The sequence below is a fragment of the Pseudoalteromonas sp. SW0106-04 genome (assembly GCF_001293805.1).
Taxonomy (GTDB): Bacteria; Pseudomonadota; Gammaproteobacteria; order Enterobacterales; family Alteromonadaceae; genus Pseudoalteromonas; species Pseudoalteromonas ruthenica.
The window spans coordinates 57672-115342 of sequence record NZ_BCAI01000010.1 but is presented as its reverse complement, the minus strand read 5'-3'; the positions used below and the strand labels follow the sequence as shown (position 1 = coordinate 115342).

Genomic DNA, 57671 nt, shown 5'->3' with positions numbered 1-57671 from the left:
CGTATTCATCTTCAACAAATTCGTCATCTAACGCATCATAGGAATATGTTTTACCCACAATACACTCCAGTTAATTACAATCATTGTGCGTGGCTCAAGCTTAGCTTCACCACGACCAAGAGCCTACGCCCTTAAAATGAATAAATAGCTGCAAATGGCAAAACTGGAAAGTGAGATTTTTTTATCGTTTCAACAAATATCTTTTATTGACGATGATCATCAATGTGCGACTTTCACTAACACCTTGTTAAAAACGACTAAAAGTTAGCTTTTTTTTAAATCTCTAGCAAAAGCCAGCTCACCATAAATTCATAACCTATTGTTTATTATGGAGTAATAATTTTGGCACCGAATTTGTAATGTATCTCTCGTAACAACAATCAACGGGAATAATGACAATGAAAACGACAGCAGCCCTTCTTTTTGCATCCATGACGGTAACCACAAGCGCACTGGCACACGAGCAAAAGCCAGATAACCTCTCATTTGGTTCACAACAGTGCGATATTGAGTTTAAAAGTGATATTCGTATCAACCCTGAACGCATACAAATCACCAATGTCGATAATCAACACATGGTCTACGATGGTCAGCAGCTGCTCGTTGATGGTGAAGTTATGCCTCTGACTGCAGCTCAGCAGCAAGCACTGGATAATTACTCTCAGCAACTGCGTAGTTACGTCCCTGAAGTTGCTCAGATTGCCCTTGATGGCGTGAAAATAGCCGGTGTGGCCATTGAGGAAGTAAGTACAGCATTTGGCATTGAGCATAATGACGCGTTACAGCAGGTCGTAGATAATATTGGCAACAATATCGAGCATAGCTTTTATCAAAATGGCGAGTTTGTGATGGGCAAACAAAGCTTTGATGAGCTAGGAGACGATATTGAGCAACAATTCGATGAAAACTTTGAACAAGCCGTTGAGCAGGCAATGGTGCAATCAATAGGCAGCGTGCTGATGGCCTTGGGTTCGCAAATGGTCAGCTCAGGTGGCGACATGGACGAGTTCGAGCAGCGGATGGAAAGAATGGGCGAGCAAATTGAACAGCGTGTTGAGCTTCAAGCCGCCAATATCGAGCAGCGCGCAGATGCCCTGTGCCAATCATTCTCAGAGTTGGCAGAGCAAGAGGCCCAACTGGTGAGCATGGTCCCAGAACTAAGTGACTTCCAGCTTCTAATTACTAAATAGTCGGAATAATCATCCCTTTCGCACTTGCTGGCAGAGCGTTCCCAACCGCGCTACTGCCACTTCCACTTTATCGCTCCAAGGAATACCATAACTCAGGCGCACACATTGACGGTATTTATCGGTAGCGCTAAATATTGAGCCCGGTGTAATGCTGATCCCCGCGTCCAACGCCAAATGAAAAAGTTCAATCACATCGTATTGGCTTGGTAACTGCAGCCACAAGACACAGCCGCCCTTGGGATTAGTCATCCGCGTTTTTTCCGGAAAATGCTGTAACACCAGCGCCCGCATGCGCTCCTTGTTCAAGGCTAGGCGCTGGCGTAGTGTACGTAAGTTTTTGTCGTAATCGCCACTACTCATAAACTCGTACAGGGTCCACTGATTCATCAATGATGATGAACAGCTAATCGCCCGTTTTAAGCGTCGCGCTTGCGCTGCATACTTACCAGCAATCATCCATCCTACGCGATAACTCGGCGCCGCTGTTTTAGACAGCGACGAGCAGGTGATCACTTGCCCTTTGCGAGAAAAGTATTGCGCCGGTTTAGCATGACTATGTTCATACGCCAATTCACCATACACATCATCCTCAATAAGCACCGCCCCTCGTTCCTCAATCATGCGCACCAGTTGCTGGCGGCGCTCATCGGACATTTGCGAGCCCAAGGGGTTGCTAATTGTAGTAGAGAAAATACAGGCTTTGATGTCGTGCTCTGCGAAGGCACGCGCCAAATCATCTGCACAGACACCTTCTTCCGGGCACATTGGGATCTCTATGGCTTTCAGCCCCAAACTTTCAATCATCTCAATGATGCCGAAGTAACAGGGCGATTCGATAGCGACAATATCACCCATTTGCGTAACGCATTGCAGCGCAATGTTTAATGCTTCTTGCGCGCCATTGGTAATAACGAGCTCGTCACTATTCACACCGATGGCAAAATCTAAATATCGACCGATGATCTCTTTTTTTAGCGGTGCAAAGCCGTCCAGTGGGCCATAGTTAATCGCTTGGTCGCCGGCTGCGTTCATTACCTTGCGCATAGTTCGGCTCAGTACTTTATCGGTGGCACTCACCGCCACCGGGTTGGCGATCCCCAGCGGGATCACACCGGGCTGATGTAAACCATCGAAAACCTGTTCAATTAATGCCTGCTTGTTAACTGCCACGGGCGAGCGCGCCAGTCGTGAACGTTTAGGCTGGCTACACGGGAGCACCGCCGCATTTAAGTAAAACCCAGACTTTTCCCGGGCGCTAACCACCCCTTGACGTTCTAACTCCTGATACGCTTGCTGTACCGTGGGAATGCTAACCGAGAGTTTCTGCGCCATGGCCCGCAGCGAGGGAAGTTTTTCCCCTGCATTTAAGGTGCCGTGTTGCTGCATATCTTTAATCAGGTCGACAACTTGCTGATAAAGATAAACAGCGCGCTGCTTATTAATCGTCCGCGACATAATCTGTATAGGTATCAAAATCACTTTTCTGTGTATGTACAGTATACAGAATCACTTTAAAATACCACCTTTTACGATCACGAGAATTCATCATGAACAACATCCTGCTTTATGTGGTCACTGTGCTCATTTGGGGCTCAACTTGGCTGGCGATTGAGTTTCAACTAGGTAGCGTCCCCGTGGAGGTATCACTGTTGCTGCGCTTTGCCATAGCAGCGCTATTGATGTGGGGATATGTGCTCATCAAGCGCCTCCCTATGCGTTTTAATCGCCGCGATCATGTCTTTTTTGCCTTATTGGCATTGTGCAATTTTGGCGCGAATTACCTTATTCTCTATTGGGCACAAGCCTATTTAACCTCGGCACTGGCCTCGATTGCGTTCAGTATGCTGTTGTTGATGAATATCATTAATACCAAGCTGTTTTTCTCTCGTCCCATCGCCAAACGCATTTATTTTGGCGCCCTACTGGGCGTGGTAGGGATTGCCGTACTGTTTTGGCCGGCAATTTCGTCGTTGGATTTAAACAATGGCGTATTAATTGGCTTGCTGCTGGCGTTGTCCGGTACTTTAGTGGCATCGTTAGGGAATATGGTCAGTGTTCGTAACTCACAAGCCGAGGTCGGAATTTTACAAGGTAATGCTTGGGGCATGTTGTATGCAACCCTAGGTTTAAGCTTATATGTGTTACTCACTGGCGCCAATGTCGACTTCGCAACAACCACAATGAGTTACTGGCTATCGCTGCTTTACTTAAGCACCTTTGGTACGGTCATCGCCTTTGCCTGCTACTTCGTGCTATTAAAAAATATTGGCCCTGAGAAAGCCAGTTATGTGATCGTCTTATTCCCGCTCGTAGCCGTAGTATTAAGCACCCTATTTGAAGGCTTTGTATGGCAAGCGAACACCGTGTATGGCTTTGCCTGTGTACTGCTTGGCAATGCCATTGTGCTCACGCCAGTGCACAAAATAACGGCTCGCTTTCGTAAGCCCCGTGTTACCGAGGTACCACAAAAAGCAGTGCGTCCGCTTGGCAGCTAATCATGGCGGGCGTGGTGCCAAGGTATTCGCCATCGGCTTCAATACCCAACCCTACAGTTGTCACCTCACAGCGCTTTATAACCGCTGTGGTGATCTGTGCAAGGCGGGTATGCGCGCCAATGTAACTAAGTAATAGCGCCAAGCCTTGGCGCAGTGGCGCGCCTTGAGCAACGCTAAGGTAACTTAGGGCGCCGCTTGTCACATTGGCATCCGGCGCTACCTTCATGCCACCACCAAAAAACTGACCATTGGCAAAGCAGCACATCAGCTGGCGTTGGTTTGTCACCTTGCCACCAATTTCTACCCTGACCTGCGGGTTAGAGTAGGTATACAAGTGCTTGAGCCCCTCCCAGCTATATCGCCAACGGGCTAATCGGCCTTTTTTATTTTGCGTTGCGCGCACCACCTCAGCGTCATAACCAACGCCAGCCACATTAACAAAGTAACGATCGTTGATTCGCCCTAAGTCGATACGCTGTGCCGGCGCCCGCAGAGCTGTAGCTAACCAATGCGCTTGGCTAACACGCCACTGCCGAGCAAAGTCGTTGCCACTGCCACAGGGGATTAATGCCACCTCAACAGCAGTGTAGGCAAACGCATTAGCAGCCAAGTGTAAGGTGCCATCGCCACCGAGCACCACGACCCTTGTTAAACCATTGCTAAACGCTTTCAAATGTTTTAAATCACGCGCAAAATCCCCGGATGTAGCCATGCAGGAATAACCAATAGCCGCTTGCTGCAAGCATTTTTCGAGTTGGTCGAGCGCCTTTTTTTGATAACTGGGGTGATAGACCACCAACCAAGATGAACAAGTCGGCAAATGGACACCTTAAAACAAATATGTTTTATCTGAATAAATATGCAGCCTATTTTAATACAGAAAGCTTATCAAGCTTTAAACCCTTAATATAATAAGGATCGAGGCAAAAGCATACAAATATAATCATGCATAAAACACGCTAAAACGAAACTTAACAAAAGCAAAATACATAAAAAAAACTTATGCGAAAGGGCCAAAATTTATCGTTTTATTTTTAACCACTTCAGCCTCACAATAGCCATGTTTTCAGACACAGACATAGCGCGGAGCAACCAAGATGAACCCAGTAAACACATTAAACCAAACGGCAGCAAGCCAAGTTGCAGTGAAGCCCAGCAAGCGCAAAGCAAAAATGCTGGCAAAGTTAAACCGCTTCGGTAAGGAACTCGCTCTTAGTGGCGTCGTTCGCTACAAGTAATAAGTTAGCTTAATGTTACTTTGGGTGTAAGGCACCAACCAGCTTTACACCCTCAACCTTCCCCTCATCGCAGTCTAAAATACCCTCTATTTCACTGAATTAGCACAAAAATCAAGCAAACGACCGTTTTTCTATTTACACCTGCGTTTTGCCTCAGTATTATCCTAGCCCATGGAGAGATGGCAGAGCGGTTGAATGCACCGGTCTTGAAAACCGGCATGGGTTAATAGCCCATCTAGGGTTCGAATCCCTATCTCTCCGCCACATTTTACAAACTGATTCGCGCCGGAGAGGTGGCCGAGTGGCTGAAGGCGCTCCCCTGCTAAGGGAGTATAGGGTTTGTAGCCCTATCGAGGGTTCGAATCCCTCCTTCTCCGCCATTAGTTATAAGAGAACCGCCTTTACGGCGGTTTTTTTATAACTAAATTTCGAGAAGGCGGACTTGGTGAGGACCCTTTGTTCGACAAAATGTCGGGAACATTTTGAGCCGCGAAGGCGCCCGTAGGGGCGAGTGTATGGATACACGAGTGCTCATCCCGAGTCGAAGCCATTAGTTAAGTTAAAAAACCGCACATTGTTGCGGTTTTTTGCTTTTCGGCGTTCAGTCGCAAGCGTCCGGCCTTCGGCGTCTCAGAACTTGCGAAGCAATACTTCGATTTCTTCGACCCTTCTCCGCCATTAGTTATAAAAGAACGCGCACTAGCTGCGTTTTTTATAACTAAATTTCAAGTAGGCGGACTTGGTGAGCACCCTTTGTTCGACAAAACGTCTGGAACATTTTGAGCAGCGAAGGCCCCCGTAGGGACGAGTACAGGGCGTGCGCGCGCTTATCCCGACAACCGTTATCAGAACCTGGCCTTTACTTTTTCACCACGTTTGCCACCATAGCGCCCCATTATCAACAGCGATGAATATTCACTATGCTACTACACACCCAAGACGCAGAGTCTAGCCAACAACTTTATCAGCACCTTGTCGGTGCCATCACACCTCGCCCTATTGCTTGGGTCAGCACCCGCAGCGCCACTGGCGTCGATAATGTCGCTCCTTACTCATTTTTTAGCGTGGCCAGCTGCCAACCGCCGGTGTTATCAGTTACTCATGTGACACCGCGTACAGGAGAGCCGAAAGACACATTGAAAAACCTACTGGCAACCAAAGAATGTGTCGTTAATATCGTTACTGAAGACTTGCTCACGGCGATGAATCAAAGCTGCGCCAACTACCCAAGTGATATCAGTGAATTTACGGCCGTGGGTATTGATAAACACACTAGCCACAGTGTATCCGTGCCAGGCGTTGCCGCTGCGCCAGTACGCTACGAGTGCACGCTGCGAGAGGTGATTGAACTTGGCTCAGAGCCGGGAAGCGGGCAGGTGATGTTGCTTGACGTTAAAACCATCGACATTGACGATGCTCTATTGGTCGATGGTCGCATCGCACCAGAACGTTTGCCCACTATAGGTAAGCTAGGTGGCGATGCCTACGCACATACCACCCGTCAAAGCGTACTTAGTCGCCCAGTACTCGATTAGTGACGCTGAGTAACGCCGCAATATCTTGCTCATCATTATAAATGTGCGGTGAAATACGAATACCCAAGCGGCGTTCATCGACGCTGATACAGGCTTTGTTAAGTTCCGCTATCAGGGCCTGCTGATGACGTCCGCCATGGACAATCAGGGTACCACTGCGCTTCTCGGGCTCCTTGGGCGAGACAATCCACTGCTGCAGGTGCGACCACAGCAATTGTTGCATGGCCAGGTTATGGTTACGCACCTTATCGATGCCGTACTTATTGAACCAGCTAATACTGTGCGCGGCCAAAACATAAGGTGCAATATTGGGGGTGCCGCCCCAAAAGCGCAAGGCACTGGGATGATAGTCAAAGTGATGAATATCAAATTCAAAAGGATTGCTGTGGGAAAACCAGCCCACGTCTTTGGGCTGACAGTGCGCTAATTGCTGCTCACTAACCCATAAGTAAGCGGCTCCAGGTCCACCACACAGCCACTTTACGCTCGAGCCGATCATAAAGTCGGGTGCCACTGCGGTTAAATCCAAAGGGATCACCCCCGCTCCCTGAGCTACATCGATTAGCGACAACACTCCCCGCTTTTTCGCGTACTCACAGATATGAGCAACCGGGGCCTGCTGCCCAGAGTTGGAATACACCTGACTAACAAACACCAAATCAACCTCAGTGTCTAAGTAATGCTGCCATACCTGAGCATCACTGACATCTTCGTGAGCCGGTATAAATCGCAGCTGACAATCCTCAGGTAAGGCTTTTTGCAACACAAAGCCCATACTCGGGAAGTCTTGCTCACTGAGCAGCACTTTGCACCCACCTTTCGTTAGCCGTGGGTGGGCCATTAGCAGTTTGGTCAATGCACTGGATAAATTAACCTGCGGGCAAAATTGCCCAGCAGAGCTATTAAACAACCTCGCGAGTGCTTGAGTAAACTGTTCAATAGCCTGCAGCCATTGTGACCAAGGCTCTTGTTGGCCCTGCTGCCAAGGCGCAAAGAACGCCTCATTGAAGGCGTGCTGTGCGGTTGTTAATGGCCGACCCACCGAGTGGCTGAGTAAGTAGGGCCCTTGAGGCAAGGCAAAGGTATCTTTCATTAGTTGTCCACCAACGCCGTTAATGTGGCGATATCGTGATAACGGGTGTGAATATCATCGCGCTCACGCGCGGCGCGCTTATCGCGCAGATTAGCGAGTTCGGCTAACAGCACAGGTAAGGGCGGTCCACTGGCCGTTACCTTAGTTTGATGCTGGCTACCAAGATTTTCATTAGGAATACGAATATACTTATCAACCAGTTGGTTATGATGCTGAATTGCCGTTTGCCCATGCAATTTACACACCCTCAAAAATGCTCTGAGGTTTTGCTGAAACCAGGAACTGCTATGCTGCTGCGGTGCCACCGCTAAAAACTCATCCATAATCGATGGCAAACGCATGCAATTGCGCAGTACGCGCTGATCTTCTGGCATCATGTATAAAAACTTCTCTACCAGCATTTGTGAATAAGCCGGTTCATTAGCACAACATAACCCCAACAACATATCGATTACGTTAATACCAGCAAAATCACCGGCATTGGCGCCCCGATAGACCTCTTTGCCAACCCGATAAGGCTTGTAGTAAGGGCGCACGGCATAAAAGAACTGCTGTGCATCAAGGTGCTGAAATAAATAGCGGTTACTCTCCAGTACATCTTTTAGCGCTTGCTCGGCCACTAACAATAAATCAGGAACCACAGGGTGAGAAATACCCAAAGGCTGGATACGCAACAACGCATCGGCGGCCCGCTTGAAAGCCACTATGCCCTTAGTGTTGTAGTCAACAAACAAGCGTTCATCGGGCAGATCAGTAAAGCGTTTATATTGACCATTGATAGCGCGATTGTGAGTGGTTAAATGCGCCGTTGCAAAACGAGGGGTAACGCCTATCGACGCGCCAATGTGCATAGCCAGCGTCGACGCTTGTTGCAGCGGAGAATGCGTTTCTCGTGACGGCTCGGTGATTTCATGACGCCGACACGCTGCCATATATAAGCCAACATTGCCGAGCAAATCAAAGGCACTATCGAAGCCCTCATCGGTATTGCCCTCATCAACTAAATTAGCTATTAACGCGTCTCCTTCGTCTGTGAGTTGCTGCTTCAGTGCATCGCCGACACCATGGACATTGGCACGATCGGCCTGTGCTTGGTAGCGCTGTTCTAATTGATTATTAATTTCGACAAAACGACTGCGGATCCAGTCATCAAATTGCTGTGCGTGCGGTGTCATAGAAGCTACTAAAATAATGCCTTACATAAGATAAAAATAGCATAAAGCCGGTGGTGCTTTTTATTAACCTCCACTAATATAAACGTATAAAAACAATAAAAATCACCATTTAAAAGATGACAAATAGCGATAACCACTCAAAAATTAAAATAGATGCCAAAGACCTGCAGTTACTTGCGCTGCTGCAAGACAATGGCCGGATGAGTGTCAGCGAGTTAGCGCAGCGCGTTAATCTTTCAGATACTCCTTGTATTCGCCGCATCACTAAGCTGCAGCAAGCTGGCTATATTCGTGGTTACCATGCCCGTTTAAACGCCCAACAACTGGGGTTTCATGTTACCGTCTATGCGCTTGTTAAATTACAGCAAAACTCCGCTCAGGCCGCCGATAACTTCGAAAGCCAGGTGGATGGCTTTTTAGCGGTGCAGGAATGTGCGGTGATCACCGGTGAGTACGATTATTTGCTAAAAATTATTGCCAAAGATCTCGGTGACTACGAACACTTCGTCAAACATACTCTCGGAGGCCTTGCGGAGATTGCTGCCATTGACTCCACCGTGGTTTTAAAACAACGTTTCTCTCGCTGGCAGCTGCCGCTGTAGTTGTATATACAGGGCGCTACCAGCTAGCTGTCAGTACAGTGCTTTGGTATGCTGCTAACTTGGATTAATGGAGTACTCCCATGCGTATCATTATTTTTATGCTGATGTTGATCAGCGGTGTAGGCCACAGCAGCGAAACTTGCCTCGATATAGTCAGCGATGTCGACACCATAATGGCGGCGAAAGAACAAGGCCGCTACCGCTACGCCATTGGTGATGGCCAAGCTGCGGTTGATATCAGCGACAACCCTAGCTTTGCTACATATTTACGCCGTGCCAATCAGTGGCTAAAGACACACAACCCACGCGCCCACACTCCTTGCCCCGTAAACACAGCCACAGTGCAACTGCTGCAGCAGCAACAACAGCTTCCTGCCAATACTCAGGTGCATCATTTACTCAGCCCGTTTGAGCTGCGTCAGCATAATAATGACAAGGTCGCGTTGCTGTTTCACGGCCTTACCGACTCCCCTTTTAGCTATCATAGCCTCGCAGCCTATTTCTATCGCCAAGGTTTCACCGTGCGGACAGTACTGTTACCAGGCCATGGCAGTGCCGCTGCTCAGCTTCAGGACACCGAGTTTTCGCAGTGGCAGCAACTTGCTCGCTATGCCATAAACCGTGCCGCTAACGAGTTCGATCAGGTGGTGATTGGCGGCTACTCAACCGGTGCGGCGTTAGCCATGGCCGAGCTTGTAGCCGAGCCTGATAGAGCCAATATCCGCGCCCTTATGCTTTGGTCTCCCGCCAGTGAACCACATAATAAAAATGGCTGGCTAGCAAAGTGGATTGATCGGGTTCCGTTCGTAAACTGGATCGATAAAGACGCCGACATAGATTTCGCCAAATATGAAAGCTTTCCTTTCGCTGCCGCAGCCCTAGCCCATCAAGCCATGTCGCGTATTAATCAAGATGCGCTGACTGAAGCCGAGCTGCCCAATATTCCATTATTTGTTGTTCAAAGCGAGGTCGATACCACCATTGATGCACGCGCGACCTTAAATATGCTCAAGGTATGGCATGACCCGCAAAAGCGTCCGCAAACTCGGCACGATATGTTGGTATTTTATGGTCAACAACAAACTGCCAGAGCATTGTTAGGGCCCACGATCGATATTCGTAGTTATTCTTGTCAGCGTGGACGGCCTCCTTGTGAGAACGTTATTGATATCTCTCATATTGGTGTGGTCAACGCGCCACAGCACCCGTACTATGGTCGGCAAGGGCTTTATCGTAACTGCGGCAGCTATTTAGAGGATGATGCCCGCTACCGCCAATGCAAAGTGGGTGAGGTGATCGTCGGTGAGCGCACCGCCGCTAACCTCTCGCAGCAGCGGCCGCTCAAGCGCCTGACCTATAACCCGTTTTATGTGCAGCTAGAGCAAGATATGAGCGCGTTTTTAGCTCGGGTCATGCAGTAACATGGCGGCACTGACGCATCGCTTCTTTACGTCGGTCACCGAGGTTGGACAACCCACTTGGCAACGGTTTTTCAGCGCTCACCCTTTTAGCCAATATTCGTTTATTTACGCCCTAGAGCAATCCGGGAGCGCCTGCGCACAATCCGGCTGGCAGCCCTACCACCTAGGTTTATACCGAGGTGAGGAGCTGGTCGCCCTATGTATAGGCTATATAAAGTCTCACTCTTATGGTGAGTATGTATTTGATTGGAGTATTGCCGAGGCCTATCAGCGATACGGCTTTGACTATTACCCTAAATGGCTTAGCGCCATCCCCTTTACGCCCATCACCGGCCCGCGTATCGCTTACCATGATATTGACCCACAGCAAGCGGCTATCGCTCTCGCCAACGCCCTAGATCACGAAGCCGAGCAACAGCAATGGTCGGGATGGCATATCAACTTTTACAATGACGACGTCAGCCAACACTTGGCACATCCCCCTTTACTGAAGCGTCAAACCGTACAGTTTCAGTGGCGCAATCATGGCTATAACAACTTTGAGCACTTCTGTAGCGCACTGAAGTCTCGTAAGCGCAAGCAAGTGTTAAAAGAACGAGCACAGATTGCGGCGCAGCAGTTGCAGGTACAAGTGCATCAAGGCCGGGAAATTAGCCCCGAGTTAATGCATGCAATGATCCGCTTTTACCAGCAAACCTACCTCAAGCGCTCAGGCCACCTGGGCTATTTAAGCGCAAACTTTTTCACCCAGCTACTCACGCTGATGGCTGACCACTTGGTCATTATCAGCGCTTGGCACCAAGGCACCATTGTCGCCGCAAGCCTTTATCTGCGCGACCAGCAAACTTTGTACGGCCGATATTGGGGTTGCGATGAGCAATTCCAGCACTTGCACTTCGAACTATGCTATTACCAAGGTATTGAATTGTGTATAAACGAGGGGCTAACAACCTTTAATAGCGGCGCTCAAGGGGAGCATAAAATCGCCCGTGGCTTTGCGCCGATTTTCACCCACTCCTGCCATCGCTTTTGTGACAGCCCATTCACCGCCGCATTAACGGACTTTGTAGCTCGCGAAAGTGCGCAGCTGGACTTGTATAGACAACAATGCTTAGCGCTTAGTCCGTTCAAAGTGCAGTAACTGATTATTCGCAGGCATCGCTACATCATCAATCAAGGTCAGCCCCGCTTGCTTGGCTAAGGCGACCAGCCATTGTTGCTCCCTAATACCACTGCGTGGATCGCGTTGTTTGAGCATAGCATCAAACTGTGCATTGCTGGCACTGGTGAACTGACCTTGATACTTAAATGGCCCGTAAATACATAACTGACCATGCACTGGCAAATGCTCACTAACCCCTGCAAAGAACGCCTCAACCAGCGCTTCGCTGACAATATGAAGGGTATTGGCAGTGAACATACCATCTGGTTGCGATACCGGCCAAGGCTCACCGATATCGAGAGACAATGGCGGTAACAGGGTGTCACACTGTGCCTCTTGCAACCATAGCTCGATGCCATCATGGTTAGCAGGTAAATCGCTGGTTTGCCACAATAAGTGCGGCAATCGAGGAGCGAAATAAGCAGCATGCTGGCCAGTGCCCGAGCCAATCTCAAGCACCTGCTCAGTATTTTTAAAAATACGCTTTAATTGCGCCAATATTGGCGCTTTATTGTTTTCACACGCCTGTGAAAAAGGTTTATTGATGCTCATCTTCAGCCAAAGTATGTAGGAAGAAGTTAAACTCAAGGGCTTTCTCTTGCAGGCTTTTGAAACGCCCAGAAGCCCCACCATGACCCGACTCCATGTCGGTTTTAAATAACAATAGATGATTATCGGTTTTGTATTCGCGCATTTTCGCAACCCATTTCATCGGTTCCCAGTACTGCACTTGTGAATCATGCAGCCCAGTGGTTACCAAAATATGGGGGTAATCCTGCGCCTTGATATTATCGTACGGGGAATAAGCCGCGATGGTTTGATAATCGCCCTCGTCGTTGGGGTTACCCCATTCATCATATTCGTTGGTGGTCAGCGGAATGCTCTCATCCAGCATGGTGGTCAGCACATCAAGGAAGGGCACATGACAGCCAATCGCACGATACAAATGCGGAGCCTGGTTAATGACCGCCCCCATCAGCAGGCCACCGGCACTACCACCGCTGGCGAACACTTTATCCTCAGCACCATAACCCTTGGCAACCAACGCCTCGGTAACATCAATAAAGTCATTGAAGCTATTTTGCTTATGTTTGAGCTTGCCTGCTTCATACCATTGCCGGCCCAGCATCTCTGAGCCACGAATGTGCGCAATAGCATAGACGAAGCCACGATCGAGTAAACTCAGGATGGTGCTAGAAAAGCTTGGATCGATGGTAATGCCATAGGCACCATAACCATACTGTAACAACGGGTTGCTGCCATCGCCTTTAAATAAATCACGGCGGTATACCAAAGAAACAGGCACTTGCTCACCGTCACGCGCAGTGATAAACAAGCGTTCGCTGGCGTAGTCATCGGCATTAAACTCACCCACCACCTGCTGCTGCTTCAACAAGGTTTTCTCACCCGTGGCTAAATCAAACTCAAACAAGCTACCGGGCGTTGTTAAGCTCGAATAAAACACCCGCGCCTTGCTCACATTCGGTTCGGGATTCATGGCCACACCGGCAAAGTAGCAAGGGTCGGCAAATTGCAGTGGCATGGGCGTTCCCGCCACCTTGCCTTGGCGGTGCTGGTACACCACAAAGCCTATCTGTCCTTGCTGACGCTCGGTGAGCAACCAGTAGTGCTCAAACAGCTCGACACTCTCTAGCAGCACATCCTCGCGGTGGGCAACGAGCTCTTGCCATTGCTGTAAGTCGGCTAATTGCGCGGCAGTGGCTTGCATAAAGCGGAAGTTCTTCGCCTGCCAATTGCTGACGATATAAAAGTGCTCACCTAGCTTATCAATATCATACAGGTGCCCTTGGGTGCGCGGCAGTAGCTCCGTTACTGGAGCACACGGGTTATCGGCATCAATAGCGAAGGTATGGCTGGTTTCTGTGGCTTCTAAATCGATAAAGATCAGGCTCTCGTCACGGCTTTTGCCCAGCCCCATGTAAAAGCTGCGGTCACTCTCTTCGTATACCAGCACGTCTTGCTCTTGCGCCGTACCTAAGCGATGACGAAACACCTGATAACCCAGCAGTGTTTGTTCATCTTTACGCACATAAAAAACTGTTTGGTTATCGTTGGCCCAGACTACTTGGCCTTCGGTGTTAGTGAGGGTGTCGCTAAGCAGCTCACCGGTGGCGAGATCCTTAAACGCCACGGTGTAGATACGTCTTCCCGAGGTATCTTCGGCATAGGCAAGAAGCTGCTCATTGGGGCTCACTGCCACCTCACCTAAATCATAGAAGTCATGGCCTTGTGCAAGCTGATTAACATCCAACAGTAGGGTTTTATTATCACCATTAAAACTGGTGGCACGAAAATGTCGGCCGTATTCTTCATCACCACTGACTTCGCTGTGATACCAATAAGCGCCATCTTTGACCGGCACGGTATTGTCGTCTTTCTTTATGCGCCCTTTGAGCTCGGCGAACAGCTGTTGCTGGCGCTGCGCAGTTGACGAAAGCATTTGCTGACAATAACGGTTTTCCGCCTCTAAGTGCGCTAGAACTTCGGGGTTTTCACGCTTATCGTCACGCATCCAATAGTAATCATCTTGGCGCTGCTGACCATGGTGGGAAAGTAAGTGGGGAACCTTTTTGGCGATGGGTGCTTGCACAAATGACCTCAATACACTGAAACTGAGCCGTCAGTGTATCATTTGCTCAACAGGGCGACTATTCCTCTACTTCTTGCCAAGCTGTTTGCCAATTTAAGCCAACGCCTGGTTCGTATTGATCGTGGTTTTTACCACCCAAACGACACAGTTCGGTATACGGCCAAGGCTTGCAACGGTACACCTTACCAGTCGCTAAATGCAGTACTCGGTCACCAGCGCGATAGGACTCGTGGTTAACAGGAAAAATGTGATCATAGCCGGAAGCCATTTCTCCTACCTGATCTTGGCTTTTAGCTACACAGTTATAATTAATGACTACCTCAGTAATGCCACAGCGACTACTGGCATAAATTTCATTACCACGATAGCCAACAATCAATCCTTGCTCGGTCATGCGCCCAGCCTGCATTAAAGGGATATGAGTGTTAATGTATTGCGCCACTTCACGGGACCAATTCTGAGGTTCCCCTTGCTGGTCCGATTCAATATTGATGACAAAACTGAGATCTTTGACTAGCCCTTGGGTGTCGTATACTTCTACTTCAACCACGTCGCCACGAAACAACTGGGTATGGCTACTAAGCGTGCCCACGCTGATCCATTCACTTTCGGGTAGAGACTTCACCATTGCAAACCTCACAATTTGGCTTTCCTAAACAAACCAGGTAGCAACCCAATAAAGCTTAATTAAAACTTAAAGGTAACTTAATTTTTAACCAGCTGAAAGATTAATATTCTACTTTCACCCTTTGCTATAGCGCAATAAAGTATTGGTTTATTGAAGCAATATAATACTTTGATACTAAAAAAGGGAAGTCTCCTTCCCTTCTATTAGTTGCTTACGCCTTTGCCGCTTTTGGCCTGCGACTGAATAACTGCCAGAACTTAACAAATGCTCGGCGTACGTCAGCCAGTATCATATATAAGCAAGGTACTAAAATGAGTGTCAGTAACGTTGCGTACATTACCGCAAAGCCTAATGCTACGGCCATAGGGATGACGAATTTAGCTTGTAGGCTGGTTTCGAACATAATGGGTAGGACACCGGCAAAGGTAGTAATCGACGTCAGGGTAATAGCACGAAAACGGGCGCAGCCACCCTCAACCACTGCCCTGGCCGTGCTATGTCCTTCACGACGCGCTTGGTTGACAAAGTCAGTCATTACCAATGAGTCATTGATAACCACACCGGCGGCGGCGATTAGGCCGAAGAAAGACATGGTACTGAGGTCAAGACCGAACCAAAAATGCCCCCACAATGCCCCTGTTAAGCTGAACGGGATCACCGACATCACAATGAATGGCTGGCTATAGCTCTTCAGCGGCACAGCCAAAAGAATATAAACAATGATCATTCCGGCAATGAAAAACAGCATTTGCTCATTTGCCTGCGCTTGCTGCTCTTCAATGGAGCCGCCAAGCTCAGTTTTAACCGAGGGAAAGTCCTCTTTTAGCTGTGGCAGTAGGTCTTCTTTAATGCGTTTAACAACGGCTGTTGGCTCCACCATTTCTTCATCGATGCTGCCATACACATAGACGGTGCGGTAACCCCCCTCACGGCGGATATAGCTCACACCCGGGCGCTCTTGAAGTTCAACCACATCACCTAACATAACTTCTTGACCGCTAGGAGTCATCACTACGGTGTGTTTTAACGATGAGAACGCCTCGCGCGTGAGTTTAGGGTAACGCACCATCACCCGTACTTCTTCACCATTGCGGATCACCCGTTGCGCTTCACCACCATAGAAACTTGCCCCAACTTGATTAGCAATATCTTGCAAATCTAGACCCAAGTCATAGGCCACTGGCTTGAGACTAAGCTGCACTTCCTTGCTTGCTGGGTCGATGGTTGAACTAATATCAAACAACCCCTTTTGCTGTTGCAGCATCGAGATAAACTGACGCCCAGCGGCATTAAGAGTATCAATATCGGAACCAAATAGTAGGTAACCGAATTCGCCGTCCCCTCCCGGGTTACCGTTGACATCATCTTGGATAGTCAGTGATTTAATGCCGGCTATTTCTGGCATAGCTTCGCGCCAACGGCGCGACAGTTCAAAAGCGTTATAAGGGCGAATTTCCTCTTCAACGAGTGGCGCCAACACTGTGGCTTCCGTGCGACCTTGGTTAAACACCAACAAATCACGCACCATTTTTTGCCCAGCTTGTTGTTCGGTTTCGCGATCAACTTCACGCACCATGGCTTCAATTTTTTGCACCGCTCGGATAGTTTGCATGTCCGAGGCATTGTCGTTCATCTCGATATTAATTTGCGGGAAGTCATGCGGCACTTTTGGTGTGGGAACCATGCGCACATGGTTGCTGGCTATAAGTGTAAAACTGAGCACTAACATACCGATGAAACCTAATAGCACCACCCAACGCCACTCGATGCACTTTTCTACCGTGCGTCGGTAAGGGCCATTAACGAAAGCAAAGAATCGAGTGTTAAAGCGCGTTCTGAACCCATCTTTTTTAATAGGTGGGAACTTAGTATGAGCGATGTGCGCGGGTAAAATCAGTTTTGATTCAATCAAGCTAAACGCCAAACACGCCATCACTACCACGGCGATACCGAAGAAGAAGGCTCGTTCAGGACCACTTGATAATGTAAACGGCGCGAATACCGCCATCGTAGTAAGCACCCCGAAGGTCGCCGGTGTGGCGACACGTTTAGCGCCGCGCACCACATTTTCAACGCCACCGCCTTTTCTCTCAATTTCGGTATAGGCACTTTCGCCTATGACAATGGCATCATCCACCACGATTCCAAGTACCATGATAAAGGCGAATAACGATACGATATTGATACTAATGCCAAATAACGGCATGGTCATCAGGGCACCCAAGAAGCAGACAGGTAAGCCCACCATCACCCACAGAGCCAATTTAAAACGTAAAAACAAGCTCAACATAATGGCCACCAAAATGGCCCCTTGGAACAAGTTTTTCAGCATCATGTCCAAGCGCGCATTGAGGTAGTAAGTCATATCCATCAAGGGTACAAGACGCACTCCAGAGGGGAGCGACTCATTCTTACTGTCGATATAGGCTTTAACCGATTCGGCCACGGGAATCATATTTTGTTCTTTGGTTGCTTTCACGCTGAGGTAAATGGCGTTTTTACCATTGAACTTGAAATAACGTTCACCCTCGGTGAAACCGTCTTTTATTACCGCCACATCTTGCAGTAAGACCTTAGCGCCATTAGCACCAACTTTCACTGGAATAGAGCGGAACTCCTCACCAGAGTATGACTGCGCCTCTACACGCACAGAGATAATGCCGGCATCGGTACGTAATTGACCAGCGGAAAAGTTAGCCGAATAACGCCTTACCGCACTGGCCACATCATTAAGTGTGAGGCTATAACGGCGCAAAGTATCAGGCTTGATTTCAATAGCAATCTCATCGAGTGGCACATCGTTTTGCACCAACGACACATTGCTTAGCTGTAGTAACTCATCCTCAATGTTATTGGCTATAGGCTTGAGTTCTGTCAGAGGTAAATCAGCCACTAAAGACATGCCTATGACATCTTGGCGGAATTCTACTTGGCTAATGGTGACAGGCTCCATTCCCGCAGGAAAGGTCGCGATGCCATCAACACGCAGCTTAACTTTATCTAAAACATCGGTGAGCTCAACATCTGGGTCTATCTCTAACTGCGCGCTTCCTGAGTTGCGAAAGGCACGATACACCCCTTTTTCGATTTCAGTGACATCCTTAAGTGACTCTTCAATTTTGATCAGGATGCTTTCTTCAATCTCTTGTGGTGAGGCTCCCGGGTAATTAGCCTGAACGGTGATATAGTTGACTTCAACATTGGGAAACATCTGCCGCTGGATGGTCATGTAACTCACAATACCCATGATGATGATGAATAACATCATCAAGTTGGCAGCCACAGGGTTATTGGCAAAGTAAGCGATAATGCCGGTTTGTTTTTGCTGTTGCATTATCGGCTCCTACAGTTGATCCGTTGTCTTGGGGCTATTTTCAGAGCTATTTACAGCTCCGGCAATACGCACTTCCATGCCTTCTTGCGGGTACTCAGGCAAAGTGACAACCACACGGTCGTCAGCATCAAGGCCACCACTGATCAGAAAAAACTCTTCTTCTTCACGTACCACTTTCACTTGTCGAGGTTGCAGCAGGTTGTCTTTATTCACCACCCACACCGTCTGGTTATTCACCAGTTCTTGCGGCAGGCGGAAAATCTCTTTTAAAGTTTGTCCGGCGAACTGCACTTGCACATAGCTGCCAAACTTCAGCTTAGGCAATTGCCCGTGCATAGCGTAGGGATCGTTAACACGCACCACCAAGTTACTCATACGCGTAGCGCTGTCGACCACGCCTAAATCGCGATCGATCACGGCACTGCGAGTGAAGCCGTTTAACCCCTCCCGGATAATGGTGGCTGGTGTGCCGGCAACACGCTGTGGTAAAAAGGCACTGTCAAAACCAGCCACGGGGACAATCACTTCCGCCGTCTCGATATTGTTAAGTTCAGCTACTTGGCTACCCACAGAAACGAACTGTCCTTGGCCTACGTTTCGGCTGATCACTAAAGCATCGTAGGGGGCGCGGACTTCGCAGTTGTCTAAATCACGCTGAGCACGCTTTAACGCTGCTTCTGCTGATTTCACAGCAGCTTTGGCGCTGAGCACCTGAGGTTCACGCAGGAATAATGCAGAACGCTTTACACCCGGCGTACGGGCAGCTTCGTCTTTGGCGACGTCTTGTTGTGCTTGTTCTTCAATTAATGCCGCTTGGGCCCGAGCAAGCTCTGCTTCGGCTTGTAATACCGCCGCTTCATAGTTATCTTTTTCAATAGTGAACAGCAGCTCACCACGCTCAACAATACCGCCTGCAACAAAGCGTTCGTTCCAGCTTACCACCTCGCCGGTAACCTGCGCGGCAAGCTGAGTGCTTTCAAGAGGCTGTACCTCACCATATGTGGATAGCAACACTTGATGATCGTTGGCCGCAAGCTGCTCTACCTCAACGACTGGGCGTGTATCAACTTGCTTGGTCTCATCTGGCTTCTTTGCCGACACCATAACAGCGGCTCCAGCAAGCCCTGTTACTAACACGACTCCCAGCGCCACCAACAACTTTTTCAGTACCTTGTGCATACCCACTTACCTTGATAAATCTATACTCACGTTATATTAACAAGTTGCCGTGTATAAGTAAGGTGACATTTGTAAGGAAGTATTACTACTTTGCAGTTTCTTTACACCACGGCATCACCTGTAGCCATGACCGATAATACGTATCAACGAGATGGAGAGATTAGGTGACTTGAAAGGGCGACAAGAGAGGGCATAAAGTGGGGTATTTAAACGATGAAAAAGGCTGCATACGGGCAGCCTTTTTTACTTCGAACTTATGCCATAGCAGGACGATGACGGTAATATTGAATACAGGCTAATTGCGCCGCATTGGTCAATAAGATCATCACAAAGTTAAGAATATGCGACACGCTGGGCGCCGCCATATAAAGTTCAGCCGTCAGACCAAAGCACCCTGCCAAAAGCTGCAACATAAAATAGCGCGCACTCAAGTTACTAACATCACCACTGCGCAAAGTTTTATAGGTTTGTGGCATAACGCGAATTGAGCTCATAACCAGACCAACATACGTCAGAGCGATAAGCAGACTATCGGCATCAACGTAAGGGCTAGCCAATAAAGAGAACGGCGCCACGCTGAATAGTAGCATGTACAATAATTGCTTACGCTGCTTGGCTGCCGCATCGTAACGAAGAAAATAGTACAAAATAAGGCTACTGAGCATACCGGTCACCACAAAAGGTAAAACCATGTAGTAACGCTCAAAAAATAGGTTGAAGGCAATAAAGTAAATACTTTGTGCTACGCCAAAACTCATCATAAGCAAAGAAAGCCCAGAAACACTGCGGTTTTTGCGAACTTTATTTAGCATCGGCATAAAGCTAAAAGCTAAGATAAAAGACGAAATAATGGGCAAATACTCAGTCAAAGCAACCTCTTTTGTTAAACTAATCGTTAAAATAGAAAACAAGCCGTTAATAAACAAATGATTAATGTAAATACATGATTATTAACATCTTTTTGAAGGCGCGCATTGTATAGATGCTAGCCTACTAAGCAATAGCAATACGACACTCAACGCATCATGCAAACGTAAAGATATAATTACAGTTTTAGATTATGTTTACGCTTAACGAGTATGGTTGTATTATTTTTGATAATCGTTATTATTTGCATAACCGTCAGAAAGCTCGCTTAGTCCCATGCGTAAAACCCTATTTAAAATTCATAGCTGGTTAGCTCTTGCTGCCATGCTGCCACTACTGTTGATCAGTATCACTGGTGCTATTTTGGTGTTTAAAAGCGAAATAGATGGCTGGCTAATGCCGCAAAAACATTTTGCCGTCGCCAATACTGAACAGCGGTTGTCGCTTGATGCGCTCACCGAGCGCATCGAACAACGTTATCCAGAACATGTTATTGCTGCGTGGGAAGTATTTGATAATGACACTGCAGATAGAGTGTACACAATCAAAAAAGGCACCGAGGATTGGTACAAGTTCCACGTCAATCAATACACTGGCGAGACACTTTCTGAACCTGTTAGCACCACACATTACATTACCGATTTCTTGGTAGAGCTACATTACACCTTTATGCTCAATGACTTGGACTCCTTGCCAGGACAAACAGGAACAGTACTGGGGTTTTTCTTCGCACTGTTCTTACTGGTGTTAGGGGTTACGGGACTTATCATTTATCGCAAATTTTGGCGTCGTTTGTTCACTTTACGCTGGCGAGCAACGCTGCAAATTGTGCTCAGTGACATTCATAAAATGACGGGGGTTTTTGGCTCTCCCATTCTCATTATTTTGGCGATCACCGGGGGCTACTTTAACTACGCTGTGTGGTATCACGAAGTAATTGAACATGCCGATGAAGAGCACCCTGTGGTGATGAATAAACAACATTCGGCAAACTTATCACTGCAGTCATTAATGGACGATAGTCGCACCCAAATCGACAGCTTTAAGCCAACTTTTATCACGTTACCTCATGAGGGAGATGACCATATTACCTTTTGGGGAGAAGTCGAAAGCAGCAATCCGCTTTTCAGTGAATACGGTAATATGGTGACTTATAACCGTGACACGGGTGCCCATATGAGCAACTGGGATATCCGTGAGGTAGCATTTGGGTGGCAATTAATCGATAGCTTTCGCAAGTTACACTTTGGCTATTTTGCCGGTCTTATTAGCAAAATCATCTGGGCGGTGATCGGTTTAAGCCCAGTTTGGTTGGCGGGCACAGGGTTTTACTTGTGGTATGTGCGAAGCCGCCGTAAGAAGGCTTCTAAGCGTAACCGTCGTACACAAACACACCACAAGCGGGCTTATAGCTAGGCTAAAAAGCCATTAAAACCAAGCGCGCTGGTCGGTTTCGATATGAAATAACAGTCGATCGGCCAGCATCCGTGCTTGCTGCTCAGGCATAAATGGCAAGGTGAGACGCTTTGAAGCAAACTGAATACTAATGGTTGCGACCTGAGCTTTGGCCATTAATGTTGTTTGCACCACGCTGACCTGCTGCGCTTTAAAGAGCTCACACACCGTGAGCACACTGCCAATTAGGCCACTGCGATGGATTAAAAACTCCTGCCCTTGATGACTGACTAACTGCCAGCCAAGACGCTTGTATATACAATAATGGTAAAGCGCTAAAGGCAGTATTAATAGCGTCAACGCAATGAACGCCCAATGCATAAAAGCCGCCAATGAACAACTCACTGTAGCTAACGGCAATGCGGCCAATAAACCGACGCGATGCCGAAAGTAGCGCCGAGATACCGGCTGCAAATCACTGTCATAGTTAGCAAACCAAGGAAACATCGTTGCCATCATCTGGGTCATCTGCGCATGCGTTAACACCGGCAATAACAGCGATTGCTTATCCTGCTGATGTTTCGGGCCGAAGGTAGCCACTTGCGCAAAACTCAGGGTATAACGGCGCAATAATACCGCGACCCAGTTTTGCTTAATGGTCGCGCTTTGCACCTTGGTAAAACGCATACTGAGTTGCTGGCGCTCTAACAACCCAGCAACTCGACGAAAACGGGCCTGCTCGATAAAAAGTTCAAAATTATAAAACCGTAATAACGCCATGATCACTGAACCACCGACAGTAAGTATCACTGCGGCGATAAGCAAAGTGATCAGGGTTAACTCTTCAGCGTATGCAGCCAAGGGGTCGTGAGCATTGAAAAAGGCATCTAAATTAGCGATCACCACTTGCTCAAAGAGTCCATCGACCATATTCACAATAGGCATGAGGGCCGCTAGCGCCAGCAATGCCATATTCGACATTAACCCATATTTAGCCACTTCATGGTTCGGCAAGGCTAAATCAGCCGAGGTTGCTACTTGAGCCTCTTGCTCTGTATCAGCCTCCACTTCATCACTGCGCTGCTTCGACGCTAAAATAAAGCGACGTAGTTGCTGCGCATGGGCATTACTCAAAGCGGGTAAGACTATCTCTTTGTCACTGCTACCAGCGGCGTCAAACTGACAGTTTGTTCTTCCGAGGGGGGCAAAGTAAAAAGGCGTGGCAAGGTTAATATTTTGCACCCGTGTAAAACGTAACGCCAGACGCTCTTTGGTAAACACACCTTTATGAAGCAACACTTGAGCATCGCCTTGCACCCGAAAACGAAATGTTGCGTAATAAGCACAGCCGTACGCAACTAATGCCAGCAGCGCAATTCCTCCACCCCATGTTGCCCAAAATATTTTACGTTCAACATTTACAACAAAGAGCACCAAGACCGGCAACATATTTAAGAAGCCATCAGCGATAAGTCGGTAACCGGTATTCACAATGAAATAAAGAATCGCCCATGGGCTCAAGCGCTGCCAATGCTGCGCTGGTTCAGCTGTATTACTACTATTATTGCTCATCGTTGTGGTACTGCTGTATAACGTCGCGCAGGGCTTGGTTTTGTTGATGATGCAGTCCACTCATGGTTAGGTCGGCAGCAAAACCACCGGCACTAAATAACTGCAAGGTACTTACAGACCAGAGCCGCTCAAGTGGCCCATGATGAATTTCACTGTGCTGAATACGAGCAAAAGGAAGTAGGGTGGTTGTTCGCCAAATAACCCCCCGTTGATACATCACATCATGCTCGCGAATAGCATAGCCGCTATGACGATAAGTAAGATACTGCCAGAGTATGTGTAGGCATGCATAAGCTGGGAGAACGTAGGGCAACCAGGGACGCAAAGCGGCAAAATCAAGCGGTCGCAAATAGGCAACAGCGGCTGTAGCAACGAGCAACCCCACTAACCACAACAAGGCCCGAGTTAGGCGGTAGCCTAACGCCGCTCCCGGCAAAGGTTGTAATTGCACGGTTTGGTGCTGTGGCAGGTGCTCAATCTGCTCATTACTAAATGACGAGCCCATAGACCGTTACTAGCCCCAGCGAATAATGGTTGCTAGCGTGTGGCTTTGCTGCGCCGCAAGTTCCACTTTATCGTCAAGCACATTTGCGGCCTCTAAACACAGCATTTTGTGGTATTCGTCGTCTGCAAAGTTCGATAACCGCTGAGACTTATCTACCCAGGGGTTCCATAAAACACACGAACGCGAGTTTTCCCGGGCAACCTCGATGGTGCCGTCAGGGGTGCGAATACGCTGCAATGGCTGTGCATCACTGTAGACCATATCGGTTTCACGGCCAAAGTGAACCACTTCTTGTTGCTCAAAGGGCCCTTCACCAAACTCGATGTACTGTGCCCCCTGCAAGCCGTCTACGGATGTTTGCGTAATATCTGGGGTTGGTAAGTAGCTATGAAGTGCTTGTGTTAGTTGCACTGGGCTGTCACCTAAGTTGGTGTTAGTCAATCGTACCTCGAGCTGTTTATCGCTCAGTACATATTCAACCTCTAACTTGGTGTTGTGAGGCCAATAGGTTTTATCCACCTGCGCCATCGGCAAAGACAAGCTGATGCGAATGGCGTCTTGTTCTTCTTTTACTTCTTCTGCACGCCATAACGATACTCGAGCCACACCATGAATGGGCCATTCGGGATTTTGATGCACTCCAAACCAAGGCCAACAGATGGGGATCCCGCCACGAATACTTTTGCCTTCTTGGTAATCCTCTTCGCTTGATACCCAAATAAGTGGTTTTTGGTTAGCTGGAGTATATTCGGTCAGTTGTGCGCCTTGGAGAAAAATACGGGCTTGGCACAAGGGTGAATTAACCTGTAAGTATTCTAAACCCGACTCACATCGAGCAATAGTAACACTAGGTGAAAGCTGCATACTTCGTTCCTTCTTAAAAAAGCCAATGCAGCTTCACCATACCCAAATAATCATAACTAAGTAAATATATCGCGAAAATAATTCATCTCGCGGTCATGTTTTTACTTTGCATTTAGGTTTTAAAGCGCCCAACTAGGGCGGCCAATTGTTTCGCAAGCGCATCTAAACGCTGGCCACTGCTGTCTGTTTTAGTCGCCACCTCACTGACTTCATCAGCGGCGGTTTTAATCTCTACAACATTACGATTAATATCTTCCGCCACGTGCTGCTGTTCCTCTGCAGCCGTCGCTATCTGCGTATTGAGATCACTAATATCCATCACTGAGCGATTAATCTCCACAAACTGCTGTTGCGCCGCATTGGTTTGCTCAACAGTTTGGGTGCTGCGAGCCAAGCTTTGATTCATCTCTCCCGCTACCCTCTCGCTCATCGCCCTGAGTTTATCCAATTGCGTGGCTATTTCTTCTGTCGATTGCGAGGTTCGTTGTGACAGCGCTCGTACCTCATCGGCAACAACGGAAAAGCCGCGTCCATGCTCACCGGCACGGGCCGCCTCAATTGCGGCATTGAGTGCTAATAAGTTAGTTTGCTCCGCAATGGCGCGAATAACATCCAAAATGGAGGTAATACTTTCGCTCTCTTGTGCAAGCTGGGTAATATCACTGGCTGCCGAGGTAATCGCCTGCGACAACTCTGTGACACTGCCCACAGCTTCGGTAATGACTTCTTGCCCTTGCTCGGAGGCGTCGCGTGTTTGCTGCGCTAAATCGGCAGCATTGGCACAGCTTTGCGCCACTTCATTTGCGGTTGCCGCCATTTCGTTAATGGCCGTGGCAGCCATTGCAAGCGCCTGCTGCTGCTGATCAGTATAACCATTTAAGCTACTCGAAAGTGACAGCGAATGTGTTGCAGCCTCATTCACTTCTTTCGCGGTGTCATTTATTTGTGCCACTAACTTGGCAATAGAAGTTAAGAACACATTGAAGTTCGCTGCCAAAGCACCCGTCTCATCTTTCGAGCTTACTTGCAGCCGCTGGGTAAGATCGCCATCCCCTTCGGAGATATCCTCTAAGCCTTTGCTAACAGTAATAATTGGGCCGCTGATAAGCCCTGCTATGGTATTACCTAACGATGCAAATATCCCAGCAAGTACCAGGCAAACAATTATAATCGTCCACGTCATGGCGTTAGCCGCCGCCATCACCTCGCTTTGCGGCACCAAGCCAATAAACTTCCAACCTAGCTGTGGCGAGGTATAGAGGTGGGCATAGTAATCCTCACCGGCCAACGTCACTTCAAAGTCGCCATTACGACTTTGCGCCAATTCGCTAAAAGCGCCGTTGCTGACTTGGGAAAATTGTTTAAAATTATGCTCCGGATCCTTAGGGTTAACTAATACCGTGCCGCTATCTTCTACCAGCATGAGGTAACCCGACTCACCCAAAGTGATTTTTTTAACCATATCGGTGAGTGCCTTTAACGACACATCCATCCCCTGCACACCCACGACTTGCCCGCCTTCTTTCACCGCTTTTACGGTGGACACGATTACCGTATCATCAGCAGCCCAATAATAAGCATTGGTTCGCACCGTCTCGCCATTGGCATTTGCACCATGTTGATACCACGGACGTTGGGTCGGGTCGTAGCGAGGGCCGACGGCTGATTGTGGCCACTGAATATAGCCGCCCTCTTGATTGCCCATATACACATAGGCAAGGCCAGGATGGGTTTCGCCAAAATGGCTAAACAACGTAAACGCCTGCCGCTCAATTTGCGAGCCAGCTAGCGCATCAAGTTCGCTGCTGGTGTCACTGTTTTTATACAGAGTGACATCCGTGGTTGCTGCCAACACTTTGGGATGTGAGGCGAGAAAGTCCACATCTTTCACAACCTCGGCAAAAAACGAACTGAGGCCTCTATCAATCTGGATGACTTCGCGATTGGTTAAGTCTTGAAAGTTACTCAGCGCTTGGTCACGCGCTTGATTAATAACAATAACAGCAATGATACCCAGAGGTAGAATAATTGCACTGACAAAGGCCAGTAATAACTTGCTTCTAATACTCATAGTTGTATTGCGCTAGGTAATAATGATTAACTTTAGTTTCAATAGCCTAAACTCGCCACGTTTTTATAAACCTTAAACGTAACGGTTTTTATCAAGGGGGTGTAGTCCGCTTGGTATTTAAAGGTATAATGGCTGCTTTAGTCAGTTGGAGGTTGGAAATGCAAAAGTATGACGAGTTATTAATTGCCCTGCGTAAGGTCATCCGCGCCATTGATCTGCACTCCAAACAACTGAACAAAACCTCCGGCCTCACTGGCCCACAGCTACTAATTATGCATGAAGTGGCACAAACCGACGGTATCACGGCCAGCCGCATTGCCCAAAATGTGAATCTTAGCCCAGCAACAGTCACCAATATTTTAGATAGACTAGAGAGTCGAGCGCTGGTAAGCCGCGTGCGCAGCCAGCTTGATAAACGCCGAGTGAGCTTATATTTGACCGAGCAAGGCAAAGCGCTGCTTGATCAGGCACCACAACCACTTCAAGATCACTTTATCGAGAAGTTCAGCAGCCTCTCTGAATGGGAACAAACTCTGCTACTTTCGTCGATGCAGCGCATCGCCGCAATGATGGACGCAGATAACATAGATGCTTCTCCGCTACTGGAAGTGGGTGCAATTACCCGTCAGGTTGACCCTGGAAAATCAGAATAACTCTAATATTAGTAAACACTTACACATTTCCCCAAAACGGTTCCTCTTGCTACACTAAAGCACGGTTTGGCATAGAGGGGTCGTATCTAGGATGATCCCTTAGCGCCACTGGCCAGTATTTAATCTGGTTAATCAACTTCGAAAAATTCAAATACTTAGTCTAGGCTAAGTGATTATGGCAACAACATAGGGCAATTATGACTACGTTCAAGAAGACCGCATTGGCTCTTGCCATTACCTGTGTTTCTGGCACCGCAATGGCGAACCCAGAAATGGAGGCAATGAAGGAGCAACTGGCACAGTTGCAAAAGCAAATGCAGCAGTTGCAGAAAAAGCTTGATGCCGCTGAGCAAAGTGCAGAGCAACAAGCACAGCAGCAAGAAGAGATTAATACCCGTATTGCTCAACAAGAACAGCAGCTTGAGCAAACAGTGGCGATGGAAAAGAGCGTCGAGAAAGAAGATGGCATTCATGTAGGTGGTGCAGTGCGTACCAACTTCAGCCATACCTCTTACGATGATGATAATAAAAATCGTGGCGGCGACTTTGACTTCGATATCTTCCGGTTAAATTTCTCTGGCGATATTGGTGATGTCGAGCTCAACGCTGAGATTCGCTTCTTCGACTACATGACGGCGGTGAAATATGCCTATGTTGGCTACGATTTCGCAGAAGACTGGCAAGTGCAGGCCGGTATTACCAAAGTGCCTTTTGGTAATTGGCCGTACAACTCACATAACTGGTTCTTCGGCACCACTTACTACATTGGTTTAGAAGATGACCATGACATGGGTGTGCTATTTAAGCGTAAAGTAGCCGATAACTGGCAGCTCGATCTTGGCTTTTTCAAAAATGATGAGCTAGGTGGCGTTGATGGTTACGTCGATAATCGCAGTGATCGTTACTCTTATGATGTTGTTGGCTTTAGAAATGTGGGTGATGGCATCTACGCAGAGCCAACCAACCCGGTTGGTGAATACAATACCTTTTCAGGTCGTTACGCTTACCACTTAGAGCATGAAGGTGGCAAAACTGAGATTGGTGTTTCTGGCTTAGCCGGTGGCCTGCATGATGGTAATGACCGTGCTGGAGATTACCAAGCGTGGGCTGTACACGTAAATAGTAACATCGGCCCCTGGAACTTCCAGTTGCAACATGGTGACTACAACTACGATATCGACAACGTCGATCGCATGGCGGTAGGTGCTTACTCCTTCTATGACAGTATTGCCGCAGAAGCCACAATGACCAACGCCAACATTGCCTACAGCCTCCCTGTTGAGTGGGGTCCGGTAACCAATCTGCAGTTTTACAATGACTACGGCATCATCTACGACAAGTCTGACAACAGCGAAGACACATGGATGAACGTAACCGGCGTTTCTGTTGCCGCCGGCGGGTTATTCACTTACTTTGACTTAGTACATGCTAAGAATCAGCCATTTGTAGGGGGTTCTATTGCTGGTGACAGCGACGAAACAGAACGCCGCTTCAATATCAATATTGGTTATTACTTCTAAGTAGTGAGTGATTTAAAAAAGGGCCTAGTGGCCCTTTTTTATTGCCCTGTGCGACCCGATGTACCGTTATTTTATTTCACCGCACCTTAGATGGGTGTGAAGTCGGATATAACTAAAGCTTATTTGAATAAACGTTCAAATAAACCTAGTCTACTCCCTACACACCAAAAGGAGATAGCGATGAAAGAATTTACTTTACATACCCCAGAGACCGCGCCAGAAAGCAGCAAACCCTTACTAGAGAAGTCACAACAAGCTTTTGGTAGTATTCCTAATTTGCACGCAGTCATGGCCGAATCGCCACAGCTTTTACACGGATACCAAGTATTGCATGAAGCCTTTTTAAACAGCTCATTCAATAATGCCGAAAAAACAGTGGTATGGCAGAGTATTAACGTTGAACACGAATGCCATTACTGTGTCCCTGCGCACTCAGCTATTGCCAAATCAATGAAGGTAGATGACGACCTTAATCAGGCTTTGCGTGACCAGGCGCCATTAGGTGACGACAAGCTAGAAGTACTGCGTGATATCACGCTCGAAATTGTGCGTCAGCGTGGTCACTTGAGCGATGAACAAAGTAAGACCTTTTTCGCTGCCGGCTATAGTCAGCAGAATTTATTGGATATTATTCTTGCTCTCAGCCAAAAAGTGATGAGTAACTACGTAAATCACCTCGCCGACACACCACTGGACGATGCCTTTAAACCTTTTGCCTAACACCATAGAAAGGGCTGCGCTTGCAGCCCTATTCGGTTTCTATATTTGTGCACCTTGGTGCGCGTCGTCAGCACGCCAACCATAATGTTGCGCCAATTGTGCAGCCTGTTGAGGCACATCGGTTGCTACAAACTGCTGATGCAATACCTGAACGCCAATCATGTGATTAATCACCGCATCCAACTGCACCTTCAATGCATCATCAGTGTCAGGGGCATCGTGAAGGGAAAATAAATCCGCTACAGCTTGCGGGTCTAACAGGCCTGATTGTGCTAATGCCTCGTCGCTTAGGTACTTGTCAGCCAACTGCTTCATCGCTTGCCACTTTTTCTCGTCGGTGTGAGCGGGCGGCGCCATAAAAGCAAACTTTTCTCGTTTGTATAAGGTCTCCGGCAATAACCCTTTCATTGCCTCACGTAACACGTATTTTTCTTTGTTGTCTTTTATACGCAGATGAGGGGGGATGTTAAAAGCAAACTCAGCAAGGTGATGATCTAAGAACGCTGGCCGCGCTTCCATCGAGTTAGCCATATCGACTCTGTCACCACCCCAGGTGAGAATCTGCCCTTCGAGCATGGTTTTAATCCATACATACTGCGCCTTATCGAGAGGGTGACGTCCTGCTAACATATCGTTGTCAAAGGTGTCCGCAATGGCTTTGCCAGCATCGTAATCAGCTAAGGCTGTTTTATGTTGCTCAGCCACCAACCCATCGGCGAACTCACCACAAGCCAGCCAAGGTTGTAAACAACTGGGGGTAAAACCAACTAGGCTTTCCAAGGCCTCATTACGACACTCATTGCGCGAGAGCATCGCGCCCTTAAAGAGCTTATTGGTTTTTTGTAACATGCTCTGCCACTTTGCGCGCTCATCGGCATCCACTTCATCCATACCATAAAGGAACAAGTCGTTACGGAACGAAGGGTAGCCAGCAAAGAGCTCATCAGACCCTTCTCCAGTCATCACCACTTTATAGTTTACGTCGTTCACCTGCTGGCTCATGAGGTATTTTGCCACACCTAAGGTGTTGTAAATGGTGCGCTCGGTATGCCATAAGGTGCGCTCAAAATGACTGTAAAGCTCATCCCCGCTTAGTGACATGATGTGATGATCGGCCTGCGTGGCTTCGGCCATTTCTTTTGCTATGGGGGTTTCATCATAATCGTCGCTATCAAAGCCAATGGTGAATGCCTTGATAGGTTGCTGGCTCGCCGCCGAAGAGAGCCCGAGAATCGCGCAAGAATCAATGCCACCCGACAGGTAACAACCCACTGGCACGTCTGCTGTTAAACGCAGCTGTACCGCTTCTAATAGCTTTTCGCGGACCCCTTGTATATACAACTGTTCATCGGCGTCATTTTGGTGCTCCTCAGCACGGGGAAAGTTTACGTCCCAATAGCGGTTATCCGTTATTTGCCACTGCCCATTTTGCCGTTTAAAACTGACAACATGACCCGGCTTGACTTGGTGTACGTCAGCGAATGCCGTGCTCCCCGGCACCATCACTTGAATAAGCTGATGATAGAGCCCAGCACTGGAAAACTGTCGTTTAACCTTGGGGTGCGCAAACAGCACTTTTAGCTCTGAGCCAAACACCACTTCGTCTTGTGTTTGCGTGTAATAAAGGGGCTTTATCCCGAAGCGGTCACGCACTAAATGCAGTGTGTCTTCTTTGTTGTCATACAGTGCAAAAGCAAACTCCCCACGCAGTTGCTCCAGCATCGCTTGCATCCCTTGGCGCTGATAAAGATGGAGCACAATTTCTGAGTCACTTTTCGATTGAAAACGAGCGCCTTGAGCCACTAAGTCGGCACGAATTCGGGCATAATCATAGAACTCACCGTTGTGTGTAAGCATCAGTTGCTCATCACTGCTCATAAAAGGCTGTCGTGCTCGTTGCTCATTCAGGTCAATAATAGAAAGGCGGGCATGACTAAAGCCGATACCTTTACCCTCAATACGACGGTAACCGAAACCATCGGGGCCGCGATGGTGTTGGATAGCCGCCATATTGACAAGCAGCTGTGGATCAATGGATTGAGTTGGATCGAGATTAAATACTCCCGCTATACCGCACATGTAAAATCCTTAATAAATTAAACTGCTAGCTAAATGACATCCATCACTGTATCGGCTCGCTGCACCATACAAGTGAGAAGTGCCATACGTAAAAATACTGCGCCTCGCGCTTGGGAGAAATACCAATTATGAGGCGTATCATCTAAACAAGTGGAGAGCTCTTCACCTCGAGCTAAAGGGTGCAAGATGATGGCGTCTTTTTTCAGCTGAGATTTGCAATTGAGGCCGTATTTTTTGCCATAGGTTTCAAAGCTATCGCCTACCCAAGCAATGGCATTGATGTACACCACATCTAGCTGAGGCAGAACCTCATCCATCTCCTTGCTGGTACGAATATGGATACCGGCATCGATGAGTTGCTGTTTTTGGCCAGAGTCGAATATGGTGTCTTCATCTTGGTCGTTGAGTAATACTATTTCATCGACAATCTCGGGGAAATGCACAAACATTTTAAGCAGACTACGCACCGTGCGCATTTGATTCGGCACGCCAACAATGCCGATTTTTAGCTGGCGAAAATCCTCATGCTCTGGATTAAGTAGCGCTGGGCACCATTTGAAAATAGTGTACAGGTCGGACATTGCTTGTGTTGGGTGTTCATCAATACCGTTACCCGCATTAATAATAGGAATACGCAGCGGCCCAACCATCTCCGCTATAGACTCATTGGCATTGTCTCGCAATACCACACAGTCGCCATAGTTATTAAACATCTCTGCGACATCGGCGAGAGACTCCCCTTTGGCAATGCCTGTAGAGGAGCGATCGGTAATTGACATGATATCGCCACCGAGGCGATGCCAGGCACTTTCGAATGATAACCGCGTACGCGTACTTGGTTCATAAAAGGCACTGATGAGAATCTTCCCTTGCAGCGGCGAGCGATAGCGCGCAGGGTTACTTTCATATTTCGCAGCCAGACGAAATAGCTGCACCAAAATATCGCGGTTCAACTGATCAGCACTGATGATATGCTGATTTTCGACTTGATGGAGTAAGTCTCCATCCTCTTCAATTGCTCGTAATAACGCCTTCGGATGAGCATCACCGTAAACATCAGGGCGAGCTCTATCAAAAGCGGCTTTTTCAATGGCGAGGGCACTTACCATAATTTTCCCTTAATATGATCGCGAACAAATAAGGTCACGAGTAAAATAGGACACAACAACGCCAGCACCAGAGCGGCGTATATCAACAGAGAAAACAAACTGCTAGAGATCATGGTTGTCCTCCGTTGGTGTCTTTAGTTGCTGCCAATTAAAGGGCGTGTTATTCAGCTTGCATGCGATGATGCAAACCACCAAGGACACGGCACAGGAAATTAATGCCGCGACATAAAAACCAATTGCAAAGTAACCAATCAACCCACTTATTGTGCCCAAGAGCATTGCTAAACCAGCACTTTTGCCAATTAAGCGGCGGTAATATAAGCCAAGTACGATGGGCCAAATGGTGCTCGCAACGAACGCACCGGCAAAATTAAGCAAGGCACCAAGCGTCGCTAGTTTGGGCAGGCACAACAACCATGTAGCAATCCCTAGAATGACGATAACTCGCTTGCCGATACGCATTAACGTTTCAGAGTCAGCATCAGGATTAATATGCTTGTTATAAATATCCTGAGTAATAAGGTCAGAGGTGGCTGCTAAAAGTGAATCAAGACTCGAGGCAAGCGCAGAGAAAACAATGATAAACAGTAAAATAGCGCCACCATAACCAAGCACATTCGCCGCCACCATGGGGCCAACCATATCTGCACTGGGAGGGAAAATACCTAAGGTTGGCGCGGCAAGGGCTATAAACCCTGTCACTATGGGTATCGGCAACCATAATAATCCGGCGGTAAAGTACGCTTTTTTGGCGGTATCAACACGAAAGGCGAAAGCCCGTGACCACCATACATTAGAGTGAAAGATCTCTCCTAAGCCAAAAAAGATGTTGTTAAACAAAAACAGTAATGCCGCAGGAAACAATAAATCCAACAGCATGGGATGCTCTGCGGCGAGGTTCTGATGCACCGTTTCCAAGCTGTAATTATCGATCACCACACCAGCCACAATGATCACGCCAATCACGATAATCAGCGCTTGAATAAAATCGGTAGCGATTACCGCGCGCATCCCACCGAATAAGGTATATAGCACGCACATGGTGAGGATTACAGTCATCCCCAAGTGATAATCTAGGCCACTGAGTGATTCCAGCAAAATCCCCCCTGCCATGCCTAAACTGACTAGCCAGCTAAAGGCGTAAACCAAGGAAATAATGAGAAATATGCGCCAACTAAAGCGGCCAAAGCGTAAGCGGATAAAGTCGCCACTGGTAAACCCTGTGGGCAACAGCCGCTTAATGCGTTGACTAAGCGGAGCAAATAACAGCAGCCCTAACGCGGCAAAGGAGTAACCTACCATCCCCCAAATACCAAATTGGTACGTCAATTGTGGCGCCACCAAAGTGGTATTACTGGTGACCCAGGTTGCCATAGCGGTGGCGGTTGCAAAGGCAAAGCCAACATTACGTCCTGCCAAAGCAAAGTCTTCATGGGATTTAACATGACGTCCAAGCCACCAGCCGAAAGCAACCCAAACGATAGCAAAAATAGCGGTGATAATGAGCGCCGTTTGCGTATCTAACATGCTACTTCCTAAGAATCCGGCGCTCGGTTATCGGCTACATAGCCACGCATTAGTACCACGAATAAAGCGATGAAAAGCACCAAGCCAAGCGTAAATAGCGGCCAAACCAAAGTCATACTGTGGTGCTGCACAACAACAGTGGCGCTGTCGCTGAGTGCTTGACCATCTGCAACTAAATTAACGGTGTAATGACCCTCTGCCAAACCACTAATAGTAACGGCTTGCTGGCCATTGACTGCAGCTTCTATGGGAAACAGGTGGGAATCAGATTCAATATGCAAGTACGCATTGGCTAATATTGAGGTGAGCTCTTGCTCACTAAGGGTCAAGGACGGTGCAGCACGCAACTTTACATCAAAATAGCCGGCGCTGACGTTTTGCTCTACGGGTTCAATAATAATAGGACGCTGACTCTGCGCACCAGCCACACCCCATCCCATTGCAAGCGCAAAGATGGTGAAGCTTACCAATACACACTGACTTAGTAATTTCATACTGCCGCAGGCGTCCCTAATGCGTAAAAATTAACCCTAACACTCAAATTTTTTGAATTCAAACTAAGCATTTAATCAAAAAAGTTTAGTAAAATAAGCCTAGTACATCTTTATGCAATTGCTGCTAGCCCACTTTTTTATTTGAGTTATTAGCAATCTTTGTGACTTTTTTATCGCCTTTACGCGTCGCTTTGACTAACCCCGAACTGGTTGCTTGGGTGGCAACACAGGCCAGCAACAAGTTGGCTCCGGCCTCTACGTCATGCCAATGCGACCACTCATCAGGAGCATGGCTTATGCCATTGACCGAAGGGATAAATATCAGCCCAGTTTCTGTGAGGCTGGTAAAAAACTGACAATCATGGCCTGCACCACTGGGCATACGTTGATAGTTCAGCCCTAGCTGCTGCGCTTGCTCGGCAACAAAGTCTGTTAACACAGGGCTGCAATGCTGCGGTGCTAACCAACTTACCTGCTCGTATTCAAACATTAATTGATGGCGTCGAGCGATAGCAGAAAGGGCTTTGCGGCAGGCTTGGCTCAACGCTTCCATGATGTGTTGATCCATATCACGAACCACTAAAGTGAAATCCACCTCACCGGCAATAGTGTGAGCAAACCCGGGCTTTAACTCTGCTTTACCTACGGTAATGCGGCTGTACTCGGTGCCATCTTCATCAATAATACGGTTTATTTCATGGGCAAAATCCGCCAGCCCCATAAACGCATCAGAACGCATTTCCATCGGCGCGGTGCCCGCATGGTCGGCCTTACCCACCAGCTTCACAATCCACTTAAATACACCAGAAATGCCATCAACAACGCCAATTTGTATACCAGTTTGGTCAAGCACAGGGCCTTGTTCGATATGCAGTTCAATAAAGCATTTTAAATCCTCTGGGCTAAACGCTGCACTCAGCGCTTGCATAGGATCAAGGCCGCAACTTTTCATAGCGTCACTAAGTAGGTAGCCGTCTGCATCATGCATAGTGAGAATATCGTGCGGGGTTAATTTACCGGTCAGTGCTTGCGCACCAAACATCCCGCCAAAGCGCCCTTCTTCTTCTGCAGTGGCGACTACCCGCACAGGGTGCTTCAAGGCAACGTCATGGTGTTTCAATACCCGTAAACATTCGAGCCCAGCAATCACCCCCAAAGTGCCATCAAACATGCCCCCCGCAGGCACGGAGTCAAGGTGCGAGCCGACTACAACCGCACTGGTATTTTCCGGTCCATACTCAATGTGTACATTGCCTGCACCATCCATTTGGGTGCGAAAGCCTTCGCTTTGGGCCAAATCCATAAGCCAATTGCGCGCCTCAAAATCGGCGGCACTAAAGCCAGGACGATAAATTCCCTTATCTTCCTCGTTATACCCGATCCGAGACAAAGTAAATAAAGTCTCTTTTAAGCGTTCGATATTAACGTTGTACATACTCCCTCCAAAAGCAGAACAGCTGTCCCCACAGTGTAGAAGAAAGCGCCTGTTTGTCAGGTGCTAGTGCTTTAATTCAGTATTTTGAAATATACAATTAACGACTATTTATGTACCTTAGACGACGTCCGCCCGGCTGGTTGACAGAATCAGTAAACCATCGACCTGATTGACTTAGGCTTGAAGTGAGCAATAAAAATAAATCAACGAATATGCTTATTCGCTATAAAAACTACTGCTTACAAGGCCTAGGGCTGGCTTTTGTCGGCCTCGGTGTCATTGGTATTGCGCTGCCAGTGATGCCCACCACCATTTTCTTTATTCTTGCCTTGGCATGTTTCACTCATTCTTCACAACGCTTGGAAGAGTGGCTACTGAATCACGCGCGCTTCGGGCCAATTTTACACAACTGGCAGAGCCATAAAATAGTGCCACTCAAAGCCAAGTGGCTCGCCGCGATAGGAATGAGCATAGGCCTATATTTTATGATGCATTCCTCTGCCCAGACGTGGGCTGTTGCGATAGTTGCGACAATTGAAGCCTTGGTATTGGCCTATTTAGCTTATTGCCCAAGCTATCCTCAACAAGCTGCACACCGCACTCGCACCATCATTGCCGTTGTAAGCGCTGTGCTATTTCTAGGTGGGTGTTGTCTTATGGCCTGGTTGATGGATAAATTTTAGTCATCCTCTTCACATGTTCTCGCTTAAACTTTAAGCTAGCTGAGAAAGGTGTTTTGCACCGCCATTTTTTATTACTGTAAACAAGGATGTATTATGCTTAAAACCATACCACTGATACTGGCGCTGGCAGCCAGTGCTTCGGTTGAAGCCAAAGAGGTGATTCACGCCGATGTGAAAGTGCACTACCTAGTAAGCCAAGACGGGGAGCAGCTTTGGCAGCCACTTGATACCATAAATACCCCCCGCTACCCTATTGAACTAGCGCGGGATGGAATTACTGGCTGTGCAGTCGTAGGCTTTGATATAAGCCCTGAAGGCAAGCCTAAAAATATCGAGGTCATTGCTCGCCAGCCACAGCGTCATGCTCGGGAGCTTCGTAAAGCAACACGCGAGTACATTCGCAATTGGCAATTGCCATCCAGAGAAAGTAGCGAGGATCTGCCTATGGCTTTACGCTTCGATTATTGCATTGGCGGTAAAAACGACGAACAAGCCCAGGGTTCATGCGCTAAGTCGGTTACCAAGCCCAGCGTTTAGCCACGATCAATTATGCGCCACAAGCCCATCGTCATTGTGCTCATTACTGTTACGGCGATGTGGCTTGCTTGGCAGAAATTATTACCAATCGAGCAACAAACGCACGAAATCAGCACACCAAGGGTTACAAGCTCAACGAGCTTAACGGTTGATAAAAAGCCAGTGTTATCACTCAGTGATACGTCTACCTCACTAGCGAAGCCCAGCATACATCAATGCACCAACGAATTGGCCCAGTATGAAAATCAACGACTCAGGTATTTCACCACTTTGAACTACCAGGCCCTATTACGCCAAGGGTACTCCTTAGATCAAGTCACTCTCGCTATCGCGCACTTTCTCGGGCCAAGCCATGCAACAACATGGCGCTATCAACAATTAAAAGCCAATACGCAAATGGCGCAGCGTATCGCGACTGCCAGCCAACAGTTCAGTGAAAATACCGCAACGGAGCTACTCGTTCAGCCGCACTCTCCACAACCTTGGCTACTGGAAAAGTTAGCTCATCCTTCATTCTCCCTCGCGCCAGGGCAACAGTTATATGTCGACGATATAGCCTGGCTAATTAGTAATATTGACATTTTAGATGCGCAGATTGTCACCGTTATTAAGCACTTTGATGACATTAACCTCGTCGTATCACAAGATTATGCTGATGCCTTGCGGTTAATTGATTTAGCCGCCAGAGCAGGACGAACGGAGGTGGTTAAAGCCCTATTAAACAAAGGGGCCGCGCTGAGTGACGACAATTATCTGCCTTCCACATTAGAGTGGGCAATATGGGGGTTGAGTAACGCTCCACAGTCTCGTTGGCCGGATTATGTCGAGGTGATTGAGTTATTGACCAGCCAGGGGGCTAGAGCAGCATTTATCTACAACGAAAAGGGCGACATTATTGAAGCGCAGGGGCGTCGCTTTAAGTTGACCGCTGAGCGCATACAGCAAATATATACTCACCACCAACTCGATTTTGACAGCCTATGGCAAAGAGATGCTTTGCACTTGGACCTTGCTCAGCCGCTGATTCAGCAACTGCAGCAGCGCGCCGACCAGCAACTGGTTATAAGCCAACAGTTGAAGAACCGTTTAAGCCAGTGCCCCAGTTTACTGAGAGAGTTTCGTAATGACTGGCAACCGCTCGGGTTAGCGCATGCTCTGGCACAGGTGAGTTACGAAGGCGACGTTGATTTGGCCGCGTTGAATGCTCGCTCCGTGCAACTTTACGAGTGTTACACCCGCAACCAAGCGCGCAACGCCGAACGTACCGTTCATCACAGTCAAGCTGCAAAAGCTTATTTAAAGGTGCTGCGCAGAGAGGGGTTAGAGGCCGCCTTAGCATCGTTATATCAGCAGCCACTCACCGAAGCATTACGCCGAGATCTATTTTACGCCTCACTGAGCCGCGTCGGGGCACAGTCATTCACACGGCTGCAAAGCTCACAACTGGGTCAATCCCAGCTGGACTACGTGCGCTTACCCGCAGGTTTGACGCTACCGCAACTACGGGAGTATTTGCCGCGATTCGATAGTCACGGACATTCGCTACTGTATTATGCGATTAGCCACTACGATACCGAGCTATTAACGCAATTAGTAGCCGCTGGCGTCCCCTACCATCAAGGCATAACCGCGATGGATCCGCTTGCCCTGAGCCTTCAGGGCATTGAGCTATTCGCGGGCCAAGCACCGAGCTTGCAGGTACTCGATGAGGTGATGACCTATCAGCCTCCGCTTACGCCTTGGCACCGTAGTATGTTGGCACTCATCGCCCGCAAAAACCCAGCACTATACCAGCAGTTACACACTCGTCACCCACAGCTACGCCACCAAGACGCGCCGCTGCCTGAGTATGACTGTAGCAGCCAGTTTTAGCTAGGCTGCTTACCCTCACTAAAAGTCAAAGCCGATGGCCACTCGATTCCAGCCGTTAATTTGAATAATAACCGCGCATAAAGCCACTATTTGCTCTGCACTGTAGTGCGCTTGCAGCCTTTGTTTATCAGCCTCCGGCGATTCATGCCTCGCAAGTGAGGTTAATGCCTCAGCCCATTGCAGCGCCGCCCATTGAGCCGCTGTAAAAGTTGATGCTGCTGGCGAATTCAGCAATGCAGCTATGGTCGCTTCGGTAATGCCGCTTTGCTGGGCTTCACCAGTATGCATGGCAATACAAAAGCGGCAGCCATTAATAGCCGATACCCGCAAACGCACCATATGTATTAACTCTGGCTCAAGTTGATGCTCTGCGGATTCGGTCATCGCCATCAATGCTTCAGGGAGTTGTGGTAATAGTTGATAAAGCTGCTGCTGAGATAGCATGGTTATTTCCTCCTATGAATAATCACTATCAGCTTACAGCGCGCCACAATGAAACACTTGAACGTTTACGTCACTTCATTCTTTTAAAACGAACGAAATAGCGTAATTTAACTAATTTTTATTCTCTCTGGTTAAACATATAGTGATTACATCGCCACTGCGGTGGCACACTTTTATCGAGGAGAGAACCATGAATATCATTAACATCACCCACACCGAAGCCTTTAACAACATTGCCAAGCTACTTGCTCGTTTTGCTTTAGCGACGCTCTTTATACTCACAGGACTCAGTAAGGTTGAGTTTTACGATGCGACCGCACAGTACATGGCGACAATGGGTGTACCCGGCGTCTTACTGCCTCTAGTCATTGCCCTTGAGGTGATTGGTGGCGCAATGGTGGTATTAGGTCTACTTACCCGCTTAACCGCACTGGCCTTCGCCATTTTTAGTATCGTCAGCGCCCTGCTATTCCACTTTGACTTGGGTGAGCAAACACAGTTTTTGATGTTTTATAAAAATATCGCCATTGCCGGTGGCTTTTTGGCTCTCGCAGCTAGTGGCGCAGGAAAATACAGCCTAGATCAGCTATTACTTAAAGACCGCAGTTAAGAGCACAGAGCCAGTGCTAAGGCGCTGGCTCACCCCATATACTATGGCAAAAATACTAGAAGCAACGCAGCACGATATTGGCGGCCTCACGGTTAAGCGGATACTGCCGCACCTAGAAAAAAAATAGTTGACCCCTTTATCTTCTTTAACCATATCGGATTGGCAGCAACGCCTCTTTGCCGATATTCCCGGAGACGATAACGAGTTTATGCTGTTGTAATTAGCTTGTAGTTCAGCCACTCTAAGTGGCCTAACCGTGATTGAGTAGGATAACCTATGTTATTGATGGCCCTCATTTATTTGGGAGCAGCAATTATTGCCGTGCCCCTTGCTAAACGCCTTGGTTTGGGCTCGGTATTAGGTTATCTGCTCGCCGGTATCCTGATTGGCCCCTATGCCTTAGGCTTGGTCGGCGACCAAACCGAGGTGATGCACTTTGCCGAATTTGGCGTAGTGATGATGCTCTTTCTCGTCGGCCTAGAACTGCACCCGGCACGGCTTTGGCGCATGCGTCATGCCATCCTCGGCCTGGGTGGCTTACAAGTCACTTTAACGGCGGCAGTGCTATTTGCCCTGTGTTACTGGCTGTTGCCATTACCTTGGCAAAGCGCATTAGCCATTGGTTTAATGCTGGCACTGTCATCCACCGCCATCGTCTTACAATCGCTCGAAGAAAAAGGCTGGTTGCGTATTGAGGCGGGACAAAACGCGTTTTCGGTGCTGTTATTTCAGGATATCGCCGTTATACCCATGCTCGCCCTGCTGCCACTGTTGGCGTTTGCACCCACGTCCGCGCCAACGGCCCACAGCAACCTTATTGAAGGCTTGCCGGTGCTGGCGCAAGTAGGTATTTCCACCACCCTTATTGCCGCAATTATTCTCGCCGGCAAGTATGTATCTGCACCGCTGTTTAGGTTTATAGCGGAAACCCGTATGCGCGAAATTTTCACTGTGTTTGCGCTGTTCTTAGTGGTGGCGATAGCTTTGCTTATGCAGCTGGTGGGGCTGTCACCGGCATTAGGCACCTTTCTCGCGGGCGTGGTACTGGCAGAGAGTGACTTTCGTCATGAGTTAGAAGCCGATATCGAACCCTTTAAGGGTTTATTACTGGGGCTATTTTTTGTTGCCGTTGGCGCCAATATCGACTTTGCCTTGTTGGCCGACAACTTCGCTGACGTGTTGCTAATGGTGTTGATACTAATCACCGTCAAGGCAGCGATTCTATTTGCCCTTGCCCATATATTTAAGCTCGCAAGTGGTCACAAGCTGCTATTTACCCTGGCGCTCGCTCAAGGAGGCGAATTTGCTTTTGTGTTGCTGACAACTTCTTCATCACTGCAAATATTAACCACCGAGCAAGTCAATCTAGTGACCTTAGTGGTGGCTATTTCGATGTTGATGGCGCCCCTTTTACTGATCCTTTATGAACGCTTACAACGTCGCAGCAATAGCAGTAATACACCGGCCTATGATAAACCCGAGCATATCGCGGCCAGCAAAAATGTGATCATCGCTGGCTATGGTCGCTTTGGCCAGGTCATAGGGCGCTTACTCAGCGCTCAAGGCTACGATATTACCGTGCTAGACCATAGCCCTAGCCAAATCGAGTTGTTGCGACGCTTTGGTACGCAAGTTTTCTACGGCGATGCCGGCCGCAAAGAATTACTCGATGCTGCGGGTGCTGAACATGCGCAAATGCTCGTTATAGCCATTGATGATGCCGATAAAACCTTAACCATTATCGAGTTGGCGAAAAAACATTATCCGCACCTGAAATTGGTCGCTCGCGCACGTGATAGACGCCATGCTTACCAACTGATTGGTGCCGATATTGATGCCTTTAATCGTGAAACAGTCGACTCCGCCATTAACCTTGCCGTTGAGTCATTGCAACTACTAGGAAATAGCGCGCCCGATGCACAACGCGCCGGAGAGCTGTTTCGCAATCATGATCGGGAATCGCTATTGCAATTGGCTGAGTTATGGGGCGATGATCACAGTTATGGTGTCGCGGTACGCCAGCGTATGGACGATTTAAAACATGTGTTAGCGCAAGACAAGCAAGCACAGCAGAAACTCAATACCTGTGATACTGGTGATTGTTAAGTGTTAAGAATAACGTTAGAACAGTGGCGCATGTTTCGCGCCGTGGTGGAATATGGCGGCTTCAACCAAGCGGCCGCAGGCGTGCATAAAAGCCAGTCCAGTATCCATAATGCCGTGGCAAAAATAGAGGCCGCTTTAGGCGTGAAGCTATTTACCGTGCATGGCCGTAAAACCACCCTGACCGAGGCCGGTAACATGATGCTGCGCCGCGCCCAGTACCTGCTTGATGAGGCCGCCAAGGTCGAAGCCATGGGCCATACTCTAGGTGAAGGCATTGAATCACAATTGCGTATTGCCGTTGACGAGTTACTTCCCAAAGAGCTGCTCTTCAGTGTGCTTGAAGCCACCAGCAGCCAGTTCCCGCTGCTGCGCATTGAACTGTTTGAATCGGTATTAGCCGGTGCTAACGAACTACTGCAAGACAATAAAGTGGATATCGCCATCTCGCCATTGGCCAATGATGATTTTTGTGAGGAGCTTGGCCACTTTGAGTTTATCGCGGTTGCGCATCCGCAGCACGCATTGCAGCAAATCCCCCGCGCCCTCACCTTCGAAGACCTCAAAGCACATCGGCAAATCGTGGTGCGCGATTCAGCGCTAAATGCGCAGCAAAGCTCCGGTTGGCTCGGCGCTGAGCAGCGCTGGACGGTCAGCCATTTACACACCTCTATCAATATGATCAGCAAAGGCTTGGGCTTTGCCTGGCTGCCCAGTATCGCTATTACGGAGCAGCTTGAGCAGGGCACCCTTAAGGCGCTTAATATTGCTGGCGCAGACACCCGCACGGCGTTGTTATATCTGCTCTTTAAAGATGGCGATAATCTCGGCCCCGCCGCGCGAACATTTATTGGTGAGCTGCGCTACCGACTGATGGCAGACGAATAAGCTCGAGCTCTAAAGCAAACACATTCGTTAAAAACGAACGCTAAGTGCTTTTTTAACTCATTTTATTCACTTTTGTATGCTCTTAAACTGGCTCTATCAACATACTTTTGGAGTCTACTATGAACTATATTCGTCGCGCTGAGCAGCGAGGTCAGGTTGATCTGGGTTGGTTGCAAAGCCAGCATAGCTTTTCATTCGGCCATTACTATGATCCACAGCATATGGGCCTGTCCACCTTACGCGTTATTAACGAGGATAAGGTGGAACCGGGCCAAGGCTTTGCCACCCATGGACACCGCGATATGGAAATCATTTCCTATGTCATTGAGGGCGCTTTAACCCATCAAGATAGCCAGGGCAACACTTTTACCCTCTCGGCCGGCGAAGTACAACGAATGAGTGCCGGCAGCGGCATTATGCACAGCGAATATAATGCCTCGCAAAGCGAACATGCGCATTTCCTACAAATTTGGATTCTGCCAAAGTTTAAAGGGATCACCCCCAGTTATGAGCAACGGCGCATACCACAGCAGGAGGCGATGACCCCGCTAGTGACGCCGCAAGGTGAAGGCAACACCCTAAGCATTAACCAGCAAATGCGCTTATCGCGGCTGATGCTCAACGCGCAGCAAAAGTTTCGCTTACAAAGCGGTGCCAACCTTGGCTATGTACATATTGTCAAAGGTGCATTAACAGCCGATGGCACGCATTTTTCCAGCGGCGATGGATTTGCCTTGGAGCGCGAGCAAAGCATAGAGCTAGAGGCTGAAAGCGCGCTAGAAGCATTGTATTTCGAGCTGCCTTAATGGCCTTACTCACTCTTACAGTTATCGCTTTGGTGGTGGTGCTGAACGGCATTTCCAAGTCCGGATTTGCTGGCGCCCTCGGGGTGTTTGCTGTGCCTCTGTTACTGCTGGTAATGCCGGCGGTGGATGCTATCGCCCTGATGCTGCCCATTTTAATTGTTGCTGATGTATTGAGCTTAAAAAGCTACTGGCGTCAGTGGCGGGGGGATTTAATCACCCAGCTATTACCTGCGGTGATAGTGGGTGTGATTGTCGCGCAGTGGCTCATTACTGCAATCGATGGACGCTGGTTAAGCGCAGTCATCGCCACTTTTAGTGCTGGTTTTGCCATTCGCAGCCTATTTTTTGCTAATACCCGTTATGCGTTGTTGGCCAGTCATTGGGGAGCGAAAGCAATGGGCCTGCTCTCTGGTTTAGCCAGCACCTTGGTTCATGCCGGCGGCCCACCACTGATTATGTACTTTAATGCTAAAGCACTGCCGCCGCGCCACTATGTTGCCACCGCCGCTGCCCTGTTTGCACTGATGAATGGCGTAAAACTGATTGCCTTTAGCAGCCAAGGGTTGTTAACCCTCGACATCCTGCTGCTCGCCCTGGCTTTCTCCCCTTTAGCGCTAGTAGGTAATTGGCTGGGGGTCAAAATTCGGCAAAGGTTCGACGCCCAGCGTTTTGTGCGGGTGATGAATGGGTTACTGCTGTTACTGGCCACCGTGTTATTTATCAAGCTCATGCTCAGTTAACAAAGCCACAGCAATGCTGTGGCCTAATGTTATAGATACTTTAGCCACCACTGATGATGAGTCCGCTTGTAATCGCTAAACCACTTCACAGGCAAGTAAAGAGCCACGGAAAGCACCACAGCGATGAGCCATATCCAAGCAATATGATTAACCCCCACATACTCGCCCTGGTTATTTCCCACCAACCAATAAGCAGCTTGGTACAATACTAGCAACACGTACAAATGGACGACATAAAAGAACATGGGTACCGAACCAAAGGTGCGCAGCATGTTGGTGACGCTTCCCAGCGGCTTTTCAAAGACATAAAGGCCGACAAACATACCCGCCAGAGTAATGAGTAAAAAGCTCAAAGAGGGGGGATACTTAGTGATATTGAAAATCGACATGGTCGTTTGCATCGCCGAGTCGAAAGAGTGCCAAGGCAATGTTTCACCATAAATATTGCCACCGCGTAACAAAGCAAAGAGCAATACACAGATTAACGCAAGCCCTAATAGCCAAGCCTGACGTCGTGGCGTCGCAATGTCTTTGCCATACAGCGGTCCGGCACAATAACCAAGCAAGATTACGCCAATCCATGGTAGCACCGGATAACTAACCTTCACATTGAGCCAACTTGTTTCCAATATGTAGCCGCGATCGTGCAAAATACGCCACAGCGTATACCCCCACTCATTTTCATTAAACTCGATAGGGGTGAGCATGTTATGAGTAAATACAATGGTTAAACCTAAGGTCAGCAACACCGGCATAGGTAGCTTGTGCAATATCGCCAGCACCAGCATACACAGGCCAATCGCCCACATAACCTGTAGCCATAGGGTATGGTAACTGCCCATCCACGAATAGCTAATCAGGGTTACTTCAAGGGCTATAATAAAAAGCCCACGTTTGAGCAAAAACCCGGTAGCACTGCGTGGTTGGCCTTGCCTAGCATGCTGATATAACCACGCCGACATACCAGTTAAAAAGATAAATGCAGGCGCGCAAAAATGAGCGGCGAAACGACTCCAAAATAACCCCGGCGAAGTCGTTTCTATGACCATAGGGTCGCTCACTTGCATGTGTAAAAAGAAACGCTCACGCACGTGATCCACCAGCATCAGCAGAATCACCACACCGCGCATAATATCAATGCTATGAATACGCTTCTTTAGCTGCTCAGAAGTCATAACCGACACTCAGCTTAAACTGTGTTGGCGCACCCGGATATGCCCACATAGCATTGTAACTACTGGCAATATAGTGCTCATTAAAAATGTTATCGACATTCAGCGCCACCGATAGCTGCTGTGATGCAAACCATTTTGCGTATAGACCAACAAGTTGGTAGCTGGGAATACGAAAGCTGAGATCGGCGGGGTCGCCCAGGCGGTCGGAGTTATACTTGTAATGAGCCCCTACTTTTATGTCTTGCTGCCACAGTGTCAGGGCATGGTTTATAGCCACAGCAGCATTATGCTTGGGTACGTTCACCAGCGGGCTGCCTTTGGGTATCGGTACTAACCAGTCAGCGTTAATTACATCGTTGGCCGTTTTCGCATCAACATAGGCATAAGACAAGGTGTAATCGGTATTACTACCGAGCGAGCCGGATAAATCAAGCTCAACGCCTCGGCTATTCGCCTCGCCGACCGGCGCTGAGTAACCGACATTGATTGGATCGGACACCAGCATGTTACTCTTGGTCGCATCAAACCACGCCAGCGTACCGCTAAGGTGTTCGATACTAAATTTTACTCCAACCTCAAACGAGTCACTTTCCTCAAAGCCAAACGGCTTGCCGTTGGCATCGGTGCCACTGAGCGGTAAAAAGCCTTCTGAATAGCTGGCATATAAATTCACAGCGCTATTAACGTCGTAAACCACCCCAAAGCGCGGGCTTATACGATTTTTAGTGCTTTTTGAAGCCACCCCAGACTTGGTTTCGAAAATATCTTGGGCTATTTCATCAAATCTGAGCCCGAGCATCACTTTGAGCGAATCACCTAGGTCGAGCTGATCTTGTAGATAGATACCATAGGCATCTTGCTGTTCATTATTCTCATATTGCATGCTCACATCTGGGCCCGGCATAAAGTTATAATCAGGCTCAAATATATCTAGGGTATAGGTGCCGTAACCACCTCGATAGCGATATAGGCCGGTGCGCAACTCATAGTCATAACCATCCACACCGAGCAACAAATGGTTAGTAATGCCGGCAACCTCAAAGTGGCCGCTTAGCTCGATACGTGCCGAGAGATCATCAGACTTATAATCGCGATAACGATGCTGACGCGTGAGGGTACGACCATCATCGTAGACAGACTGCCTTGACGGCGACAATTCCGCATCAGAAGAATAACCCGTTAATGTACCCGTTCGATAACTAGCACCGACAAGCAGTGACCAATCGCTATTTAAGTCATTATGATATTGCAGCTGGTGGCCGCGCGAATGTACCTTGGTAGGCGCATCGTTAGGGTTTCCTAAAAATCGCGACTCAGGCAGGGTTTCAATATCGCCATTTAAAACCACAATACCGCGATCATACATTTGCTGCTGATCAACATACTCAAACTCATAGGTCAGTGAAGAGTCATCCCCCACTTGGTAGTACAGAGACGGCGTAATTGCGAACTTGTCATGGTGTACATAATCACGATAACTATCACTGTCTTGCCAAGCCCCATTGATACGAAAAGCAACATCGTCGTTAACTGCGTTGGTGTAATCTCCTTGCACACGCGTGTGATTGTCACTGCCTATTTCAGCTTGTAACTGTCCTTGCTGATAAAACTGTGGCTTTTTAGTAATAATATTAACTGTACCACCCGGCTCTGAGCGCCCATATAATGCCGAGCCAGGCCCTTTAAGTACCTCAATATATTCAATATTTGATACGTCTCGCGGCCCAGCAAAGCCTCGGCCACCGCTAAAACCATTGATGAGATATCCAGAGGGCATATTTTCGTTGCCCGACAGGCCACGAATTGAATAGCTATCCCACAGCGCGCCACCATTATTTTTGCGCGAGATACTGGCAGAGAAATCAAGAGCATCACGAAAACGTGTAATGCCGTTATCTGAAATTAAGTCTTTGCCCAGTGTGGTAATTGATTGTGGCAACTCTTGTGCAGGAATATCACCGCGAAAAGCTTGCTTGTGCTCAACGGTAATCGTTTCTATGTCATTGTTTTGCTGTGCAAATGCCCAACTCGGCAAAGCCAGCACTAAAAGCGAAAGTGGATACTTCATAACATCATCCAAGTAGAATTTGTTATATCATAGCAAATGATATAAGGTAACAAAACACTTGTATGATAAATATGACTTACCGAGACCGACCGATGCAGTGATGGGCTAATTCCTATGGGCAGATTAAAGCGGCTCTGCGCTACTCATCTGGTAGCTAGCAGGTAGCTAGTGCCAGGGAGTTTGGTTTTCTATATACAACAGGGCCAACATGTCTTCTTCATCGTCATCCATGCCCTGTTCAATGAACCCAAATTGGCTGTAAAACTGCTTCGCAACAGGGTTGGAGGGGTTATAGCAAATTTCAATTTCGGTGATCTGTGGCTGCTCTTTAATTTCGGCAATGGCCAAGGTTAAGGCATAACGGCCATACCCTTGGCGCTGATAGCGCTCGTCAATCATGAACCGCCAAATTGAGACTTTGTGTGTGCTTTCCTGAACCCACATAAAGAACCCGATGGGCTGCTCACCCAAGTAAATTGCCCGGGTGCTATAGCCGCTATTAAACTGCGCTTCAACTAAGGACCACATGTTACAGGCCACATAATCTTGTTGCTGCTCACTTACATCAAGATCACATACAGCCTCATAGTTGCCTTTAGTAATCGCGCGCAATGACAAACTTATTGCTCCCATGTTGCGACCCTCTTTTTAGCGTTGGCGATAGTTTGAGCGTAATTTGCAGGGATGGGCATCACTTTAAATGGGCTGACATTAGCGCCACCGGTGTTGCCCCTAGGTACCCAGCCCAATGCGGTTTTGCTAGCGGCCCCGAGGACTCTTACCAATTGCCCTGTGAATTCTGGTAAAACGCGGTTACTCCACGCCCAGCGTAGCATCAGCATATGCACATAAGTATGCCAATAGGTCGATTCTTGACCCAATACATGGGCATTTTGCAAATGAAAAAACTGTTTATTGGGGTCGTTGGCATGCTGGGCTTGGCGTGCATACACCAACTCACGTAACACACTAAACCGAATGGCTTGACTAAAGGTCATGGACGCTCTTAAAAGTGAACAAACTTTCACCTAGCATACTACTTAGAGTTAGCTCCAAGGCAAGCATTAAATGGTGACTTCTTAATCGCTGATCTGTATTCGCAATTGTTTTAAGGTATGTTGACTAAACACACTCACGTGATTTGCTCGTAGCAGTGCACTCACGACCCCTTGCCCCGGCACCTTGCGAGCACCAAACTCGCCATTGTAAATGGTATTGCTACCACAGGAAGGGCTCGATTCTGTTAACACCGCATAGCGAATGTCGTGCTGTTTGCACAATGCGAGTGCCTGGCGAGCGCCTTGCAAAAATACCGCTGTGACATCCTCACCATCTGCGGTCACTATTTTAGCCCGCCCTGCGAGCACATCATCGCCATCACCCCCTACAATTTCTGCTGCCGCTCTGGGAATCGGCAAGCCCGCAGCAACCTCTGGGCACAATGGCATGATATGACAATGGCTACGCAGCCATTGCATATGTTCGCACTGCGCACTTACGCAGGTGGCGTTATAACGCACTTTACTGCCCAACAGGCAGGCACTCACTAAAACTGGGATCATCACGATAATAAATGGCTGATATCAGCCAGTAACTTAGCGAAAATATCAGCGCTCGGCTAGTAAGGCGCTGTAATGACCCGTAATGGTTAATAATTTTGAGGGTGTTGTACTAATGGCATGCTTTTTCGGCTTTTTTTACTATGTGTCAGAATCATCAACTCAACGGCCAAGTAGCCGCATTTGCGCAGCTCGCGCTCTGTTTTTCGCCATTGGATATTCTCAATTCATTGCCTGAGTTAACAACTCTGCCTTGGGTTCCTCATGTAAATACCCAACATTATCAGGGCCAGTGGGATGTTGTTCCGTTACGTTGCCAAGCCCACCATAAAAGCGCCCATGAGATTTTACAAAGCTTTAGTATTGACCAAGGCGAACATTGGACCAACTTACCGTAATTACAAAACAGTCATGCGCTTGTTGAGGTGTTGGCGAGTCTGCCTTGTCCGGTAAAAGCTGTGCGACTCATGCGCTTACGAGCCGGCGCGGAAATAAAACCCCATCAAGACCCAGGGCTCGCACTGGAATTCGGCGAGGCCAGATTACACTTGCCATTGCGTAGCGACGAGCACCTTATATTCAACGTAGCTGATCATCGTGTGCCGATGCAGTGCGGAGAGCTTTGGTATCTCAATGCCAACATGACACATAGCGTGCACAACCGCAGTACTGAAGACCGCATCAATGTGGTGATCGACTGTAAAAGTAACGCCTGGCTTACTCACCAAGTTTATAACAGTGCTAATTGCCTGTGGGTATAAGCGTCATCGCGAAACCAGTGTTGCATAACGGGAAACCCCTGTGGTTGTTCGGGTGCAAGACACATAAACCAACTATAAAGTAGCGGCACACCAGGGCCTGGGTTAGTGCTAAAGGCAGTAATTAAGTTAGCGGCAGCGCCGCGATAGCCGTGTTCGTGAAACACGACACTAGGCGGCAGACCTATCGCTTGAAGTGCAGCCCACGACCACGCCATTGCCGCCATTTCTTCGCCGCCTTGGTGCCCCCATTTTTTAACATCACCGCTGAGTGTGGCGCGGTGATGCCGGTCTGTAACCGCTAAGTGCCCAGCTTCATGGAGTAAATCTCCTTCATGGGCTAAGCGCTTTTTATCAATCACTAATATCCCTTGATGAATATTGATACCCGGAAGAAAGCTTTCTTCAGCCACTGGCGCAAAGCGATAAGGCAGCTCGATATCATCAAAGAACTGCAAAATAGCAGGCAAGTGAGTGTGCACCATGATCACCTCGTCAACTGTTGTGATGCTTGCAGCTTACAGCGGCGACACTCACGCGTGCTATTACAGGCCATTACCCGGCTTTTGAGCTTAATGCCGCGTAGAGAGTGTCTAAATGTTTCACTAGGTCGAGACCTAAATCGGTTAAATAACCCCCATCGGGACTATCGGTAATGCCTTTATCGAACAACCGCTGCGCGGCATCACGCAACGTTGCATCAGCATCACTGTGTACCTTTATGCCCTGCATGTGGCTAGCACGTGGAAACTTTGCCAACAGCTCCATTTCATCAATCATGGTTTTATTTATGCGCACGGTGATTCCTTATAATTGTTGTTGCTATCACTTTAATGCTAGTTGAAGATCAAATTTATGCTGCTTTTTTAAAGTACTTTATTTCTTGCTAAGTAGATGAAAGTAAATGCTTTACAAGGGCAACTAATGCGCCCATATTAAGGCCATAAAAGCCAAGATGGCGGAGGAACAATGTTGCTTGCAATAACTGCGATTGTAGCTGGTTTTATACTACTGGTTTACAGTGCCGGACGCTTTGTAGACGGCGCTGCGGCCACAGCGGCACACGCAGGGTTACCCACTATTTTGATCGGTATGCTTATTGTCGGGTTTGGCACATCCGCACCGGAAATGGTTGTCTCGGCGATGGCTGCGAGTGATGGCAATCCGGCGCTAGCACTAGGCAACGCTCTTGGCTCAAATATTGTCAATATTGGCCTAATTTTAGGGGTCACCGCACTGATTGCTCCCATCACAGTGCACTCGAATATTGTTCGCAAAGAGCTACCACTGCTTTTGGCTGTGGTGTTGCTGTGTGGCTATTTGCTCTACGATGGTCAATTGACCACATTCGACGCCACCTTGCTGCTTGGTGGCTTTGTTAGCGTGGTGGCATGGTCAATATATTCAGGCCTGCGCCACCACAACGATCCACTGGCAAGCGACACCGAGCAGGGTGTCACCAGCCAAACCATGGGGTTAAAGAACGCACTGTTTTGGTTAGTTTGTGGCTTAGTGGTTCTAGTGCTAAGTTCACGCATATTAGTGTGGGGTGCGGTGCAAGTCGCCTCGGCATTGGGAGTCAGTGATTTAGTCATTGGCCTGACTATTGTCGCTCTGGGCACTTCACTACCAGAGTTAGCTGCGTCTATTATTGCTGCGAAAAAAGGCGAGCATGATATCGCCATTGGCAACGTGGTAGGCTCGAACATGTTTAATATTCTTGCCGTTATTGGTATTGCTGGAGCGATTGAACCCTTCGGCCTTGGCGCAGATATTTTTTATCGTGATTGGGGAGTGATGCTGGTGTTAACGCTTGCTTTGCTGATCATGGCCTATGGCATCGGCCGTCAAGGCCGTATCAACCGGGCAGAAGGTGGGCTTTTGCTCAGCGGTTATTTCGCCTACAACGGCTACTTGCTGTGGACCTTAGTGTAAATCGCGAATGCGAGCAAACCCACTCTCTAATCATTGAACACCTTAGTTAAGGACAACCAATGCAATATAAGAAACCATATTATGCAATTAAGGCACTCGCTGTTTTATCTTTTGCTGCCATTGCTTTTACGTATTGGGGAGCCGGTCTGGCTCTGTTATTGCTGCTATCGCCCTATGCTATCTTGTATTTTTTGGCCAACAGTCACTGCTACCGCAATAAAAAATTAGCCGTGATGCGGGCCACGCCGGCGATATTCAGCTTTTTCATCATGCTGGGATTAGTGTTTGGGATTCAATCAGACCCACAGTCAGGTATCGGCGTTATGCTGGGCGTAACGGCGCAATTGGCCTCCATTAGCCTCGCCGAGTTAATCATCCTGTTTTTCTTGCGAACCCCAGAATATGCACCTTAAATCTGTACCATAAACGCATAACAATTATCCTTTGATAAAGTGTGCGCAGCAATCAAGTACTGACTTGGTGATGCAGGTGCTACACGCCGGTGCCTCTACCCACCATAGTCGGCAGGTGCTCACTGGCTTTGACGTCGCCCTAGGTAACTAGGGCAATGACTGCTAACTCTATGGGCACGCAGGGTGTTCTAAAAGCACTTGCGTGACAATTTGCCCAAACAGTGCTTGCTGCTGCTGGTCTAGCTCAAGCGCCGGATTATAGGGAATCGCGTCCGCCAATTCGCCAGTAATGATCTCATAAAAGGTCATTGCAGTGAGCACCTTCCCTGCATAAGATGCATGATTACCATCTGCATGATGTAACTCAACCGTTGGCATAACCTCTAATACACGGTTCCAAACCAGGCCTACGGGCGCGACACAACTTAGCTCTTGTTGACTAATTGATTGATGTAAATTGTATACCCGCTCTGCCTCAGAGGGGTCACCACGTTGTGGGTGCTCTGGAAATAATATCGGCGTGATGTTGTTTGATTTAGCCTTTGCGATTAAACGCTCAGTTGCGTGTGTTGGATAGTCAGTTGCGCCGGACTGAGAGTACTTTTGCCCTTGAAATATGGCGTGGCTCCAAGTGCTTTTATCTAGCTGCTCTACGTTTTCAGTAACCGCAGCAATTTCATCTAAAAACCGCCCGCTGATTGTTACCGTTTCAATCGTCTTATTTGGAAGTTGGTCACTGATCAGTGTTTCAATGATTGAACCTAATTGTGAGCTATGACTGTTACCATAAATAACCAACCGATAGTCAGCAACCGCACTATTATCAACGATGTTACCTGTCGGTGTTGGTGTCAGTTGCTTTGGCTCATCATTTTTTGTACCAGAGCCACAGGCTGTTAGGTTAAGCCCAATGAAGGCTATGAAGGAAATAGCTAAAGGTTTTATCGACATGATCACCTCCCTGTTGCATTGCGCAAAAGCGCATAGACGATAGATATATGATTCTTTTCGAAAATACACACATTAGTAGGCAACTGCAACAGTAAAATAGCACAAATAACATGCAGCACCAGATAAAAGAATCAAAGGTTCACTATGATAATTAAGCGTAGCAAAACCTAATATTGGCAATAACTTACATTATTTGATATTAATAAATCAGCGACCAAAGCAAGCTTATCATCATCTTAGTCAGCGGGGGTTTTGTGCGCAGTTTTGAAAGTCACGGAGGCCATATGTCTCAACAGGAAAAGGTTGCAACATGGTTAATGCTAGTGATTTCAAGCGCTGTATTTATTGCTGCAACATATACAATTGGCTCGCTTATTGGCAGTCTGTTTATCACCGCAACGATTGAGCCATCAATTCTGCAAATCGGCATTATTTGTGGGGGGATCACAGCAATATCAGTATTTATGCGTTGCGTGAAAAAGTTAAAAAATAATGCTGAATTAGCTCGCACCTCTAGGTCATAACAGAGGTAGCTTAGAGCAAGCGACAGACGATCATCCACCAAAATCACAGTAATACACCCATAATCGTTGAGTTTCTCCCATAGTCAGGAAAACGACCCTCTGGGTCGTCTTTGTCGAGTCCTCGTTTGGAGCTATGTCACGTAACTTCAACGCTGGTAAGTATTTCCTAAATTTGCTATCAATGGTCTAAGGACTAAAACGAGACAGGTTGCGGCAGAAAAACGACCCAATCGCTCGATATTAAATTGTTAGGCATTCAAGGAATGAGTATGAATCAAGTTTTGTATGACGAACTAAAAAGAGTTGCGAGAGGAAGAGGGCTTACCTACTACAGTCGAGTTGCCCCTTTGGTAGGACTTACGATGGAAAGCGAAGAAGACCGTGATGAAATTGCTAGGCTACTCGGTGAAATAGCTAGGCATGAACATCACCAAGGGCGCCCGATGCTAACCTCCTTAGTAATCCATAAAGGCAATGACAATAATCCAGGAGAAGGCTTTTTCTCAATCGCCACTGAGCTAGATATATATTCTGGTTCAAGAGATCAACTAGAAAGAGTTACGTTTTGGTCAAACCAAGTAACTGATGTACATAATCACTGGCCAAATGCCTAACAAGTCAATTAAAAATCGCCCGCAAAAAGCGCGGGCTGGACTCGCTAACGCTCGCCTTTTATTGAGGCGTTAAGTAGCCAAGAAAAGTATGGCGTCAAAATGACCTACGAAGAATTTTATTACAGCATTGATTGCAAGTTTCCTTACCATCAAGAAAGTGAGTGGAAGCGAATTATTGGTCAATCAATTGAAATAGGTGAAGACGCACCTTTTCTCGTGCTTCACGAAATATGCAGAATTCCTGCCTCGGAGAAGTTGGGTCAAGCCAAACATATGGAAATGTATGAATATTGGAAGCAATCGTTTGCCAGCCCTGTGCAGGACATCGTTGAACCAGCTTCTCTTTCATACATCAACAAAACTGAGATAACAGACTCCGAAGCACTAAGTATAATGGAGAAACTTTCAGCGTTTCCAAAATCCTATAATGCGCTTCAAGTTGTTTTGTTTTCGTGTCCAGATGATGATGAATTGGTAGACGAAAAATATGAAAATATTGTAGCTCAGTGGAAATCGGCTGTTTAACAAGTTACTCAAAAGGAATTGTCGTGAAATTCTTCTTAAGTGGTGAAATTGATGGAATAAAGCCGCAAGACCAAATCGATAAAAAGTTTCAAGCTGCTAGCAACTACGTTACTGAAAAGCTGACTCCAATTCTTGAGGTAGAAAACTACGGCAATGAAGTGGCTGAACTAAATATTATTCCAATAATCGTAAAGCTATCCGATGAAATGGAGGCTGCTGGTTGGCATAAAGAACGGAAACTTTTTAAAAGAAAATCACACTCAACTGACTTCCGTTTGCGCATTGATTATGATGAATTTTGCAACTGTAATGACGAACAAAGGATCAAATTACTAATCGGTAACATTGTCGAATCTGTTCGTATACTTAGTCAGCGTGCAAACAAAAGTTTTGACGGTCAGCGGCTAGAGTCTGATATTCTAAATTGTTTTGGCGTATCCGTTACCTAACAAACGCACTAAAAAAGATGTCTAACACTTTATGCCGTTGCACTGTCCACTTCTGTCACTGCGCTGACCGTTGGGATAACTACTAATAACCGTTCGGTCTAACACTTTCTGCCATTGCAACAAAAAAGGCGCTTTCGCGCCTTTTTCACTTTCTTCTTATTCCACCGTTACCGATTTGGCTAGGTTTCGGGGTTGGTCAACGTCAGTGCCTTTAATAACCGCAACGTAGTACGAAAGCAATTGCAGTGGAATGGTATAAACCACTGGGGCAATGATGTTTTCCACATGGTTTACATTGATTACGCGCATGGTCTCATCCGATGCAAAGTGTGAGTCTTTATCAGCAAACACGTAAATGATACCGCCACGGGCACGCACTTCCTCTACATTCGATTTCAGCTTTTCGAGCAACTCGTTATTCGGTGCCACGACGATGATCGGCATATCGGCGTCAATCAAGGCTAATGGGCCATGTTTGAGCTCACCCGCAGCATAGGCCTCGGCGTGAATGTAGGAAATTTCTTTGAGTTTCAATGCCCCTTCCATAGCAATAGGATACTGCGAGCCACGACCTAGGAATAACGAGTGGTGTTTGTCGGCGAACTCTTCCGCTAACTCCTCAATGCCTTCGGCTAGGGTCAACGCTTCTTCAAGCTTGTTAGGTAAGGTCTTAATCGCACTTACAATAGCACGTTGATTAAGACCTTTTTCTTGGGCGATAGACGCCGTTAGCATCAATAAGCCAACCAATTGTGTGGTAAAAGCTTTTGTTGAAGCCACGCCAATTTCAGCCCCTGCTTTGGTCATAAAGGCTAAATCAGACTCGCGTACCAGCGATGAGCCCGGTACGTTACAAATGGTCATCGACGCCATGTACCCCTGCTCTTTAGCCAAACGCAAGGCAGCTAAGGTATCAGCCGTTTCACCCGATTGGGAAATCGTTACTAATAGGCTATTTTCGTGCACGAACGATTCGCGATAGCGGAATTCTGAGGCAATTTCGACATTACAGCTGACGCCAGCAAACTGCTCGAGCCAGTAACGCGCGACCATTCCCGAGTGATACGAGGTACCACAGGCGATAATTTGCACGTGTTTTACGTCTTTAAAAATTTGCGTTGCGCCCTCACCAAAGGCATCGACACTGACGCGCTCATCGTGTAAACGACCATCCAAGGTATTACGCACTGCCAATGGCTGCTCGTAAATTTCCTTCAGCATATAATGGCGGTAGTCGCCCTTGCCAGAGGCATCTTGGGTAATGTTAGACTCCACCACTTCACGCTCAACACTGTGACCGTTGCTATCGAATATTTCCACGCTATCGCGGGTAATACGTGCCACATCGCCCTCTTCTAGGAAGATAAAGCTGCGGGTCACAGGTAATAGTGCAAGCTGATCAGAGGCAATAAAGTTCTCACCGAGTCCTAAGCCGATAACCAGCGGGCTTCCTGAGCGCGCAACAATCACTTCATTATCGTTGGCTTTATCAAATACCACCGTGCCATAGGCACCTTCTAGTTGCTTCACCGCCGCTTGTACG

At 47.9% G+C, this 57671-nt stretch carries 56 protein-coding genes, 2 tRNA genes and 1 pseudogene (2 of these 59 cut by a window edge); 29 read left to right on the top strand and 30 right to left on the bottom strand.

The annotated features are described in order from the left end of the window. On the bottom strand, positions 1 to 58 hold the 5' portion of the coding sequence (locus W04_RS12475) for a PA3496 family putative envelope integrity protein (RefSeq protein WP_022944972.1). 131 nt of this gene lie to the left of the window's left edge; the window shows 58 of its 189 coding nt (coding positions 1–58); it begins with the start codon at positions 56 to 58; the stop codon falls past the left edge of the window. A 340-nt stretch (positions 59 to 398) separates the two neighbouring features. Here W04_RS12475 and W04_RS12470 point away from each other — a divergent pair, with 340 nt between their 5' ends. Next, on the top strand, positions 399 to 1190 hold the full coding sequence (locus tag W04_RS12470) for a YggN family protein (RefSeq protein ID WP_053911061.1): 792 nt from the start codon (positions 399 to 401) through the stop codon (positions 1188 to 1190). A 9-nt stretch (positions 1191 to 1199) separates the two neighbouring features. Here W04_RS12470 and W04_RS12465 read toward each other — a convergent pair whose 3' ends face one another. Further along, on the bottom strand, positions 1200 to 2645 hold the full coding sequence (locus W04_RS12465; RefSeq protein ID WP_053911060.1) for a PLP-dependent aminotransferase family protein: 1446 nt from the start codon (positions 2643 to 2645) through the stop codon (positions 1200 to 1202). Between the two features lie 92 nt (positions 2646 to 2737). Here W04_RS12465 and W04_RS12460 point away from each other — a divergent pair, with 92 nt between their 5' ends. Next, positions 2738 to 3685, top strand: coding sequence for a DMT family transporter (locus tag W04_RS12460; RefSeq protein ID WP_053911059.1), 948 nt, complete (start codon positions 2738 to 2740; stop codon positions 3683 to 3685). Here W04_RS12460 and W04_RS12455 read toward each other — a convergent pair. Beyond that, positions 3642 to 4505, bottom strand: coding sequence for a diacylglycerol kinase family protein (locus tag W04_RS12455; RefSeq protein WP_082342230.1), 864 nt, complete (start codon positions 4503 to 4505; stop codon positions 3642 to 3644). The two genes, W04_RS12460 and W04_RS12455, sit on opposite strands and share 44 nt — an antisense overlap. A gap of 277 nt (positions 4506 to 4782) precedes the next feature. Between W04_RS12455 and W04_RS18985 the strand changes: the two genes are divergently transcribed. From W04_RS18985 to W04_RS12440, 4 genes are all read left to right on the top strand, one after another. Beyond that, positions 4783 to 4923, top strand: a complete 141-nt coding sequence (locus W04_RS18985) for a hypothetical protein (RefSeq protein WP_022944967.1) — start codon at positions 4783 to 4785, stop codon at positions 4921 to 4923. A gap of 173 nt (positions 4924 to 5096) precedes the next feature. Then, positions 5097 to 5187 (top strand) — tRNA-Ser (locus W04_RS12450). A gap of 23 nt (positions 5188 to 5210) precedes the next feature. Next, positions 5211 to 5303: transfer RNA gene (locus W04_RS12445), tRNA-Ser, on the top strand. A gap of 540 nt (positions 5304 to 5843) precedes the next feature. Further along, on the top strand, positions 5844 to 6458 hold the full coding sequence (locus tag W04_RS12440) for a flavin reductase family protein (protein ID WP_022944966.1): 615 nt from the start codon (positions 5844 to 5846) through the stop codon (positions 6456 to 6458). Here the strand turns inward: W04_RS12440 and W04_RS12435 are convergent. Both W04_RS12435 and W04_RS12430 read right to left on the bottom strand, forming a co-directional pair. Continuing rightward, positions 6436 to 7551 carry an aminotransferase class V-fold PLP-dependent enzyme gene (locus W04_RS12435; protein WP_053911057.1) on the bottom strand — a complete coding sequence of 372 codons (1116 nt, stop codon included), beginning with the start codon at positions 7549 to 7551 and terminating at the stop codon, positions 6436 to 6438. The two genes, W04_RS12440 and W04_RS12435, sit on opposite strands and share 23 nt — an antisense overlap. Continuing rightward, a complete protein-coding gene (locus W04_RS12430; RefSeq protein WP_022944964.1) occupies positions 7551 to 8726 on the bottom strand; it encodes a monodechloroaminopyrrolnitrin synthase PrnB family protein in 1176 nt (391 codons plus the stop codon). The genes W04_RS12435 and W04_RS12430 overlap by 1 nt, the downstream gene beginning before the upstream one ends. A gap of 116 nt (positions 8727 to 8842) precedes the next feature. Here W04_RS12430 and W04_RS12425 point away from each other — a divergent pair, with 116 nt between their 5' ends. The 3 genes from W04_RS12425 to W04_RS12415 all read left to right on the top strand — a co-directional run bounded on the left by W04_RS12425 (position 8843) and on the right by W04_RS12415 (position 11890). Continuing rightward, a complete protein-coding gene (locus W04_RS12425) occupies positions 8843 to 9328 on the top strand; it encodes an Lrp/AsnC family transcriptional regulator (protein WP_053911056.1) in 486 nt (161 codons plus the stop codon). An 80-nt stretch (positions 9329 to 9408) separates the two neighbouring features. Beyond that, positions 9409 to 10749 carry a carboxylesterase gene (locus tag W04_RS12420; protein WP_053911055.1) on the top strand — a complete coding sequence of 447 codons (1341 nt, stop codon included), beginning with the start codon at positions 9409 to 9411 and terminating at the stop codon, positions 10747 to 10749. A gap of 1 nt (position 10750) precedes the next feature. Further along, positions 10751 to 11890, top strand: a complete 1140-nt coding sequence (locus tag W04_RS12415) for a GNAT family N-acetyltransferase (RefSeq protein ID WP_053911054.1) — start codon at positions 10751 to 10753, stop codon at positions 11888 to 11890. Here W04_RS12415 and W04_RS12410 read toward each other — a convergent pair. From W04_RS12410 to W04_RS12385, 6 genes are all read right to left on the bottom strand, one after another. Next, the gene (locus W04_RS12410; protein WP_053911109.1) at positions 11861 to 12457 is read right to left on the bottom strand and encodes a DUF938 domain-containing protein; all 597 of its coding nucleotides are present in this window, start codon (positions 12455 to 12457) and stop codon (positions 11861 to 11863) included. The two genes, W04_RS12415 and W04_RS12410, sit on opposite strands and share 30 nt — an antisense overlap. Then, positions 12450 to 14522 carry a S9 family peptidase gene (locus W04_RS12405; protein ID WP_231658142.1) on the bottom strand — a complete coding sequence of 691 codons (2073 nt, stop codon included), beginning with the start codon at positions 14520 to 14522 and terminating at the stop codon, positions 12450 to 12452. The genes W04_RS12410 and W04_RS12405 overlap by 8 nt, the downstream gene beginning before the upstream one ends. A 58-nt stretch (positions 14523 to 14580) precedes the next feature. Next, entirely contained in the window at positions 14581 to 15150 is a 570-nt protein-coding gene (locus W04_RS12400) for a hypothetical protein (RefSeq protein ID WP_022944957.1), read from the bottom strand. Positions 15151 to 15361: 211 nt separating this feature from the next. After that, positions 15362 to 18484: an efflux RND transporter permease subunit gene (locus W04_RS12395; protein ID WP_053911053.1), complete on the bottom strand. Its 3123-nt coding sequence runs from the start codon at positions 18482 to 18484 to the stop codon at positions 15362 to 15364. A gap of 9 nt (positions 18485 to 18493) precedes the next feature. Then, entirely contained in the window at positions 18494 to 19663 is a 1170-nt protein-coding gene (locus W04_RS12390) for an efflux RND transporter periplasmic adaptor subunit (RefSeq protein ID WP_053911052.1), read from the bottom strand. Positions 19664 to 19917: 254 nt separating this feature from the next. After that, complete coding sequence (locus tag W04_RS12385; RefSeq protein WP_040643146.1) at positions 19918 to 20532, bottom strand: PQ-loop domain-containing transporter; 615 nt, start codon at positions 20530 to 20532, stop codon at positions 19918 to 19920. 274 nt (positions 20533 to 20806) lie between these two features. Between W04_RS12385 and W04_RS12380 the strand changes: the two genes are divergently transcribed. Beyond that, positions 20807 to 21946, top strand: a complete 1140-nt coding sequence (locus W04_RS12380) for a PepSY domain-containing protein (RefSeq protein WP_053911051.1) — start codon at positions 20807 to 20809, stop codon at positions 21944 to 21946. A gap of 12 nt (positions 21947 to 21958) precedes the next feature. Here the strand turns inward: W04_RS12380 and W04_RS12375 are convergent, their stop codons facing one another. The 4 genes from W04_RS12375 to W04_RS12360 all read right to left on the bottom strand — a co-directional run bounded on the left by W04_RS12375 (position 21959) and on the right by W04_RS12360 (position 26937). Continuing rightward, on the bottom strand, positions 21959 to 23497 hold the full coding sequence (locus tag W04_RS12375) for a PH domain-containing protein (RefSeq protein ID WP_053911050.1): 1539 nt from the start codon (positions 23495 to 23497) through the stop codon (positions 21959 to 21961). Next, the gene (locus W04_RS12370; protein WP_022944951.1) at positions 23487 to 24002 is read right to left on the bottom strand and encodes a PH domain-containing protein; all 516 of its coding nucleotides are present in this window, start codon (positions 24000 to 24002) and stop codon (positions 23487 to 23489) included. Before W04_RS12370 ends, W04_RS12375 begins: the two co-directional genes overlap by 11 nt. Positions 24003 to 24011: 9 nt before the next feature. Then, a complete protein-coding gene (locus W04_RS12365; protein ID WP_053911049.1) occupies positions 24012 to 24866 on the bottom strand; it encodes a D-hexose-6-phosphate mutarotase in 855 nt (284 codons plus the stop codon). 112 nt (positions 24867 to 24978) lie between these two features. Continuing rightward, a complete protein-coding gene (locus W04_RS12360) occupies positions 24979 to 26937 on the bottom strand; it encodes a methyl-accepting chemotaxis protein (protein ID WP_053911048.1) in 1959 nt (652 codons plus the stop codon). A gap of 158 nt (positions 26938 to 27095) precedes the next feature. Between W04_RS12360 and W04_RS12355 the strand changes: the two genes are divergently transcribed. The 3 genes from W04_RS12355 (at position 27096) to W04_RS12345 (ending at position 29830) form a co-directional block, all read left to right on the top strand. Continuing rightward, entirely contained in the window at positions 27096 to 27590 is a 495-nt protein-coding gene (locus tag W04_RS12355; protein WP_022944948.1) for a MarR family winged helix-turn-helix transcriptional regulator, read from the top strand. 197 nt (positions 27591 to 27787) lie between these two features. Beyond that, positions 27788 to 29110 (top strand): porin, encoded by a 1323-nt coding sequence (locus W04_RS12350; protein ID WP_053911047.1) that lies wholly within the window; start codon positions 27788 to 27790, stop codon positions 29108 to 29110. Between the two features lie 180 nt (positions 29111 to 29290). After that, the gene (locus tag W04_RS12345; protein WP_053911046.1) at positions 29291 to 29830 is read left to right on the top strand and encodes a carboxymuconolactone decarboxylase family protein; all 540 of its coding nucleotides are present in this window, start codon (positions 29291 to 29293) and stop codon (positions 29828 to 29830) included. Between the two features lie 39 nt (positions 29831 to 29869). On the opposite strand, the gene asnB is transcribed toward W04_RS12345, so the two are convergent. The 5 genes from asnB to W04_RS12320 all read right to left on the bottom strand — a co-directional run bounded on the left by asnB (position 29870) and on the right by W04_RS12320 (position 36474). After that, a complete protein-coding gene (gene asnB, locus W04_RS12340) occupies positions 29870 to 31909 on the bottom strand; it encodes an asparagine synthase (glutamine-hydrolyzing) (protein WP_053911045.1) in 2040 nt (679 codons plus the stop codon). Positions 31910 to 31938: 29 nt separating this feature from the next. Then, positions 31939 to 33018, bottom strand: coding sequence for an aspartate carbamoyltransferase (locus tag W04_RS12335; RefSeq protein ID WP_022944944.1), 1080 nt, complete (start codon positions 33016 to 33018; stop codon positions 31939 to 31941). Positions 33019 to 33120: 102 nt separating this feature from the next. Next, the gene (locus W04_RS12330) at positions 33121 to 34545 is read right to left on the bottom strand and encodes a sodium:solute symporter family protein (protein ID WP_053911044.1); all 1425 of its coding nucleotides are present in this window, start codon (positions 34543 to 34545) and stop codon (positions 33121 to 33123) included. Between the two features lie 8 nt (positions 34546 to 34553). Continuing rightward, the gene (locus tag W04_RS12325; RefSeq protein ID WP_053911043.1) at positions 34554 to 35039 is read right to left on the bottom strand and encodes a hypothetical protein; all 486 of its coding nucleotides are present in this window, start codon (positions 35037 to 35039) and stop codon (positions 34554 to 34556) included. Positions 35040 to 35163: 124 nt separating this feature from the next. Further along, entirely contained in the window at positions 35164 to 36474 is a 1311-nt protein-coding gene (locus W04_RS12320) for a Zn-dependent hydrolase (RefSeq protein WP_082342229.1), read from the bottom strand. Between the two features lie 212 nt (positions 36475 to 36686). Between W04_RS12320 and W04_RS12315 the strand changes: the two are divergent. The 3 genes and pseudogenes from W04_RS12315 to W04_RS12305 all read left to right on the top strand — a co-directional run. Beyond that, positions 36687 to 37055 (top strand): annotated as a pseudogene (locus W04_RS12315) (YbaN family protein); the annotation flags it as partial. Positions 37056 to 37250: 195 nt separating this feature from the next. Next, positions 37251 to 37694, top strand: coding sequence for an energy transducer TonB (locus tag W04_RS12310; protein ID WP_053911042.1), 444 nt, complete (start codon positions 37251 to 37253; stop codon positions 37692 to 37694). Positions 37695 to 37706: 12 nt separating this feature from the next. Then, positions 37707 to 39566 carry a hypothetical protein gene (locus tag W04_RS12305; protein WP_053911041.1) on the top strand — a complete coding sequence of 620 codons (1860 nt, stop codon included), beginning with the start codon at positions 37707 to 37709 and terminating at the stop codon, positions 39564 to 39566. Between the two features lie 18 nt (positions 39567 to 39584). Here the strand turns inward: W04_RS12305 and W04_RS12300 are convergent, their stop codons facing one another. Beyond that, the gene (locus W04_RS12300) at positions 39585 to 40010 is read right to left on the bottom strand and encodes a carboxymuconolactone decarboxylase family protein (RefSeq protein WP_053911040.1); all 426 of its coding nucleotides are present in this window, start codon (positions 40008 to 40010) and stop codon (positions 39585 to 39587) included. Between the two features lie 190 nt (positions 40011 to 40200). On the opposite strand from W04_RS12300, the gene W04_RS12295 reads away from it, so the two are divergent. From W04_RS12295 to W04_RS12275, 5 genes are all read left to right on the top strand, one after another. Then, complete coding sequence (locus W04_RS12295; RefSeq protein WP_053911039.1) at positions 40201 to 40620, top strand: DoxX family protein; 420 nt, start codon at positions 40201 to 40203, stop codon at positions 40618 to 40620. A gap of 276 nt (positions 40621 to 40896) precedes the next feature. Further along, positions 40897 to 42726, top strand: a complete 1830-nt coding sequence (locus W04_RS12290; protein WP_053911038.1) for a monovalent cation:proton antiporter-2 (CPA2) family protein — start codon at positions 40897 to 40899, stop codon at positions 42724 to 42726. Further along, entirely contained in the window at positions 42727 to 43611 is an 885-nt protein-coding gene (locus W04_RS12285) for a LysR family transcriptional regulator (protein WP_053911037.1), read from the top strand. A 119-nt stretch (positions 43612 to 43730) separates the two neighbouring features. After that, positions 43731 to 44417, top strand: coding sequence for a pirin family protein (locus W04_RS12280; protein ID WP_053911036.1), 687 nt, complete (start codon positions 43731 to 43733; stop codon positions 44415 to 44417). Beyond that, a complete protein-coding gene (locus tag W04_RS12275) occupies positions 44417 to 45157 on the top strand; it encodes a sulfite exporter TauE/SafE family protein (protein WP_053911035.1) in 741 nt (246 codons plus the stop codon). Before W04_RS12280 ends, W04_RS12275 begins: the two co-directional genes overlap by 1 nt. Before the next feature lie 29 nt (positions 45158 to 45186). Here W04_RS12275 and W04_RS12270 read toward each other — a convergent pair whose 3' ends face one another. From W04_RS12270 to W04_RS12250, 5 genes are all read right to left on the bottom strand, one after another. Then, positions 45187 to 46332, bottom strand: coding sequence for a DUF1624 domain-containing protein (locus W04_RS12270; RefSeq protein WP_053911034.1), 1146 nt, complete (start codon positions 46330 to 46332; stop codon positions 45187 to 45189). Further along, positions 46322 to 48400 (bottom strand): TonB-dependent siderophore receptor, encoded by a 2079-nt coding sequence (locus tag W04_RS12265; RefSeq protein ID WP_053911033.1) that lies wholly within the window; start codon positions 48398 to 48400, stop codon positions 46322 to 46324. The genes W04_RS12270 and W04_RS12265 overlap by 11 nt, the downstream gene beginning before the upstream one ends. A 165-nt stretch (positions 48401 to 48565) precedes the next feature. Further along, a complete protein-coding gene (locus tag W04_RS12260) occupies positions 48566 to 49024 on the bottom strand; it encodes a GNAT family N-acetyltransferase (RefSeq protein WP_053911108.1) in 459 nt (152 codons plus the stop codon). After that, complete coding sequence (locus W04_RS12255; protein ID WP_053911032.1) at positions 49021 to 49398, bottom strand: DUF3703 domain-containing protein; 378 nt, start codon at positions 49396 to 49398, stop codon at positions 49021 to 49023. Before W04_RS12255 ends, W04_RS12260 begins: the two co-directional genes overlap by 4 nt. A gap of 81 nt (positions 49399 to 49479) precedes the next feature. Next, positions 49480 to 49962 carry a DUF523 domain-containing protein gene (locus tag W04_RS12250; RefSeq protein WP_053911031.1) on the bottom strand — a complete coding sequence of 161 codons (483 nt, stop codon included), beginning with the start codon at positions 49960 to 49962 and terminating at the stop codon, positions 49480 to 49482. A 140-nt stretch (positions 49963 to 50102) separates the two neighbouring features. Here W04_RS12250 and W04_RS19115 point away from each other — a divergent pair, with 140 nt between their 5' ends. Then, positions 50103 to 50357 carry a hypothetical protein gene (locus tag W04_RS19115; RefSeq protein WP_231658140.1) on the top strand — a complete coding sequence of 85 codons (255 nt, stop codon included), beginning with the start codon at positions 50103 to 50105 and terminating at the stop codon, positions 50355 to 50357. A gap of 27 nt (positions 50358 to 50384) precedes the next feature. Beyond that, entirely contained in the window at positions 50385 to 50720 is a 336-nt protein-coding gene (locus W04_RS19110) for an aspartyl/asparaginyl beta-hydroxylase domain-containing protein (RefSeq protein ID WP_269432206.1), read from the top strand. Here the strand turns inward: W04_RS19110 and W04_RS12240 are convergent. Both W04_RS12240 and W04_RS12235 read right to left on the bottom strand, forming a co-directional pair. Next, on the bottom strand, positions 50690 to 51202 hold the full coding sequence (locus W04_RS12240) for a hypothetical protein (RefSeq protein ID WP_053911030.1): 513 nt from the start codon (positions 51200 to 51202) through the stop codon (positions 50690 to 50692). The genes W04_RS19110 and W04_RS12240 overlap by 31 nt on opposite strands. Before the next feature lie 70 nt (positions 51203 to 51272). Further along, positions 51273 to 51515 (bottom strand): TIGR02647 family protein, encoded by a 243-nt coding sequence (locus W04_RS12235; protein ID WP_022944921.1) that lies wholly within the window; start codon positions 51513 to 51515, stop codon positions 51273 to 51275. A gap of 171 nt (positions 51516 to 51686) precedes the next feature. Here W04_RS12235 and W04_RS12230 point away from each other — a divergent pair, with 171 nt between their 5' ends. Beyond that, positions 51687 to 52652, top strand: coding sequence for a calcium/sodium antiporter (locus W04_RS12230; RefSeq protein WP_053911029.1), 966 nt, complete (start codon positions 51687 to 51689; stop codon positions 52650 to 52652). 59 nt (positions 52653 to 52711) lie between these two features. Next, a complete protein-coding gene (locus W04_RS12225; RefSeq protein ID WP_053911028.1) occupies positions 52712 to 53065 on the top strand; it encodes a hypothetical protein in 354 nt (117 codons plus the stop codon). 168 nt (positions 53066 to 53233) lie between these two features. Here W04_RS12225 and W04_RS12220 read toward each other — a convergent pair whose 3' ends face one another. Next, positions 53234 to 54016 carry a hypothetical protein gene (locus W04_RS12220; RefSeq protein ID WP_053911027.1) on the bottom strand — a complete coding sequence of 261 codons (783 nt, stop codon included), beginning with the start codon at positions 54014 to 54016 and terminating at the stop codon, positions 53234 to 53236. A 284-nt stretch (positions 54017 to 54300) separates the two neighbouring features. Between W04_RS12220 and W04_RS12215 the strand changes: the two genes are divergently transcribed. From W04_RS12215 to W04_RS12200, 4 genes are all read left to right on the top strand, one after another. Further along, the gene (locus W04_RS12215) at positions 54301 to 54540 is read left to right on the top strand and encodes a hypothetical protein (protein ID WP_053911026.1); all 240 of its coding nucleotides are present in this window, start codon (positions 54301 to 54303) and stop codon (positions 54538 to 54540) included. Between the two features lie 269 nt (positions 54541 to 54809). Next, positions 54810 to 55154, top strand: a complete 345-nt coding sequence (locus W04_RS12210) for a hypothetical protein (protein WP_053911025.1) — start codon at positions 54810 to 54812, stop codon at positions 55152 to 55154. A gap of 99 nt (positions 55155 to 55253) precedes the next feature. After that, positions 55254 to 55679 (top strand): hypothetical protein, encoded by a 426-nt coding sequence (locus W04_RS12205; RefSeq protein ID WP_053911024.1) that lies wholly within the window; start codon positions 55254 to 55256, stop codon positions 55677 to 55679. Positions 55680 to 55702: 23 nt separating this feature from the next. Next, positions 55703 to 56128 carry an Imm44 family immunity protein gene (locus W04_RS12200; protein ID WP_053911023.1) on the top strand — a complete coding sequence of 142 codons (426 nt, stop codon included), beginning with the start codon at positions 55703 to 55705 and terminating at the stop codon, positions 56126 to 56128. 156 nt (positions 56129 to 56284) lie between these two features. On the opposite strand, the gene glmS is transcribed toward W04_RS12200, so the two are convergent. Continuing rightward, positions 56285 to 57671, bottom strand: the 3' portion of a protein-coding gene (gene glmS, locus W04_RS12195; RefSeq protein WP_022944908.1) for a glutamine--fructose-6-phosphate transaminase (isomerizing). It continues 434 nt past the right edge of the window; the window shows 1387 of its 1821 coding nt (coding positions 435–1821); its start codon lies off the right edge, out of view; the stop codon is at positions 56285 to 56287.

Excerpts from the sequence above, each read along its gene's own strand:
- W04_RS12425 (WP_053911056.1), top strand. The coding sequence starts at position 8,843 with ATGACAAATAGCGATAACCACTCAAAAATTAAAATAGATGCCAAAGAC.
- W04_RS12390 (WP_053911052.1), bottom strand. The coding sequence starts at position 19,663 with ATGCACAAGGTACTGAAAAAGTTGTTGGTGGCGCTGGGAGTCGTGTTA.
- W04_RS12330 (WP_053911044.1), bottom strand. The coding sequence starts at position 34,545 with ATGTTAGATACGCAAACGGCGCTCATTATCACCGCTATTTTTGCTATC.
- W04_RS12355 (WP_022944948.1), top strand. The coding sequence starts at position 27,096 with ATGCAAAAGTATGACGAGTTATTAATTGCCCTGCGTAAGGTCATCCGC.
- W04_RS12370 (WP_022944951.1), bottom strand. The coding sequence starts at position 24,002 with ATGGGCTCGTCATTTAGTAATGAGCAGATTGAGCACCTGCCACAGCAC.
- W04_RS12265 (WP_053911033.1), bottom strand. The coding sequence starts at position 48,400 with ATGAAGTATCCACTTTCGCTTTTAGTGCTGGCTTTGCCGAGTTGGGCA.
- W04_RS12225 (WP_053911028.1), top strand. The coding sequence starts at position 52,712 with ATGCAATATAAGAAACCATATTATGCAATTAAGGCACTCGCTGTTTTA.
- W04_RS12275 (WP_053911035.1), top strand. The coding sequence starts at position 44,417 with ATGGCCTTACTCACTCTTACAGTTATCGCTTTGGTGGTGGTGCTGAAC.
- W04_RS18985 (WP_022944967.1), top strand. The coding sequence starts at position 4,783 with ATGAACCCAGTAAACACATTAAACCAAACGGCAGCAAGCCAAGTTGCA.
- W04_RS12460 (WP_053911059.1), top strand. The coding sequence starts at position 2,738 with ATGAACAACATCCTGCTTTATGTGGTCACTGTGCTCATTTGGGGCTCA.
- W04_RS12375 (WP_053911050.1), bottom strand. The coding sequence starts at position 23,497 with ATGAGCAATAATAGTAGTAATACAGCTGAACCAGCGCAGCATTGGCAG.
- W04_RS12380 (WP_053911051.1), top strand. The coding sequence starts at position 20,807 with ATGCGTAAAACCCTATTTAAAATTCATAGCTGGTTAGCTCTTGCTGCC.
- W04_RS19115 (WP_231658140.1), top strand. The coding sequence starts at position 50,103 with ATGTGTCAGAATCATCAACTCAACGGCCAAGTAGCCGCATTTGCGCAG.
- W04_RS12325 (WP_053911043.1), bottom strand. The coding sequence starts at position 35,039 with ATGAAATTACTAAGTCAGTGTGTATTGGTAAGCTTCACCATCTTTGCG.
- W04_RS12280 (WP_053911036.1), top strand. The coding sequence starts at position 43,731 with ATGAACTATATTCGTCGCGCTGAGCAGCGAGGTCAGGTTGATCTGGGT.
- asnB (WP_053911045.1), bottom strand. The coding sequence starts at position 31,909 with ATGTGCGGTATAGCGGGAGTATTTAATCTCGATCCAACTCAATCCATT.
- W04_RS12215 (WP_053911026.1), top strand. The coding sequence starts at position 54,301 with ATGTCTCAACAGGAAAAGGTTGCAACATGGTTAATGCTAGTGATTTCA.
- W04_RS12250 (WP_053911031.1), bottom strand. The coding sequence starts at position 49,962 with ATGATCCCAGTTTTAGTGAGTGCCTGCCTGTTGGGCAGTAAAGTGCGT.
- W04_RS12440 (WP_022944966.1), top strand. The coding sequence starts at position 5,844 with ATGCTACTACACACCCAAGACGCAGAGTCTAGCCAACAACTTTATCAG.
- W04_RS12335 (WP_022944944.1), bottom strand. The coding sequence starts at position 33,018 with ATGGTAAGTGCCCTCGCCATTGAAAAAGCCGCTTTTGATAGAGCTCGC.
- W04_RS12350 (WP_053911047.1), top strand. The coding sequence starts at position 27,788 with ATGACTACGTTCAAGAAGACCGCATTGGCTCTTGCCATTACCTGTGTT.
- W04_RS12230 (WP_053911029.1), top strand. The coding sequence starts at position 51,687 with ATGTTGCTTGCAATAACTGCGATTGTAGCTGGTTTTATACTACTGGTT.
- W04_RS12360 (WP_053911048.1), bottom strand. The coding sequence starts at position 26,937 with ATGAGTATTAGAAGCAAGTTATTACTGGCCTTTGTCAGTGCAATTATT.
- W04_RS12430 (WP_022944964.1), bottom strand. The coding sequence starts at position 8,726 with ATGACACCGCACGCACAGCAATTTGATGACTGGATCCGCAGTCGTTTT.
- W04_RS12345 (WP_053911046.1), top strand. The coding sequence starts at position 29,291 with ATGAAAGAATTTACTTTACATACCCCAGAGACCGCGCCAGAAAGCAGC.
- W04_RS12465 (WP_053911060.1), bottom strand. The coding sequence starts at position 2,645 with ATGTCGCGGACGATTAATAAGCAGCGCGCTGTTTATCTTTATCAGCAA.
- W04_RS12270 (WP_053911034.1), bottom strand. The coding sequence starts at position 46,332 with ATGACTTCTGAGCAGCTAAAGAAGCGTATTCATAGCATTGATATTATG.
- W04_RS12400 (WP_022944957.1), bottom strand. The coding sequence starts at position 15,150 with ATGGTGAAGTCTCTACCCGAAAGTGAATGGATCAGCGTGGGCACGCTT.
- W04_RS12290 (WP_053911038.1), top strand. The coding sequence starts at position 40,897 with ATGTTATTGATGGCCCTCATTTATTTGGGAGCAGCAATTATTGCCGTG.
- W04_RS12295 (WP_053911039.1), top strand. The coding sequence starts at position 40,201 with ATGAATATCATTAACATCACCCACACCGAAGCCTTTAACAACATTGCC.
- W04_RS12435 (WP_053911057.1), bottom strand. The coding sequence starts at position 7,551 with ATGAAAGATACCTTTGCCTTGCCTCAAGGGCCCTACTTACTCAGCCAC.
- W04_RS12305 (WP_053911041.1), top strand. The coding sequence starts at position 37,707 with ATGCGCCACAAGCCCATCGTCATTGTGCTCATTACTGTTACGGCGATG.
- W04_RS12320 (WP_082342229.1), bottom strand. The coding sequence starts at position 36,474 with ATGTACAACGTTAATATCGAACGCTTAAAAGAGACTTTATTTACTTTG.
- W04_RS12300 (WP_053911040.1), bottom strand. The coding sequence starts at position 40,010 with ATGCTATCTCAGCAGCAGCTTTATCAACTATTACCACAACTCCCTGAA.
- W04_RS12205 (WP_053911024.1), top strand. The coding sequence starts at position 55,254 with ATGACCTACGAAGAATTTTATTACAGCATTGATTGCAAGTTTCCTTAC.
- W04_RS12210 (WP_053911025.1), top strand. The coding sequence starts at position 54,810 with ATGAATCAAGTTTTGTATGACGAACTAAAAAGAGTTGCGAGAGGAAGA.
- W04_RS12365 (WP_053911049.1), bottom strand. The coding sequence starts at position 24,866 with ATGCAGCTTTCACCTAGTGTTACTATTGCTCGATGTGAGTCGGGTTTA.
- W04_RS12395 (WP_053911053.1), bottom strand. The coding sequence starts at position 18,484 with ATGCAACAGCAAAAACAAACCGGCATTATCGCTTACTTTGCCAATAAC.
- W04_RS12220 (WP_053911027.1), bottom strand. The coding sequence starts at position 54,016 with ATGTCGATAAAACCTTTAGCTATTTCCTTCATAGCCTTCATTGGGCTT.
- W04_RS12470 (WP_053911061.1), top strand. The coding sequence starts at position 399 with ATGAAAACGACAGCAGCCCTTCTTTTTGCATCCATGACGGTAACCACA.
- W04_RS12240 (WP_053911030.1), bottom strand. The coding sequence starts at position 51,202 with ATGGTGCACACTCACTTGCCTGCTATTTTGCAGTTCTTTGATGATATC.
- W04_RS12255 (WP_053911032.1), bottom strand. The coding sequence starts at position 49,398 with ATGACCTTTAGTCAAGCCATTCGGTTTAGTGTGTTACGTGAGTTGGTG.
- W04_RS12415 (WP_053911054.1), top strand. The coding sequence starts at position 10,751 with ATGGCGGCACTGACGCATCGCTTCTTTACGTCGGTCACCGAGGTTGGA.
- W04_RS12420 (WP_053911055.1), top strand. The coding sequence starts at position 9,409 with ATGCGTATCATTATTTTTATGCTGATGTTGATCAGCGGTGTAGGCCAC.
- W04_RS12310 (WP_053911042.1), top strand. The coding sequence starts at position 37,251 with ATGCTTAAAACCATACCACTGATACTGGCGCTGGCAGCCAGTGCTTCG.